At 45.0% G+C, this 48509-nt stretch carries 40 protein-coding genes; 24 read left to right on the top strand and 16 right to left on the bottom strand.

The window, feature by feature from the left end:
* Positions 1–240 precede the first annotated feature (240 nt).
* The 12 genes from EIP89_RS11505 (at position 241) to EIP89_RS09360 (ending at position 14919) form a co-directional block, all read left to right on the top strand.
* Entirely contained in the window at positions 241–528 is a 288-nt protein-coding gene (locus EIP89_RS11505) for a hypothetical protein (protein ID WP_160160577.1), read from the top strand.
* Positions 468–1841, top strand: coding sequence for a pyridoxal phosphate-dependent decarboxylase family protein (locus EIP89_RS09410; protein WP_124398428.1), 1374 nt, complete (start codon positions 468–470; stop codon positions 1839–1841). The genes EIP89_RS11505 and EIP89_RS09410 overlap by 61 nt, the downstream gene beginning before the upstream one ends.
* A gap of 7 nt (positions 1842–1848) precedes the next feature.
* Positions 1849–2979 carry an MFS transporter gene (locus tag EIP89_RS09405; protein WP_124398427.1) on the top strand — a complete coding sequence of 377 codons (1131 nt, stop codon included), beginning with the start codon at positions 1849–1851 and terminating at the stop codon, positions 2977–2979.
* An 83-nt stretch (positions 2980–3062) separates the two neighbouring features.
* Positions 3063–4568: a bifunctional phosphoribosylaminoimidazolecarboxamide formyltransferase/IMP cyclohydrolase gene (purH, locus tag EIP89_RS09400; protein ID WP_124398426.1), complete on the top strand. Its 1506-nt coding sequence runs from the start codon at positions 3063–3065 to the stop codon at positions 4566–4568.
* Positions 4569–4593: 25 nt separating this feature from the next.
* Positions 4594–5619, top strand: coding sequence for a rod shape-determining protein (locus EIP89_RS09395; protein ID WP_124398425.1), 1026 nt, complete (start codon positions 4594–4596; stop codon positions 5617–5619).
* 54 nt (positions 5620–5673) lie between these two features.
* Entirely contained in the window at positions 5674–6507 is an 834-nt protein-coding gene (mreC, locus tag EIP89_RS09390) for a rod shape-determining protein MreC (protein ID WP_124398424.1), read from the top strand.
* Positions 6494–7015, top strand: coding sequence for a hypothetical protein (locus EIP89_RS09385; RefSeq protein ID WP_124398423.1), 522 nt, complete (start codon positions 6494–6496; stop codon positions 7013–7015). Before mreC ends, EIP89_RS09385 begins: the two co-directional genes overlap by 14 nt.
* Positions 7012–8868 carry a penicillin-binding protein 2 gene (gene mrdA / locus EIP89_RS09380; RefSeq protein ID WP_124398422.1) on the top strand — a complete coding sequence of 619 codons (1857 nt, stop codon included), beginning with the start codon at positions 7012–7014 and terminating at the stop codon, positions 8866–8868. The genes EIP89_RS09385 and mrdA overlap by 4 nt, the downstream gene beginning before the upstream one ends.
* Positions 8865–10121, top strand: a complete 1257-nt coding sequence (gene rodA / locus EIP89_RS09375) for a rod shape-determining protein RodA (protein ID WP_124398421.1) — start codon at positions 8865–8867, stop codon at positions 10119–10121. Before mrdA ends, rodA begins: the two co-directional genes overlap by 4 nt.
* Positions 10122–10646: 525 nt before the next feature.
* Positions 10647–11660 (top strand): 3-oxoacyl-ACP synthase III family protein, encoded by a 1014-nt coding sequence (locus tag EIP89_RS09370; RefSeq protein WP_124398420.1) that lies wholly within the window; start codon positions 10647–10649, stop codon positions 11658–11660.
* A 106-nt stretch (positions 11661–11766) separates the two neighbouring features.
* A complete protein-coding gene (locus EIP89_RS09365) occupies positions 11767–12411 on the top strand; it encodes a carboxypeptidase-like regulatory domain-containing protein (protein WP_160160576.1) in 645 nt (214 codons plus the stop codon).
* Between the two features lie 9 nt (positions 12412–12420).
* Positions 12421–14919 carry a TonB-dependent receptor gene (locus EIP89_RS09360; RefSeq protein WP_124398418.1) on the top strand — a complete coding sequence of 833 codons (2499 nt, stop codon included), beginning with the start codon at positions 12421–12423 and terminating at the stop codon, positions 14917–14919.
* A 16-nt stretch (positions 14920–14935) separates the two neighbouring features.
* Here EIP89_RS09360 and EIP89_RS09355 read toward each other — a convergent pair whose 3' ends face one another.
* From EIP89_RS09355 to EIP89_RS09335, 5 genes are all read right to left on the bottom strand, one after another.
* Positions 14936–15829, bottom strand: coding sequence for a hypothetical protein (locus tag EIP89_RS09355; protein WP_124398417.1), 894 nt, complete (start codon positions 15827–15829; stop codon positions 14936–14938).
* A complete protein-coding gene (locus EIP89_RS09350) occupies positions 15826–17148 on the bottom strand; it encodes a polysaccharide deacetylase family protein (protein WP_124398416.1) in 1323 nt (440 codons plus the stop codon). Before EIP89_RS09350 ends, EIP89_RS09355 begins: the two co-directional genes overlap by 4 nt.
* Positions 17141–17914, bottom strand: coding sequence for an ABC transporter ATP-binding protein (locus EIP89_RS09345; RefSeq protein ID WP_124398415.1), 774 nt, complete (start codon positions 17912–17914; stop codon positions 17141–17143). Before EIP89_RS09345 ends, EIP89_RS09350 begins: the two co-directional genes overlap by 8 nt.
* Positions 17914–18579, bottom strand: coding sequence for an MlaE family ABC transporter permease (locus EIP89_RS09340; RefSeq protein WP_245966136.1), 666 nt, complete (start codon positions 18577–18579; stop codon positions 17914–17916). Before EIP89_RS09340 ends, EIP89_RS09345 begins: the two co-directional genes overlap by 1 nt.
* Before the next feature lie 182 nt (positions 18580–18761).
* A complete protein-coding gene (locus tag EIP89_RS09335) occupies positions 18762–19478 on the bottom strand; it encodes a YebC/PmpR family DNA-binding transcriptional regulator (RefSeq protein ID WP_124398414.1) in 717 nt (238 codons plus the stop codon).
* Positions 19479–19722: 244 nt separating this feature from the next.
* Between EIP89_RS09335 and EIP89_RS09330 the strand changes: the two genes are divergently transcribed.
* On the top strand, positions 19723–20391 hold the full coding sequence (locus EIP89_RS09330; protein WP_124398413.1) for an outer membrane beta-barrel protein: 669 nt from the start codon (positions 19723–19725) through the stop codon (positions 20389–20391).
* A gap of 48 nt (positions 20392–20439) precedes the next feature.
* On the opposite strand, the gene EIP89_RS09325 is transcribed toward EIP89_RS09330, so the two are convergent.
* The 4 genes from EIP89_RS09325 to EIP89_RS09310 form a co-directional block, all read right to left on the bottom strand.
* Positions 20440–21690, bottom strand: a complete 1251-nt coding sequence (locus EIP89_RS09325; RefSeq protein ID WP_124398412.1) for an ABC transporter permease — start codon at positions 21688–21690, stop codon at positions 20440–20442.
* Positions 21683–22939 (bottom strand): ABC transporter permease, encoded by a 1257-nt coding sequence (locus EIP89_RS09320; protein WP_124398411.1) that lies wholly within the window; start codon positions 22937–22939, stop codon positions 21683–21685. The genes EIP89_RS09325 and EIP89_RS09320 overlap by 8 nt, the downstream gene beginning before the upstream one ends.
* Positions 22940–22944: 5 nt before the next feature.
* Positions 22945–23721, bottom strand: coding sequence for an outer membrane lipoprotein-sorting protein (locus tag EIP89_RS09315; protein WP_124398410.1), 777 nt, complete (start codon positions 23719–23721; stop codon positions 22945–22947).
* Between the two features lie 131 nt (positions 23722–23852).
* The gene (locus EIP89_RS09310) at positions 23853–28490 is read right to left on the bottom strand and encodes a fibronectin type III domain-containing protein (protein ID WP_124398409.1); all 4638 of its coding nucleotides are present in this window, start codon (positions 28488–28490) and stop codon (positions 23853–23855) included.
* 39 nt (positions 28491–28529) lie between these two features.
* On the opposite strand from EIP89_RS09310, the gene EIP89_RS09305 reads away from it, so the two are divergent.
* Positions 28530–30197, top strand: coding sequence for an Ig-like domain-containing domain (locus EIP89_RS09305; protein WP_124398408.1), 1668 nt, complete (start codon positions 28530–28532; stop codon positions 30195–30197).
* Here the strand turns inward: EIP89_RS09305 and rsgA are convergent.
* The gene (gene rsgA, locus EIP89_RS09300) at positions 30191–31126 is read right to left on the bottom strand and encodes a ribosome small subunit-dependent GTPase A (protein WP_124398407.1); all 936 of its coding nucleotides are present in this window, start codon (positions 31124–31126) and stop codon (positions 30191–30193) included. The genes EIP89_RS09305 and rsgA overlap by 7 nt on opposite strands.
* A 90-nt stretch (positions 31127–31216) precedes the next feature.
* On the opposite strand from rsgA, the gene EIP89_RS09295 reads away from it, so the two are divergent.
* From EIP89_RS09295 to EIP89_RS09260, 9 genes are all read left to right on the top strand, one after another.
* Positions 31217–32338: an FIST signal transduction protein gene (locus EIP89_RS09295; RefSeq protein ID WP_124398406.1), complete on the top strand. Its 1122-nt coding sequence runs from the start codon at positions 31217–31219 to the stop codon at positions 32336–32338.
* A 2-nt stretch (positions 32339–32340) separates the two neighbouring features.
* Entirely contained in the window at positions 32341–34404 is a 2064-nt protein-coding gene (locus tag EIP89_RS09290; protein WP_148086799.1) for a PAS domain-containing sensor histidine kinase, read from the top strand.
* 38 nt (positions 34405–34442) lie between these two features.
* On the top strand, positions 34443–34850 hold the full coding sequence (locus EIP89_RS09285; RefSeq protein ID WP_245966135.1) for a response regulator: 408 nt from the start codon (positions 34443–34445) through the stop codon (positions 34848–34850).
* Between the two features lie 5 nt (positions 34851–34855).
* A complete protein-coding gene (locus EIP89_RS09280; protein ID WP_218019360.1) occupies positions 34856–36337 on the top strand; it encodes a response regulator in 1482 nt (493 codons plus the stop codon).
* Complete coding sequence (locus tag EIP89_RS11600) at positions 36331–36840, top strand: response regulator (protein ID WP_218019359.1); 510 nt, start codon at positions 36331–36333, stop codon at positions 36838–36840. Before EIP89_RS09280 ends, EIP89_RS11600 begins: the two co-directional genes overlap by 7 nt.
* A complete protein-coding gene (locus tag EIP89_RS09275; RefSeq protein ID WP_124398403.1) occupies positions 36840–37973 on the top strand; it encodes a serine hydrolase domain-containing protein in 1134 nt (377 codons plus the stop codon). The genes EIP89_RS11600 and EIP89_RS09275 overlap by 1 nt, the downstream gene beginning before the upstream one ends.
* 64 nt (positions 37974–38037) lie before the next feature.
* Positions 38038–38910, top strand: a complete 873-nt coding sequence (locus EIP89_RS09270) for a DMT family transporter (RefSeq protein WP_124398402.1) — start codon at positions 38038–38040, stop codon at positions 38908–38910.
* On the top strand, positions 38907–39704 hold the full coding sequence (locus tag EIP89_RS09265; protein WP_124398401.1) for a DUF481 domain-containing protein: 798 nt from the start codon (positions 38907–38909) through the stop codon (positions 39702–39704). The genes EIP89_RS09270 and EIP89_RS09265 overlap by 4 nt, the downstream gene beginning before the upstream one ends.
* Positions 39705–39724: 20 nt before the next feature.
* Positions 39725–40339 (top strand): Dph6-related ATP pyrophosphatase, encoded by a 615-nt coding sequence (locus tag EIP89_RS09260; RefSeq protein ID WP_124398400.1) that lies wholly within the window; start codon positions 39725–39727, stop codon positions 40337–40339.
* Between the two features lie 45 nt (positions 40340–40384).
* Here the strand turns inward: EIP89_RS09260 and EIP89_RS09255 are convergent, their stop codons facing one another.
* From EIP89_RS09255 to EIP89_RS09230, 6 genes are all read right to left on the bottom strand, one after another.
* Positions 40385–40996, bottom strand: a complete 612-nt coding sequence (locus EIP89_RS09255) for a fumarylacetoacetate hydrolase family protein (protein ID WP_124398399.1) — start codon at positions 40994–40996, stop codon at positions 40385–40387.
* Between the two features lie 182 nt (positions 40997–41178).
* Positions 41179–41949: a 3'-5' exonuclease gene (locus tag EIP89_RS09250; protein WP_124398398.1), complete on the bottom strand. Its 771-nt coding sequence runs from the start codon at positions 41947–41949 to the stop codon at positions 41179–41181.
* A gap of 18 nt (positions 41950–41967) precedes the next feature.
* Positions 41968–43329, bottom strand: a complete 1362-nt coding sequence (locus tag EIP89_RS09245; protein ID WP_124398397.1) for a dihydrolipoamide acetyltransferase family protein — start codon at positions 43327–43329, stop codon at positions 41968–41970.
* 107 nt (positions 43330–43436) lie between these two features.
* A complete protein-coding gene (locus EIP89_RS09240; protein ID WP_124398396.1) occupies positions 43437–43958 on the bottom strand; it encodes a dihydrofolate reductase in 522 nt (173 codons plus the stop codon).
* Between the two features lie 74 nt (positions 43959–44032).
* Positions 44033–46582: a ribonucleoside-diphosphate reductase subunit alpha gene (locus EIP89_RS09235; RefSeq protein ID WP_124398395.1), complete on the bottom strand. Its 2550-nt coding sequence runs from the start codon at positions 46580–46582 to the stop codon at positions 44033–44035.
* A gap of 25 nt (positions 46583–46607) precedes the next feature.
* Positions 46608–47618: a ribonucleotide-diphosphate reductase subunit beta gene (locus tag EIP89_RS09230; RefSeq protein WP_124398394.1), complete on the bottom strand. Its 1011-nt coding sequence runs from the start codon at positions 47616–47618 to the stop codon at positions 46608–46610.
* A 366-nt stretch (positions 47619–47984) separates the two neighbouring features.
* On the opposite strand from EIP89_RS09230, the gene gcvH reads away from it, so the two are divergent.
* Positions 47985–48365 carry a glycine cleavage system protein GcvH gene (gene gcvH / locus EIP89_RS09225; protein ID WP_124398393.1) on the top strand — a complete coding sequence of 127 codons (381 nt, stop codon included), beginning with the start codon at positions 47985–47987 and terminating at the stop codon, positions 48363–48365.
* Positions 48366–48509 lie beyond the last annotated feature (144 nt).

The following is a 48509-nucleotide window of genomic DNA, read 5'->3' as shown; positions in this document are numbered from 1 at the left end:
AAAATCAATTTTTTGAAATATCACTACCAAAAACCTGCTTTAAGTCTAATTCATTTTTTGTAACATTAAATACCATTTAAAAACTGATAAAAAAAAGCTGCCCTCTTTTAGGACAGCTTCTTTTTATTTTCTTTACTTATTTGGGCGTGCCCCAGCCGACAGTGCCTGCGGCACCTTCGTCTGGGTCGGGCTATCCGCTCATATTCGCCTTGCACGTGGGCACGGCACATCTGGGTTGCGTTGTCTGTCTTTACAGACCAGCCAGCCGCTCCCAGTGTGCCGTATGCCCACCCGCTGCGGCTCATATCCGCTTCTATCCCTCACGCGGCTTCAGGTGCCGGCTACAGCATCACTTTAGCCTACCTTCACCTTATGCTCAGCATATGGATGTACCACCCAAAATCACAAATATTTAAAACCACAAATTTTCCACTAAACTTGTACTTCATTTACAAACGAAATCCGCTATGGCCCCTGATGACACTTCAGATAAAATCTATCGCATTTTACAAACCCTTCAATCAATAAATAAATCTGATACCGACACCGATACCGGCCGACTGTTTGCCTACGCCTACGACGCGGGCGACAGCCAAATAAAAGAGCTCGCCCTCGACGCCTATCGAATGTTTGCCGATAAAAACGCTTTAGATTTTACAGTATTTCGCAGTGCAGTCTTTTTCGAAAAAGAAATATCTCACAGATTAAAAAAATGGCTCAATGCTCCCGAGTCAGCAATGGGCGTCTTTACAGCCGGTGGCACTGAGAGTATAATGATTGCTGCTCTCAGTGCCCGAGAGCATTTCAAAAAACAAGGTAAAGCAGGTACCCCTGAGATTCTCGCGCCCCACACCATACACCCCTCGATGAGCAAAGCCGCGTTCTATCTGGGCATGCACATCCGAAAAATTCCCGTCGATAACGAAGGTAAGGTGCATGTGCTCCAACTCCTGCAAGCTATCACCGAAAATACTGCCCTGATCGCCCTATCAGCTCCTAACTGGACCTATGGCACAGTCGACCCTATATCTGAAATATCCGCTGTAGCAGCCAGCAAAGGCATACCTGTACACGTAGATGCCTGTATGGGAGGCATGGTGCTGCCTTTCTTGCGCATGAACGATCATCCGGTTCCTGCATTCGATTTTCAAATTCCCGGAGTCCAATCCATTTCTGTAGATTTTCACAAGTTTGGCTACGCTCCTAAAGGTGCTTCTATGGTACTCTTTCGCACTGCTGAGTATGCAGCAGGCTGTATGTATGTCGATGCACATTCGCCTGGATATGTTTTAGTTAACAGAGCTGCGCTCTCTACCCGATCAGTTGGCCATTTGGCTGCCACTTATGCCGTTCTTGAATTCATTGGAGAAGAAGGGTACAAGCTCTATGCGAATCAAATTTCAGAAACATTTCAACTTTTTAAAAAAACCTTTGAAAAACTCGGTTTTCAGATTGCCATACCCTCAGTGCCGATAGTACTAACAGCTTTTAACCCTAATGCCGACATAGCCAACTTTGCCCTCAACATGAAAAAGAAGGGCTGGGTCCTTCACGTACTCAAAAAATATGGCAACGACGTTATACCTGCTTCCATTCACCTCACCATCAACCCTGTACACAATCGCGTAATAGATGAATTTACGTGCGATGCCACACAAGCCCTAGAGGAAGATTCAGGTATTTACATTTCAGAAATACAAAAAAATCCACAGTTGTTTATTCAAAAGCTTATCACAGGTGATCTCGATGCCATGCTGATTCCTTTAGTCATCGATTACGTACCTGATCACATGGCTACCGAAGTCATTAAACAAAAAGTATCTGACTGGTTTAAATCTTAAAATTCTAATGCCAAAAAAGCTTTATTTTACTGGGTTTCTGCTGGTAACTTTCGCTTCTCAAGCCATTTGGATCACCTTTGCTCCTGTAGCCAGCCGCATTGCCTCAGAGGTTGGAACTACACCAACCTACATTGGAATGTTGGCGGTTTTATATCCCATTTTCTTTCTGATTTTATCACTTCCTGCCGGAAGAAGGGTCGATTCAAACTTGAAAAAGTATATGCTGATTGCAGCCCTACTTACAGCTGCAAGTGCCATAGGTCGATTTATTAGCCAAAATTTAGTGATACTTTATTTCTGTCAGACTTTAGCTGCAGTGGCCCAGCCTTTCGTGCTCAATGGCTTTGTGCCGGTGGCTCACACCTTGTTTCCATCCCATCGAAGTCGGGCCCTTTCTGCCTTAAGCATTGCCATGTATTCTGGTATGGCCTTCTCGCTACTTACAGGTGTTTATCTCTACGAGCGTTTTGGAATGCACGGTCTGCTTTGGCCATCGGCCATCACCGGACTCTTCGGATTGGTTCTTATTGCCGTATTTAATAAATCAATTGATTATCGCTCCTTACAGTCGAAGGTCAAATTCTCAGAGATAAAGACGTTAATGACCAGCAAACCTGTCTTGCTACTTGGTAGTATCTTAGGGCTGGGCGTGGGAACGTTTGACAATTTATCCACATGGCTCGAACCCGCCCTCCGACATACTGAAGCCTCAAATACCGCAGGCAGCGCAATGGGAATGGCTATTTTAGCCGGAATTTTGAGTGTAAGTCCCGTAGTTGGCATTGTGTCGAAACGAGGCTGGCATACGCGCTATTTGCACTTTGCCACTCTGGCAGTATCAGGGGGTATGTACCTGCTGTCTACGCATCAGCCCGTATGGCTTATCAAAAGCATATTGATCTTCGGCGGCTCAGCAATGTTTCCTGCCTATCCGATTATTCTCGAGTTAGTAGCTGAACGCTATGTAAGTGTCGGCCTCGCTACTGGAGCTGTAGGCATGATAAGTCGCTTGATTACAGTGACTTTGACAGTATCGGCTGCACTTTTTATCTCTGGTCCCAAGGTGTTTTTTACCTATCTCTCTATTCCCGTACTCTTGGGATTTTTTTTGATATTTTTTTATGAAAAAACATCGTGATTACTTCGTCGGATTAGCCCTATGCCTCATTAGGTAATGCCTGAAACAATGTAACTTTGCATGAATTTTTAAAAAAAGCCGGAGTGTCCGTTAAGAAAATAAAAACTGCCTTAATATCAGTATATTACAAAGAAGGTTTAGATCAGTTAGTAAAAAAATTACACGAGTACGAAGTGGAAATTTATTCCACAGGCGGCACATTTAGGTTTATTGAAAGTTTAGGTGTTCCCGTAATTTCCGTTGAAGAGCTCACCGAATTTCCCGAAATTCTCGGAGGTAGGGTTAAGACACTACACCCTACCATTTTTGGGGGTATCCTCCGGCGCGATTCTAACCCCAACGATCTACTTCAGATTTCAGAACACGGCATCGTACCCTTCGATTTGGTGGTGGTTGACCTATATCCATTCGAAGAGACGGTAAAGAAGGGCGGCACTGAGCAAGAAATCATTGAAAAAATCGATATCGGAGGCATAAGCCTAATCAGGGCAGCTGCAAAAAACTTTACCGATGTGGCTATAGTTTCTTCCAGATTTCAATACTCCGACTTTTTAAACCATTACATCGCATCAGAAGGCACCACTGATCTCACCTATCGAAAAAGCCTTGCTGCTGAAGCTTTCCGAATTACCAGTCATTACGATACGGCCATCATGCATTGGTTCAATGGTTGGCCACTCTCCACCGCTGAAAAGCGCCCCCTGCGCTACGGCGAAAACCCCCATCAGCGCGGCTGGTTTGAGGGCAATCTCGATGAAATCTTTACCCAGCTTGGTGGCAAAGAGCTGAGCTACAATAACTTGCTCGACATCGACGCTGCTCTCTCCTATCTAAGCGAATTTGACGACACTACTTGCGTCATTGTAAAGCACAACAATGCCTGTGGACTAGCCTCGAGACCTACGGCTTACGAAGCCTGGACAGATGCACTCAAAGCAGATCCGGTCTCTGCCTTCGGAGGCATCATATCGCTTAACTGCCCGATTGATACACGTACTGCTGAAGCAATTTCGGGCATTTTCTTTGAAGTGTTGCTCGCACCAGATTTTGATGAAGAAGCTTTAAAAATACTCCTCGCCAAAAAAAACCGGATAATTCTGAAATACAAACCCTACAGCCCGGGTAAGATCCTGAAAAGATCAGCTCTGAATGGTTATCTCTTACAAGACAGAGACCATCATACCGATTCGATAGATGACCTGAAGTACGTAACAAACAGAAAACCAACAGATAAGGAAATTGCCGATATGTTGTTTGCTTCCAAAATCAGCAAACACACGCGCAGCAATACCATTGTGCTGGCTAAAGACGGCATGCTGCTGGCTGCCGGTACAGGCCAAACCTCAAGGGTTGATGCTCTGAAGCAAGCCATCCAAAAGGCCCAATCCTTTGGCCTCAACCTCGAAGGTGCCTCTATGGCCAGCGATGCTTTCTTTCCATTTCCGGACTGTGTGGAAATCGCTCACAAGGTAGGTATCTCAGCCGTCATTCAGCCTGGAGGGTCTATCAAAGATCAGCTGAGCATCGACTATTGCAACGAGCACAACATGGCTATGGTCTTTACCGGCTATCGCCACTTTAAACATTGATAACAATCTTAAAGACTTTTGATACATGGGACTCTTTGATTTTCTGACCGAAGAAATAGCTATCGACCTCGGCACGGCCAATACACTTATCATTCACAAAGACAAGGTGGTCGTCGATGCCCCTTCGATCGTAGCCATCGATAGAAATACAAATAAAATCATTGCAGTAGGCCATCAGGCCCGCATGATGCACGGCAAAACGCATGAAAACATCAAAACCATTCGCCCGCTGAAGGATGGTGTAATTGCCGACTTCGAAGCCTCGGAACACATGATCAGAGAAATGATCAAAAGCATCCCAGGCCTGAACAACAGATTCTTTACACCTTCGCTTCGAATGGTTATATGCATTCCCTCGGGCATTACTGAGGTGGAGAAACGAGCTGTGCGCGACAGTGCTGAACATGCCGGAGCTAAAGAGGTGTATCTTATTCAAGAGCCCATGGCTGCAGCCATAGGCATAGGGGTAGATGTACAAGAGCCAAAGGGTAACATGATCATCGACATTGGTGGAGGTACCACCGAAATCGCTGTAGTAGCCCTTGGAGGTATCGTCTGCGACAAGTCCATCAAAGTAGCAGGCGACATCTTTACAAACGACATCGCCTACTACATGCGCACTAAGCACAACCTCTTTGTAGGCGAACGCACTGCTGAAGAAATTAAAATACAGGTAGGTGCTGCCCTCGATGAACTCGACAATCCACCTGACGATATGGCCGTTCAGGGTCGCGACTTGCTGACCGGTAAGCCAAAACAGGTAGTCGTAAACTACAAAGAAATAGCTCGTGCGCTTGATAAATCCATCATCCGCATTGAAGATGCCATCATGGAAACGCTCTCTAACACACCCCCTGAATTGGCTGCCGATATCTACAACAGTGGCATCTATATGGCTGGTGGGGGCAGCATGCTTAGAGGACTAGACAAACGCATCTCCATGAAGACCGACTTGCCGGTGTACGTGGCTGAAGACCCCCTCAGAGCTGTAGTGAGAGGCACCGGAATGGCACTTAAAAATCTGGACAAATACAACTTTCTCAGCCGTTAAAGGGGCTGAGAAAGTTCTAAACTCATCCTCCAGCTACCAACTCCGGCATCAGGCATGAACAAAGTTTGGATTTTTTTTGAAAAAAACGCTTATCTCCTACTCTTCCTTTTACTTCAGTCCATAGCCCTCTCACGAGTCATAAGGCACAATTACTTTCAAAGCTATTTGTGGTTTACTGCCAGCAACTATGCTGTAGGAAACCTACATAAAATGGTTTTTGACATCAGAGAATACTTCAGTTTAAAAAGTCAAAACCAAATTCTTCAGCGCGAAAACGCCACGTTGAGAAATGCTTTAAATACTGAGCTTTTACCCGAAACAAACAACAAGGGCTTTGTAAACGACACTGTTCGCAAACAGGTGTACATCTATCAAGAGGCCAATGTGCTCTACAGCACCTACAACCTCCAAAATAACTATATGATCATTAACCGCGGCTCGGTGCATGGCATCAAGCCTGGTATGGCCATCATAACTCCTTTTGGCGTAGCTGGCATTACAAAAGACGTCGATACCCACTACTCTACTGCTCTTACCGTGTTACACAGCAAGTTTTCCATCAGTTGTCGGCCCATCAATAGCTACAACTTTGGTTCACTTACCTGGAATGGCAAAAATTACCGATATGCCCAGCTGATAGACCTGCCGAAACAAACCCACATACGAAACGGCGACACTGTAGTTACCGACGTACGTAGCCTTATCTTTCCCGAAGGCATACCCGTAGGCATCGTAAAGAGCTACCGACTGCGCGACCCTGGCGACTTCATTGAAGCTCAGGTTGAGCTCTTTACTGACTTCAGCAGCATCAATCAAGTATATGTGATCGACTTCCTTGAGAAGAAGGCAATCGAAAACCTGAAATTGCTCATCAATGAAAACAAGTGATGTCGCCCAGTGGATTGTAGCGATCGTATTTGCCATCGTGCTTCAAATCGGGGTGCTCGATCAAGTGAAGCTTTCAGGCTATATCAATCCTCAACTGCTACCTGCATTTGTAGTAATGTCGAAACCTGTTTTCAACAAATACGCTCATCTGCTCATCGCTTTTTTAGCAGGCTTTGCCATCGATGTATGGAATTCTACCGGTGGGCTTTACGCCTCCTCACTTTCCCTTCTATCCTTTGTGCCCGTTCAAAGAGTACTTGGATATGCAGCCCTGCAAGAAGCTAAGAGCATCCGCATCGAAACGGTGAAATTCAACCGATTTTTACTCTATCTCCTGCTCTCGTATTTACTGTTTTTTATTTGGATATATGTGGTTGATTCATTGGGATTTGGAAATCTAATGACCTTGCTGAGGAAAACCATTGCATCTACAACAGCGAGTCTCGCACTAATTGTACCCGTCGAATACGTTTTGACCAAAGGAACAGGCTCTAAAAACGGCAGATGAAGCGGATCACCTTGTTTATCGTCTTTTTGGTCGGAACCTGGCTTGTCTTCACAGCCAGACTTTTCTACATTCAAGTAATCGACGACCGATGGAAACTCTCTGCCGAAAACAATGTTATCCGCACATTGAAAATTTACGCCCCACGCGGTGAAATTCTCGACCGCAACGGTAAAGTGATAGTCGCCAATCAGGTAGCTTATGACCTGATGGTTATCCCCATGCAGGTACAGGCGATGGATACAGCCGAATTTTGTCGCCTCTTTGCCATTTCAAAAGACTTTTTCGTAAAACAACTCGAAGCTGCTCGCAGCTATAGCCGATTTAAACCATCGGAGTTTATCCGCTACATCCAGGCCAAAGATTATGCATACTTACAGGAAAAACTCTTTTTATTTCCTGGTTTCTTTTTTCAAAAGCGCACATTACGAACCTACCCGTACCCCGCAGCAGCTAATGTGCTGGGTTACATAGGCGAAGTGAATGAAGAGATCATCGAGCGCAATCCGGAATACAGCCGGGGTGATTTCATTGGCGTGGCTGGCATCGAAAAGTCGTACGAAAAATACCTGAAAGGAAAACACGGTGTACGTCGCATACTGGTAGACGTGCGTGGCCGCGAGAAAGGCCCCTACAAAGGCGGTATCTTCGACTCTCTTGCCATACCTGGCAGCGATCTGGTAGCTACCATCGACATAGAGCTACAGATGTATGGCGAAGCCCTTATGAAAAACAAACGCGGCAGCATCGTAGCCATCGAACCTTCCACCGGCGAAATTCTCATGCTCGTCACCAGCCCCTCATACGACCCCAATCTGCTCGTGGGCCGCGACCGAAACATCAACTATAGAAAGCTCTACAACGACTCCATCAACAAGCCGCTGTATGACCGCGCTCTACTGGCAGAGTACCCACCAGGATCACCTTTTAAAATCCTCCAAGCTTTAGTTGCCTTACAAGAAGGCGTTATCCAACCCTCTACCACCTTTACATGCGGTGGAGGCTTTAGAGCTGGAAGCCTTTTTGTGCGCTGTAAGTGTGGCACAAACTATCCACTTCCATTGCTTGCTGGCATTTACAAATCGTGCAACAACTATTTCTGTAACACCTACAAGCGCATCATCGACAAATACCCCAATGCCCCCACCGGAGTCGAAGTGTGGAGCCGACACATGAAGAGCTTCGGTTTAGGAATGTACTTCGACAACGATCTGCCCACTGGCCGCAAAGGCTTAGTGCCCGATTCCGCTTATTTTAACCGCAGCTTCCGCACCAATAAATGGAAAACCCTCAACACCATCTCTCTCGGCATCGGTCAAGGCGAAATGCTTGTAACACCGGTGCAATTGGCCAATGCAGCTGCCGCTATCGCTAATCGCGGCTATTATTATACCCCTCACCTCATCAAAAAAATTGACGGAAAACCCATTACAAACCCCCATTACACCAAACCCAAGAAAACCACCGTCGATAGCATTCACTTTCCGCCGGTGATCGAAGGTATGTTTCAAGTTTTTGAGCAAGGGACTGCTCGAGCTTCACGAATCCCAGGCATCGAACTCTGCGGCAAAACCGGAACCGCCCAAAACCCTCACGGCCAAGACCACTCCATCTTCATGGCTTTCGGCCCGAAAGACGACCCCAAAATCGCTATCGCCATCTTTGTCGAAAATGGCTACTGGGGCTCTCGCTGGGCTGCACCCATTGCCTCTCTCATCATCGAAAAATACCTCACCGGCAAAGTCGAGCGCAAAGACTTAGAAAAGCGCATGATGGAAGGCTCGCTCAAAGACGAATACGATCGTCAGCTCATCAAAATCTTCGGCCAAAAGCTCTTAACCTATCAACACCAATGAGAAAGAGGGAATCGATTTTCGAGGGCATCGACCTTTCTGTACTTTCGTTATATTACCTACTGGTCTTTATTGGCTTTATCAGCGTACTGGCTGCCGTGTACAATCCCGAGACGTTTTCCCTTACCAATCTCTCGCTCAATTACAACAAACAATTGCTCTTCATAGTAGCCTCTACCATTATCGGACTTTTAATACTCAGCATCGAAGGCCGACTCATCGAGCCCTTGTCTTTTCCGTTCTACCTACTCACTCTGATTCTACTTGTAGCGGTGTTGTTTTTTGGGGCTAAAATTTCCGGCGCCCGTTCGTGGTTTCAGATTGGTGCCTTTAGCCTTCAGCCCGGCGAATTCGCTAAGCTCTCAACTGCCATGATGGTAGCTACCGTCTTGGGTTCAGCCACCAAAAAGAATTTCAAGAAAAAAGTACTACTCGCCACGCTTATCGTTGCTATACCTGCACTGCTCATTCTGCCTCAACCCGACTTAGGTAGTACCGTAGTATTCAGCTCTTTCTTGCTGGTCTTTTACCGCGAGGGATTATCCATTTACTTTGTCCTCATCGCTTTAGCCCTAGCCGTATTTTTTATCTTGGCTTTAGTAATTGACCCACTTATTCTATCGCTCGTCTTGGGAGGCTTTGGTCTATTTGTCGCCATACTCTGGCGAAGAAGCCGAGCTGTATGGATTACCACACTCGGAGTCACTGCCATAGTAGTTCTCTTCGTCCAATCCGTTGACTTTGCCTTTTACAATCTGTTGGAAGACAGACATCGCAACCGCATCAACATCATGCTCGGCAAAGCCCACGACCCAAAAGGCATCGGCTACAATACCCACCAAAGCATGATAGCCATCGGCTCTGGCGGTTTCTGGGGTAAAGGATTCCTCCAAGGCACACAGACTAAGTACGACTTTGTGCCCGAGCAGCAAACCGATTTTATCTTCTGTACCATAGGCGAAGAGTGGGGCTTTGTAGGCTCTTTCACCTTCATCACCATTTTTCTACTCTTTATTTACCGCATACTCGTCCTCGCCGAACGCCAAAAACTCGCCTATGCACGCATCTTTGCCTATTCGGTAGCCAGCATTCTCTTTTTCCACTTTGCCGTAAATATTGCAATGACCATTGGCCTATTCCCCGTAATAGGTATTCCCTTGCCCTTCATCAGTTCCGGTGGATCATCGATGCTGGCCTTCTCTATGATGATTTTCATCCTCCTTCGCCTTGATACCTACCGAACCGAAATTTTGTAACACTCTCGATTTTTTTTTGGGCGTGCCCCAGACAAGGTGCCTTCGGCACCTTCGTCTGGGTCGGGCTATCCGCTCATATTCGCCTTGCACGTGGGCACGGCACATCCTGTACACCAGTAAGTAAGCAATAGCTTACCACACCTTGGCTGCGTTGTCTGCCCTACGGGCCAGCCAGCCTCGCCAAGTGTGCCGTATGCCCACCTGCTGCGGCTCATATCCGCTTCTATCCCTCACGCAGTTGCGGCCTTACGGCCGCAGCCCATAACCCGAATCCATGGCATCAAGCCACATTTAAACTTTAGCTCGCTTCTTTAAATTTTACAAAGTGAATTCACGGGCCATCTGACACCAGAAAGCCTCTTTTTCCACACCTCACCCCATTCATCATTCCCTTGCACGGATATCTTAATAAATTTATTCAAAAGTTGCTAATTCCATCATTTGATTTTTTGCCATCTTTAGCTCAATTTTTTCGTTAATCAATTCATAACAAATTTTTTACCTTGCGCCAGCTAATTGAGAGAAATGTACCGTTCGAAAATTACAGGCATTGGCCATTATGTACCTGACCATGTAGTCACAAATCACGACCTGGCAAAGCTGATGACCACCAGCGACGAGTGGATTGTAGAGCGCACCGGCATCAAGGAGCGCCGATTTGTAAAAAAAGGCGATGGCAACACTCCGTCAACAATGGGCACTAAAGCTGCCCTTATGGCCATAGAACGCGCAGGCATCACCAAAGACGACATAGACTTCATCATATTTGCTACCCTCAGCCCCGATTACTACTTCCCGGGCCCGGGAGTGCTGGTACAAGAGCAATTAGGCATTCGCGAAATTGGTGCCCTCGACGTGCGCAACCAGTGCAGCGGCTTTGTGTATGCCCTAAGCGTTGCCGACCAATTCATCAAGACCGGCATGTACAAAAATATACTGGTCATCGGTTCCGAGCTTCACAGCGGGGGCTTAGACTTTACCGACAGAGGCCGCAACGTCAGCGTTATTTTTGGCGATGGTGCGGGTGCAGTTGTCGTATCGCGTGCAGAAAAGGGCGAAGAAGGCGGTATCCTCTCCACCCACCTCCATTCAGAAGGCAAATACGCTAAAGAGCTCGCCCTAATAGCCCCAAACACCAGCAAGTGGGTACCCGAATTCATCAAAGAAAACAATCCGGAGGACACCTCTTACTATCCCTACATGAACGGCAACTTCGTCTTTAAGCACGCGGTAGTCCGTTTTTCGGAAGTCATCCAAGAAGCGTTAGATGCCAATGGTTATAAACCCAAAGACATAGACCTGCTGATTCCACATCAGGCAAACCTGCGCATCAGTCAGTACATCCAGCAGAAGATGGGTCTGGCCGAAGAAAAGGTCTACAACAACATTCAGCGCTACGGAAATACTACCGCTGCCTCCATTCCCTTAGCCATGAGCGAAGCCTGGCAAGAGGGCAAAATCAAACCAGGCAACCTCATCTGCCTGGCAGCCTTTGGCAGCGGATTCACTTGGGCTTCTGCACTCATTAAGTGGATATAAAACATCGTTAAAGCCTTTCCGTATCCGTTTTTTACCTGATGTGACGAGGCTTTATAAACACTATTTTTGTTTGACGTCCAATCAATAGACAAGCACCAACTTGAACGTGTTCAGATTACTCCTTGCAGCCGCTCTATGTCTTAGCGCCCTTGTGGGATTTGCACAAAAGGGCACTAAGGCTATTCAAATTTCAGGAGTCATAGTCACCGACGACGACATTCCCCAATTTATCCCAAATACACACGTACTGATACGGTCCCGCGGCCAGGGCACAATAAGCAGCAGCGACGGTTTTTTTTCTATAGCCGCCATGCCCGGCGACACAATTCTTTTCAGCTGCATAGGTTTTAAACGCGAAAAGTTCTACGTATCGCCTGAACTGAAAGACGAAAAAGGCTATCTGATGACCATTACCCTCGTGCGCGACACCACCATGCTACAAGAAGTCACCCTCTATCCCTGGCCATCGCGCGACAGACTCTATACCGAGCTCCTGGCCATGCGACCTCAAACCACTGAACTCGATATAGCACAGCGCAACCTGGCCCTCGAATCGCTCAAAGACCGCGCTCGCGCCATGGGCTTCGATGCCTCTGAAGCTGCCAGACATGTGATGCGCCAACAAGAACAATCTATTTACAACTACAATCGCTACAACGGATTAGCCAATGGCGGTCAGGCTATGCTTTTACAATTGTCCAATCCTTTTGCATGGCTCGAACTTTTTGAGTCTCTGAAAAAGAAAAAGTAATTATCTGATTTGAGATCCATTTTGTCCTGGCGATCGAGCTTGTTGACTCTTGTTTTGCTGTTGGGAGGCATAGTCCGGCTTTTCGCCCAGACAGCGATCATTTCAGGTACGGTCACCAACCAAGAAGGCCGACCCCTTGAGCTGGTAGAAGTCTACTGCCGCGGATTCATCACCTACACTTCAGCCGACGGAAAATATCGCCTCGAAGTTCCTGCCATGAAAAATTCTTGGATTTATTTTTATCTATTCGGGTATAGAAAAGACAGCCTGAAAGTAGACCTGCAGTCAAACAAAGAGTACAATTTTAAAACAACGCTAAAACTGCTGGCTGAAGACCTGGATGAAGTGCAAGTAGTCGAAGAAAAAAGCCGCATTACCAACACAACGGTGATCGACGTTAAGGCACTCGACATGCTCGCCGGACCAGTTACCGGTGTAGAGGGGCTTATCCGGCTGCTGCCCGGCGTCACCTCGCGCAATGAAATGAGCTCACAGTACAATGTACGCGGAGGTAATTTCGACGAAAACCTCGTGTACGTCAACGGCATTGAGATCTATCGCCCCTTTCTGGTGCGCAATGGCCAGCAAGAAGGCCTCAGCTTCATCAATCCCGACATGGTGGGCAATATTGAGTTCTCGGCCGGCGGATTCGACGCGCGCTACGGCGACCGCATGGCCTCAGTGCTCGACATCACCTACCGCAAGCCCGAGAAATTCGGCCTTCGCTCCGAAGCCAGCCTGATGGGTGGCAGCCTCACTATTGATGCCATCGGCCTCAAAAATCGATTTACAGCTCTGAGCAGCATTCGCTATCGAACTAACGAACTACTACTCGGTTCGCTCGACACAGATGCTGATTTTCGGCCAAGATTTACTGATGCGCAAGTGTACCTCACCTACTCACTCACCGACCGATTAGAGCTGAGTTTCCTCGGCAACTACTCTCGAAATATTTACAAAGTAATTCCCTCCATTAGAACCACCAACTTTGGCACTGTACAGCAGTCACTGCGGCTCACCGTCTTTTTCGACGGTATGGAAAATTACGACTTTATTACGCGCTTCTCGGCCTTATCAGCCGACTACAGGCCCAATAAAAAACTAACCATGCGCTGGGCTGTTTCAGCGTTTCAGACCACTGAACAAGAGTATTTCGACATTGTAGGTGCCTATCGCCTTGCAGAGCTCGACAACAATCTCGGCTCCGACCAATTCGGCGACATACGCTTCATTAGGGGTGTGGGCGGATTCCAAAACTATGCTCGAAATCTGCTCGACGCCATTGTAGTAAATGCTCAATATACCTCTACCTACGTCGGAAATCGCGGAACATGGGGCTGGGGCCTTCGCTGGCAAGCTGAAGACATCATCGACCGTTACAAAGAATGGGAAACCATAGACTCTGCAGGCTACAATCTGCCGCACTTTAGGCGATACATCTTCAGAGCCGACACGCTTGGAAACGTGTTTGTCGATACCGTGGAACCCAAAGGCCTTTTCTTATACGAAAGCTTTGACACCAGAGCTTCAGTGTTTTCTCAACGATTTATGGGATATGGCGAATACTCCTCTAACCTGAAGCTGCTCAATGGAGACCTATATTATACAGCCGGTATTCGATTCAATTACTGGGACCTAAACGATCAACTTCTCATTATTCCAAGATTTACAGTCAAATACAAACCTTCTGGTCCCAAAAACCGTATATTTCGCTTATCGCTTGGGGCATATCACCAACCGGCTTTTTATCGCGAGATGCGCGACATCACAGGTAATGTGAACACCCGCTTGCGGGCACAGGAGAGCTATCACCTAGTAGCCGGGCTCGACCAGGTAGTTACTCTATGGGACCGCCCCTTCCGCATCGTTACGGAGTATTACTTCAAGTTCCTGCGCAATCTCGTAACTTACGAACTCGAAAACGTACGCTTGCGCTATTCAGCGCGCAACGATGCCGACGGATTTGCAACGGGGCTTGACTTTCGCATAAATGGTCAGTTTGTCAAGGGCATTGAATCTTGGTTTAGCGCCTCCCTGATGACCGTGCGCGAGCGGCTAAAAGACAATCCCCAGCTCGGCTACCTACCTCGACCTACTGACCAACTATTCAATGCAAGCATTTATTTTCAAGACTATTTGCCCAAAGACCCCACCTGGCGCGTTGGACTTACATTGAGCTTCGGTACAGGCATTCCGTTTAATCCACCGCAATTTGAGCGCACGGCCACTACTTACCGCATCCCACCATATCGACGCGTGGATATTGCTTTTTACAAAGTGCTAAAAGAAGAAGGAAAGCCTTCTAAATACCGCGCCTTTAATGTGCTAAAATCAGCTTGGGCAGGTGTTGAGGTTTTTAACTTGTTTGGCATCAGAAATACCATCAGTTATCTATGGATCAAAGACATAAATGCAGCCAATCCCGATCTGACCACAGGCAGACAGTTTGGCGTGCCAAATTATTTGACTAACAGATTGATAAACGTAAAAGTGGTTGTGCGTATCTGAATTTCTGAATCGACTTTTAAAACCACTTTTTCCAGTTGTAATAGATTTCTTCCTGGGCTCCAAAACCTTCGTAAAACCTCCGAAGACCAGGAATATCAGATCCTTCAAAGTCAAAAACATCTGCTAAGCCGGCCTTTTGCGTAAGCACGTGGTCAATAAGAAGGGTGAGTGCATGTGTTTCTTTCCCGTAATCAGTTGTTGCACTGAATAAGAGTATCACCCTACCTCTGTATTCGAGAAAGAACAGCCCGGCAATGGCAGTGTTGTACTCGTCGTAAAGAGTAATCAGATAGCCGGTTTTGCGGTGAATGGCTACATACATGATTTGCCTCAGCGTGGCATAGTGGCGCTCTTGAAGGTGGGGCAATTCCTTGCCCTTGTTGTTTTGAAATATGCGAAGCAGCACATCGGGAGCATCGTTGTAAAAAAACTGATGCGGATACTTTTCAGCTTTAGCCAGATTTCGTTTCGTGTTCTTCGAATAGCGCGCTCTGATTTTTTCAGCATTCGACCCAATAAGGGTAATTAAAAGATTGGTTCGCGGTATCAACTTACCGGAGCGAATGTTTTCAATCGGATTCTGTGCATTTAAACACAGGTCCTTGTAAACATATTTAGCTGGAATCTTCTTTAAAAACGCTTTTAAAAGTTCGGCAGAAACCCTTTCACGTGAAAATACCCCAAGCTGTTGAGTGCCATAGGGCCTAATGACAGAAGGCAGTACCCTTTTGTAAAGCTGTGGGGTAAGGGGCATCACGGCCTTGTAGTCGTCATACACTAGGGCATCCCAGCCATAGGCTACAATGTCAAGATACCAGCTTAGGCCATATATGAGGGCTTGCGGATCGAGATGGATGGTGGTGTCCCACTGTTTTACGTCGATATCTGCATTTTTTACCAGGCGAATCATAAAAGCCTTTTGATGTAATCTAACATTTCGATGTGCAGTTGGTTCCAGCCTTTCCAATCGGGTTGGTGTTCGCTAAAGGTCCTGTTATGCCATACAGTTATCAGGTGCCCGTTTACCTTTTTTACTTGATCGATGATAGGAAAAATACTTTGTGCAGCTTGCTCCGGTGTAAGCTTTAAGTAATCGATAAATGTAGTTTCCATCAATGGAAAGGGATGGATCATGAGGTCAGTCTGCATTTCTACTTCGAGGTCATAAAAAGGATAAGGGGTACAAATACCTGCCCTAAAGCCGGGCTGCTGAGCATAGCCCATCGAGTAGTCGTCAGTAATACCCAATTCAATCAACTGTCGAAATGTAGTCGGCAAGGTGAAGCGCAGGTAGTGCATGCGGCTTTTGGTGATTTGCCGACGTATAGTAGCCTCTAAGGCCGTAATTTCGCGCTCCATTTCAGAAAAATCCTGACTTGCTCGATACGAGGGGTGTGCTCCTACTTGAGCAAAGTCGGCTACATACTTGATATGCTCCTGATGGCTCGGGCTGTATATCGGCAGATTTCGATCGTAGGGCCCATATTTTGAGTATAGGTAAAAATAAATGACCTCAAAACCGTATTTCTCAAAGAGCCTCAGCTGGTAATCAATGGTGTCATACGGATCTTTAGCGCCCAAAAAAACGGTGCTAAAGCGCTCCTTCACTTTAGAGAAATTCAGAGCGCGCAGGTCGTTTAAAAAGCCTCCCAATATGCGCATTAAGCCTTTGCCTTTGTAGGCATACGTATTATCCACATCTACGGTAGCCGTGTAAGAGAATGTGGTAGATTTAAATGCAAAACCTGGATAGCGTTCCAGTATTTTATCTTTTAATTGAAGACACCAGTAGTTTACTACAGGTCTATCCAAAAAACCATTCCGACTGGCAATAGACTCTGAAGGCAAAAATCGGCCGTGCGCATCGCTCAGGTGGGGCAAATACTCTTCGTAGCGCGACACCATATAAAAAACCGATGCAAATACATCGTAGCACACATCGCTACATATCTCGTGAAAGAGATGAACACCACAAAAAGGGTTTAAAGCGCATCGCACCTCCTGCTCAAATATGTCAGTAGAAAACAGCAAACGCGAGGGATAAATCCGAATGCCATCTAACTCACGACAAGAGCTGTAGTTGATTTTTGGGCCTTGATGATTTAAAAATTCTTCTTTTTTTTCAGTGATTCTGTAGTTACAAGGAATTACATGTTCAAAAATTACCCTGGCCGTGTAGAGCAGTCGGGGTGTAATTTTTTCAGAGAAAATCAGCAAATAATCATTCACGAGCAGAGGCCGTCTGATGTGATTGTTTGATGCGTTTGAAGAGTTGGGAGGTAAAAACAAATTCGTTTACATCCTCATTATCCGTACTGAGAATTTCCGATTTACTGCCTTGCCAGGCTTTGTAACCCTCTTTAATCAATATGATGTTGTCGCCAATTTCCATCACCGAATTCATATCGTGGGTGTTGATCACGGTGGTGATGCCAAATTCTTGAGTAATCTCGCGAATGAGGTTATCGATTACGATGGACGTTTGAGGGTCAAGGCCTGAGTTAGGTTCGTCGCAAAAGAGGTACTTTGGATTCATAGCAATGGCACGAGCAATGGCCACGCGCTTTTTCATTCCCCCACTCAGCTCAGCTGGATATTTTTTATTGGAATTTTCGAGATTAACTCTTTTGAGACAAAAGTTTACTCGATCCAACATTTCTTTTGGACTCATCACGGAAAACATCTTGAGCGGGAAAATCACGTTTTCTTCGACCGTAAGCGAATCAAACAGAGCACTGCCCTGAAAGACCATTCCCATCTCGGTGCGCAGCGCCTTACGACGCTTAAAGTCCATTTGCGAAAGCGGCTCACCGCTATAGTAAATCTCCCCGCCATCGATGTCGAAAAGTCCTAAAAGCGACTTCATAAACACCGTCTTGCCGGAGCCCGATTTGCCGATGATTAGATTGACTTTACCGGGATAGAATTCGGCAGAGATGCCTTTGATTACTTCAGTATCGCCAAACTTTTTCCGAAGATTCTCAACCCGTATCATCAGCTCAAAATTATTTGGGTAAGGATGTAGTTGGCCAAAATGATGATCAGGCTACTGGCCACCACAGCCCGTGTACTGCTCTGACCTACTTCTACAGCACCACCTTTTACATAGTAGCCAAAATAGGCCGATACTGTGGTGATGATAAAGGCAAAAACCACCGTTTTAATCAGCGCATACGTCACATAAAAGGCTTTAAATTCCAGCAAAAGACCCTCAATAAAATCCTCAGGGCCCACCATGCCGGTGAGCTGTCCGAACACGTAGCCACCTAAAATGCCCAAAAACATCGACATACTGATCAAAATCGGATTGAAAACCATAGCTGCGAGCACTTTTGGCAGGATGAGGTATGAAGCAGAATTCACGCCCATCACCTCCAAAGCGTCGATTTGCTCGCTCACGCGCATTGTTCCGAGTGTTGAAGCAATATTACTACCCACTTTACCCGCCAGAATAAGGCTGACCATGGTAGGCGAAAACTCGAGAATAATGCTCTCGCGAGTGGCTATTGCTATATAATACGGCGGAATAAGCGGGTTTTCGAGATTCAATGCCGTTTGTATGGTTACAACTGCACCCACAAAAAGCGAAATGATGGCTACAAGGCCCACAGAGTTGATGCCGAGTTGTTCAATCTCTATCAGAAAGGCATCGAAATACATACGCTTATTTTCGGGCTTACGGAAAACTCGCCCAAGCATCAGCACGTATCGCCCAAAATCTTCTAAATACCTGTAAAGGTTCAAAGCTCTTAATTTATTTTACAAAAGTAGTACGCTGCGAGGGGTGGCTGGGTTTTCGAAGGTGGTAAATTGTGTATAAAGGGGCTGTGCCGCCCCTTTTATCAGGCCATGTTGTGATATACGTTTTGTACGTCGTCGTCTTCTTCGATTTTTTCGAGCAACTTTTCTACCTGAGCGCGCACATCGTCAGGCACTTCGCGCGTTTCGTGGGGGATGCGCTCTAAACCTGAAGAGATTACTTCCAGGCCCAGTTCTTCGATGCCTTTCTGCAGCTTGCCGTAATCTGAAAAATGCCCGTACACCATCAAAGTATTGTCGTCTTCGTCTTCGAAGAACTCTTCGGCTCCGTAATCGATGAGCTGTAGCTCGAGTTCTTCGATGTCCATGTTTTCCGGTTTGCGAATTTTGAATTGGCACTTGTGGTCAAACATAAAATCGACTGATCCACTGGTGCCAAGCGAGCCATTGTGTTTGTTGAAATAGCTGCGAATATTTGCTACGGTTCGCGTGGGATTGTCGGTTGCGGTTTCGATAAGTATAGCGATTCCACCGGGGCCATATCCTTCGTACACCACTTCTTTGTAATCGGCCATCTCCTTATCGGTGGCGCGTTTGATGGCGCGCTCGATGTTTTCCTTAGGCATGTTAACTGCCTTTGCATTTTGAATGGCAGCTCTAAGTCGCGAATTGGTTTCAGGATTCGGACCTCCTTCTTTTACAGCTATTGATATTTCTTTTCCGATACGTGTAAAGTTTTTGGCCATAGTGGCCCATCGCTTAAACTTTCGCTCTTTGCGGTATTCAAAGGCTCTTCCCATAAAAATTCTCTGATTAGTGCACTTTTAGCCTGCAAAGGTATAGTAAACTGCCTTGGGATGTAGGAAACAGCTCTGCGAACACTGAGTGAGATTTGCCTTTTTTAGAATCTCATGCATCGTGTTTATAAAATCTTTGGTATGAAAATCTTACTTTTAGTGAAGAGACTCTCTTATTCGGAAAAATTTACATTTAACATAAGTTGCTTTAACAAAAGATATTTTTGAAACACTTATTATCGCAAACATGAAAACAAATTTTTTTGCAGTGTTATTATCGCTGGCTTCATTGGCTGCCAATGCGCAATTTAAGGCCGGATCAAAACTCATAACCGGCGATGTAAGTTTCGGAAATTCCTCTAACAAAGTTGAGGATAAGACTAATAATATTACCACAGTAACAAATGGACCCAAACAATCGGACTTTGGCATCTCAGCTGCCGGAGGTTATTTTTTAAATGACAAGTTAGCGATAGGATTGGGAATTGGCTTTGCCGTATCAACGAGTGAAGAGCAGTTAGATCCAAACACCACATCAGAAACTCGCTCAAATGTCTTTAGTATTTCACCTTTTGTTCGCTATTACATTCCATACAACGAAAAATTTGCCTTCTTTGGCGACTTCAGTTTGGGAGTTGGTTTTGGGAATTATGTGGACAAACTCAACGTAGGCAATCTTACCACCGAGCAAAAAAGCTCTTCTAATATTTTGCTAACAGGCATAACTCCTGGTTTTAACTACATGGTGCACAAAAACATCGGTCTGGAAATTCGCTATGGATTTCTTGGCTACTCATCGCTTTCTCTAAAAGTCGATGGTTCTAATCCTGGAAATTACACCAAAGTATCCACCACTACATTTGGGCTCGACTTTGGACTGAATACCCTAAATTTCGGAATAGTTGTTTTTTTATAGTTTCCTAAGAAATTAATCAATCGTCTGAAGGGGGCAATGGCTGCAAGGTTATTGCACCCTTACTGCATCTGCAGGGTTGATCTGAAGTGCCTTCCAACTGGGATAAAGACTAGCTAGAAAAGAGAAAACAAGGACGAGCGTTATCACATTTCGATAAAAATCAGGTTCTATTACGGGATACACCATCGTAGGAATACCAAAGGCTGCCAAGGCATCAGAGAGAAAGTTTAAATCAATTCCACCCATTAATGGCCATAAAATCAATCGGCCTATCAGCAAACCCACACCTGTACCGAGCAGCGTCATCATCAGAGTTTCCAACTGCAGCATTATAAACGTCCGGGTTTTGTTTAGACCGATGGCTTTAAGCATACCGAGTTCATGCGTGCGTTCGTGTACGATCATGAGCATCGTATTGAGAATACCAAAGCTTAGTCCGAGCATAATGATGATAATAAAAATGTACAACACTCGGCTTCCTACATCTTGCAAATACACCAACTCTGGAGAGAGTCGGCGCCAGCTCTGCACCAGCAGCGTTGGCAAAGCAGCGGCCAATCTTGCTTCGGCTTTTACCGCCTTATTTTCATCGGTAAAGAGCACTGCAACTTCGTGTGCCTGTCCATCAGTACCTAGCAATCGATTAAGGTCTGAGCGAAGTACAAATACATTACGCTCATCGTATTGTGTACTCACACTTCGAAAGATGCCAGTTACTTTAAAAGCACTCGAAATCACATTGTATTCACGATCGGTAAACGAAAGCACTATTCTCGACCCTAAGCCCACATTTAGCTTATTTGCCAATTGGCGTCCAATAAGCACCTGCATAGGCTCTTCGGTGCTGAGGTAAGTCCCTTCCACCATCAACTCATCGAAGGCGGTCACTTGCCTTTCAGCTTCGGGATCAATCCCGCGAATTTGTACAGCTCCTGAAGAGGTGGGCGACTGCACAATACCGGTAGCAATGGTGCGAAGGCAGTGCCTTAAGTAGCTGGGCTCTTTTTTCAAGGCTGATTCTACCTGCGAAACATCAGCTATGGTGTATTTTACCTCAAACTGCTCAGACCACTTGGGATGGTGTATCTGTAAATGACTGAAATTCTTTTCAATAACGATTTTAAAGCGCTGGGCAATCATACCTTGACCCATACTGATAGCGATCATCCCACCCGCCAATCCAAGCGATACAGCCGTCATCAGGGTCAGTGAGCGACCCTTATTTCTCCAGATGTTTCGATAGGCTACGGCAAACAAAAGCCGCAAATCAGCTAAAATATTTCGGGCTTTGTCAGTCACCTCTTGCAGCTTTTAAAAAGTTTAGCTTCATCACAAATCGATAAGGATAAATGGCTATGAAACTGCTGATGAGTAAAATCACCAGACCTTGTCCAAGGAAAATGATAGGCTTGATGGAGAAGTATAACATGGGTTCAATGCCAAAATCATCGGCTATTGCCTGTAAATCGCCACCAAGTGGAATAGGATGAAAGTGCATGTAGATGAGTATGGGAAATCCTATTGCCACACCAAGAAGTACGCCTGTTAAGCCAAGCAAAAGAGTCTCTACTACGGTAGTCAGTGCCAGCAATTTTCGCTTCATGCCAATACTGATCAGCACGCCAAATTCGCGGGTGCGCTCAAGCGTCATCGTGAGCACAGTACCAAAAATGCCAAAACCAACCACTACGTAGAGTATGGCCAGCAATACGCGGTTTGAAATTGTATCGAAAGCCAAAGCTTGTAACAGCTCGGGCAACATCTCCTCCCAAGTAAGAGCCGTAATGCCTTCGCTAAGAAATTCGGAGCGAATAGCATTTGCCAATTCTGTTGATTTTTCTGGATTTTCTGGATTCACCAAAACTTGTGTCACAAGCCCCGGCATATCAAAAAGTCGTTGAGCCTCATCAAGTGGGAGGAAGAATGTGATTTTATTTAACTCTTTTACGCTAAGTTTTACAATGCCCGCCACATGATACTTGCCACTTGCTAAAGTGCCTTGATACCCCTGACCTATGACAACAACAGTATCTCCCACCTGCACCTGAAGGTATTCTGCCAATTCTCGCCCGAGTACAGCTCCTCCCAGTGAATCAAACAGTGATCCTTTGATGATTTTAGAAGACAGACCATTAAAATCGTTTTCTGCTTCAGGCACAATGCCTTGTATCAGTGCACCTGAAGTCTTTCGGGGCCCGGCCGCCAATACAAAATTTTGAATCCTTGGAATATAGCCTGCTTTAAATGGCAGATTTGAAAGTCGCCCGAAGTACGATTCGTTCCAGGGGATGGACAGGTCGAGCGAAGGGGTGTTGCGATAACCTGTATCCATCAACTGAACATAGCCGGTAGATAATTTCACGGAGGTCTCAATCAAGGCATCGTGCGAACCCTCATTAATGCTCTCAGCTATCAGAGCAAGTAGTACAGCAAAAAAGACACTTGACACTGTAATGAGTGAACGCTTACGCGAGCGCAAAAGATTTCTTACAGCAAGTTGTACGATGAGTTTAATCGGTAAAGTTGATCCAGAGCTGATAGGTTGCATTAGCCTCAGCGGATGTTTTTTAAATTTTGTAAGCTGAAAAAGTCTTCTTTGATGGGCTTGTCAAATACCGCATTAACGTATTCGATCACAGTCTTGTGGCCTGGTTTGCCTTGAGGGATCATTTCGATACGCGTCGGGATTTTTCGGCCTCCAACTTCACGAATTTTGCTGTTTTGAATTACGGAGACCAACTCGCCCTTATCTCCGTAATTTTCGCTACGGCGGTGCAAATAATCGTCTTTACCAATCCACACTTTCACCTTGCTGTACACGATGGATGAGCCAGGTTTGGGATACATCTCGATGACCCAGCAATCGGTACCGTCTATTTTTTCCGAGCCAACGAGCCGTTGTTCAAAGTCGTCAATGATCGAGCTTTCGCGCACCAAATCGTCGTTGGTAAAATCGCTACCCATCCAGCTTTGCGACATCATATTAGGAGGGAGCTTAATGGTGCGATCGACATTAGGCACATAATTCCAGATTTCTTTTTTGCGCTTTAAGAACGCTGTGCCGCGGTCGCGAGCTGGCTCAATGATGAGCACTAAGCTGTAGTCTTGTCCTTTTGCCCAGGTTTTCATCTGCATTTCGCGCGTGTAGCGAGGTCGCACGATCTGCATGCGCATTTCGAGTTCAGCACTTTCACCACGCATGCGCTCCTCCATTCGTCGTATAATTTCTTCCGCTGTCTGGGCTTGAAGATTTGTAAATGCCAGTGACGCAAGTGCTACATTTAAAAGTTTCCCTACGAAAGCCAATGTATGTTGGATCAAAGTTTTCATACTGATTACAAAGGCATAAAAGCCAAAATTGTTTGTAAAAGTACAGCGAGCTTCACCTTAATTTTTTGCTAAAGAAAAAACGCCCCCTTCAGGTCGAAGGAGGCGTTTTTATTTGATTATTTTTTGTTATGTTATTGAATCACAAGCCTTCTCGCCAAATCACCCGCAGAGGTAGTGACTTTTAGCATGTACACACCCTTGGGCAGTCTGCTGAGGTCAAACACGTGTGAAAACTGACCGTTAGCCGATGTGAGGGTTTGTTCGAAGATTTTCACACCTTTAATGTCATAAATGCGAACAGGTAGCTTATCCAAATTGTCGCTGAAGGTCAATTCAAACACACCATTGTTCGGATTCGGGTACAGTTTCAGTGCTTCCGCTAATTGAGATTCGTCGATGCCGATGCTAAACTTCAGCGTATCGCACTTGGTAGCTGAGCCACACTTGTTAAAGGCTTTTAGGCAGACAGGGTAAACACCGTTCTGCGGGAAGGTAAAAGTAGGATTCAGCTGACTGCTGCTGCCCGCAGTGCCAAAGGTCCAATGTACAGAGTCGGCGTTGGTAACATTGGCGGTGAAGTTTACCGTATAGTTGGTAGTGGTGTAGGTGAAATTAGCTGTAGGCGGTAAAGCGATGCCAACTGTTACCGGAGTTCGAATGTTTGAGCAGCCTGTTGTTCCAAAATGGATATACCCGTTCCAGTTTCTCGGCTGGAAAGTGCTGCCAAAGGGATACGCTTTACCTACGCCTTCAAGCACATCAAATTGTGTATTGGATGCCAATACGTTGCCAACTGCTGTACCATTGGTGTAATTTACATTCACTCCACCAGTTGTAGTGATGTAAAAGGCATGTGTACCTTGCGATAAGGTGATCGGAGTGTTCATCGTAAGTTTTACGGTCGGACCAGCCTGTGTTACATTGATATTAGAGAAAGTTTGCAGAAGTGTCCATGCTGAGGCAGTGTTTTCGAAGCCTACATGGGTACCTGATTTGTAATAAATCTCAAAAGTGTACAATCCGGTGGTTTGAGGTGATACAGTGAAAGCTGTAATAGTCACTGATGGCACTTTTACCACTACGTTAAACATATTACCATTTTGCGCATTTCCTCCGGCTGTTGTAGTAAGCAGCGAGTCAGCTTGCGATGCATAGCCGAGGTAATATGTATTTTGGGTGCTTACACTTGGCACGAAGAAGGTATTGCCAGTGCCTATAGGTGTAGTAGCATTGGCTGTGGCAAACCAATTATAGCCCACACCGGGTATGTTTTTCGCTTTGAGAGTGATGGTATCAACACCCTGACAAACGAAAGCACTATCAGCCTTTGGGGCCAGAGGTATCAGTGTAGAGGTGCGTATGAGGGTGTCATTATCCTTTTTCTGATCTACTGAGAGGTTGGAATAAATAGTAGCCTGAATATTACCGCCGTTTGAGGAGTTGAAGGTTCCTATTACAATCGTATCTATTTTATTGAAATTCATCGGACCGGGGTAGGTGTAATTAATCGTTTGTGTAATATCGCCGGTTATGTTTACGACAAAAGGAATGTTTGATGCTGTGATAAATCCATTGTTTTTCACAATGGCAGTAATCTGGTGCGAAGTCATTCCGCACTGCTGAGCATTGAGACCGATGATGTTGAGCAACTCAATGTCGTGCTCATACGGCAGGCAGACATTTACCGGACCTACAAAGGCACTTGAATCTTGCACAGCAGAACACTTAGTTCGCACATAAATGTCTATACACGACCCGGCTGGCAGACCTGTTACAGTAGCTGGATTAGTAGTAACATTCACGATGTTACCCAGAGCCGACCCCGGTGTGAAACCTACAGGTCCCCATTCGATATCCCAGCTTGTAGCATTTGAGCCAAGCTGTGTCCAGCTGAGGGTAGCTGTTGTGGCGGTGTTAGAATCAAGCGTTATATTCATCGGATCAGGACAAGCCGGGAGGGCTTCAATTGTTACATCGTCGATGAAAAGATAGGGTCCCCAACCGCTTCGTGCGTGAAACTCTATTCGAGCCGTGTCGCCTGCGTAGGATGCCGGAAGTGGAATGATGTTTTGACTCAGGGTAGCAGCCGGAGCAAAAGTGGTGGCCCCCGGTGTATGAAATGCAGGACCTTGGAGCATAAGCAATGTATCCGATGCGCCAGAAAGCTTCCTTGCCAACACTACAAGCGTATCTGGCCATGTGGCGTTGTACTCGTGCGACCATTTAAATTTTAGCTGCGCCGGCACATTCATTACCACATAGGGGGTATTCATTCTTGCTATATTCCCGGCATTAAAGCTCCAAAACTGAGCTACAGCCATACCAGCAGTGGCATCATGCTGCCAGTTAAAGTTGCCATTACTGCTAAAAGTATAGCATTGAGGCGGCCAGGTGCCGAAGGATTCAGTTGTAGGCAGTGATACAGCTCCACAAGGTGTCGTTAAAGCCAAAGGTCCGATCCAGGGACTTAAGGCATTGGGGCAACTATCGCGCACATACACTTCATACGTGGTATTCGGTGACAGGCCGGTAATTGTAAAATTGAGCCCTGTAAAGGTACCTGTACCAAGACTCAAACCTACACCAGGCAAAAATCCAGTTGGACCATATTCATAAATTCTTGATATACCCTGACCCGCAGAACCAAGAGTAATTGTAGCACTATTTGGCCCAACAGCTGTGACAGTTGGATTGGTCGACGGCACACAGGGGGGCACATCTTCATAGTTGAAATTATCAATAAAGAAAGTATTAAAAGCTGCCCCGGTAATCATGAAGCCTATGTACCTGGTAGTGCTTACGGTGTCGTTGAAGTAAATGATTTTTTCTTGATAGCTGTTGGTTAATCCAGTGATGGAATCCACTACAGTTAAGCCAACAAAACTTCCCTCTTGTTGTACTCTCACAACAGTGATTTTGCTGTTGTTGGTACTTGCAGCAAATCGGGCGCGTATTTGCTTGCCACCCTGACCAAGATCGGCAAACCTTGGTGTGATTATAATCAAAGTATCAGCAAAAGATTGATTGATCACCAAATGATTGGGTGTACTGAAAGGCTGAGTTGTTTGCCAAATTTGTCCGGGTTCAACGGTAAAAGTTGGTCCAAAGCCACCTTTAGAAGCCATACTCCAACATTCGGGGCTCTGGCCAGTAGTCATATTATCGAAATTCTCTTGATAAATTACGGTAAAGGGTGCACACTTGGTTCGGAAGGAAACCGGCGAAGACCACGAGCTCAAACCATTGTTGTTGTTCGAACAGTTATTTTGAATGACTACTTGGTAATTTGTAGTAGGCTGTAAGCCTGTGATTAAGTAAGAGGTCGTGGTAGAAGTAGCCACTGTAGTGCCGGGTACGGTTCCAGGTGCTCCCCACGATATGTTGTATGAATTTCCTCCGACAGCAGTCCAGGTTACCAATGCAGAAGTATCTGTGATGTTTGATACTGTGATACCTGTAGGGAATGGACATGCAGGTACCTGTTCCACGATAATATTTTTGACAAATACATCTGGACCAAACCCAGAAATACCTAAAAACTTGAATTCTACTATCTTTCCGGTAAATTTCACTGAATCAAGCAGCAAGATTTCTTCTATATAAGTACCTGGGGATATTGTTCCAGCGTTGGGAGAATTAAACGATGGGCCCTGGTGAATTTTTAGTGTATCCCACGTTGTAGAAGTAGTAGCTTTTGCCATCACGATAAGTCTGTCATCCGGATAGGAAGACATATACTGATGCGACCACTTGTAACGCAGCCATGCATTTGAAGAAACATTCACTGCACCAGTAGTCATCTGAAAAGTTGTTCCGCTGGAATATGACCAAAAGTTCGCACGTGCAGAGGAATCGCTGGCAAAGTGCGCCCATGGCTGTTGGCCTTGGTTTACTGAAAAACAAGCTGGAGGCCATGTTGCAAATGAAGGGGCATAAGGCAAAGCAAATGGTACACATAAAGTTGTAGCCGTTGGTCCCGATGACCATGGACTGGTATTCGTACCACAAATAGCTTGAACGTTGAATTTATAAGTGGTGGCTGGTTGAAGTCCAGTGACGGTATAGGGTGGTGTAACGTTGCTGATCAAAGTACCACTACCAGGAGAAAATGAGCCTGTTCCATATTCTACGTTATATGATGTAGAGTTTCCACTCCAGTTAAGCGTTACGGAAGTATCCGTCACTGTTTGTACGGTAATGTTAGAAGGTGGCAAACAAGAAGGGGCTGCACTTACCTGAATAGTGTAGTCGTGTGTTTCACCATATGAAAAACTGGTACACGATCCATTGGAGGGAATAGGTGAATTCCATCTACCTCTTATTCTAAATCGAAAAGTACCTGTAGGAGTTGAAAGAGGTATTAGTATTTGTGCTGAAAATAAAGAAGGTGTACTGCCCGAAGAACCAGTAGTAGATGCCCAGAGAAACTCACCAGCATCTTCAAAGTCTCCATCGTTATTAGTATCGATCCAAATAGCGAAGTATTGTCCCGAATAGTTAGATGAAATGTTCAAGGTATATTGAAGGCCTTGATTTACTTTGATGGTATCGTTAAGATAAGCTGAATATCCGGCATTGCCCGAAGGACAGCCTGTTGCCGTTTGATTGATGTTTGCAAAAGAAAAATTATCGATGTCATCCCCGAAGGAGCAACCTGAAGAATACAGGTTCGACGTACAATACGACTGGGATTTGACGGTAGTCAATGCAGTAAAAAATGCAAAGACCACATAAAGCCATTGTTTTTGCCAAGGAGTAATTTTTTTCATACTGACAAAATTTTTACTCAAACTTACATTTTAATTTGCATGAGAGTAAAAATTTCAGCGAAATACATCGAATTATTAGTGATTTTATCTATTTACATCATGAAATATATATTAAAACTTTTTGCAATAGTTATATTTGTAACTTCATGTGCCAATATTGGAACCATTTTAGGAGGTGATGTCGATAAAATACCACCTAAAATAGTAAAAGAATTACCTGCGAATTTTATTACAAATTTTAGTGAGAAAAAAATAGTTCTTTTTTTTGATGAATATCTAGCTAATACAAACATTCAAAATGAGATAAATATTAGTCCTAGTCTAGAGAAAAAACCAAAGGTTCAAATCAGGGGAAAAAGCATTGAAATTTTATTGGGTGAAATACTTGAAAAAAACACTACTTATGTAATAAGTTTTGGAAAGGGCATTGCTGACCTGAATGAAAACAATGTTTTAGAAGGATATCTTTATGTTTTTTCAACAGGCAATCACATAGACTCAAACTTCATTACAGGTACAGTTTATGAAGGATTGACCAATAAATCAGCTCAAAATTGTCTTGTTGGTATCTTTTCTGAAAAAAATATTTCCTTTGATTCATTGATCTATTTAAGACCCGATTATTACACCAAAACTGATTCGAATGGAAACTTTACCATCCATTATTTACCTAATAAAAAATTTCATATTTTAGCCTTTACAGACAGAAACAATGACTACATATTTCAACCTGAATCTGAAGAAGCAGGCAAATATCCCTACCTTAAGTCATCAACTGATAGCAGCCCGGTTAATCTTTACATATTTCCTCAAAACCCTAAATATAAAACTATCGCTTACAGACTAATTAATCCATACTGTTGTTTTATCACATACCAAGTACCATTTCATACAGTTACACTAAATAACTTAAGTAAAAATCAAATAATTCACACACAAAAAAGCGAGTCACTCGATACGTTGTTTATCTATTTTGAAAAAGAAATACGAGATTCCACCAAATTATTTATTTCAACTAATTTCAGCAGCGATACTATTACAATTCAAAAAAGGACCATTAGTAATGAAAAATTAAATTTGCACTTTGTCTCAAAACCGATTCTATCAATAGACGATTCTATTTATATTCAATCAAATTACCCAATACAAAAAATAGATACTTCGAAAATTTTTATTAGCACAATTGATTCAATAGAAGTAAAGGATTTCAGAATACTGGAAAAATCAAAAGATCGTTTTGAAATTAGCTTTCCAAAAAAAGTTTTAACAAAATACAACATACTAGTGCATCCAAAAGCATTTTATTTCAACGAGAACATCTTTAATACAGATTCATTCAAAACTCAAATAGAAATCAAGGATAAGGAAGATTTTGGAGAAATAAGTATTGAGGTGACTGTTGATACTTTTTTAACGAATTTATTCTTGATTTTTTCAGATAAAAAGGGCAAAGAGATTCATCGTTTTAAATTCAGACAATCTATAGAAAAATTCCACATAAGAGACCTCATACCCAACACATATAATGTATCAATTTTTTGGGACAGAAATGGTAATGAATGGTGGGATAAGGCATTGCTGGAAAAGAATCAACCGGCCGAAGTTAAAGTCTTGTATCCTGAAGATATTTCAGTAAGAGCGAATTGGGAAGTAGACGTTAGCTGGAAGGTTCCCTTGAAAGATGCACTAAGGCGCTTTGGTTACTGATATTCATCTACGCGATACGGACCGGCTTTTTCTTCTTCCAGCATGCTGAGATAGCTGTGATAGCGCGTCTCTGGCACAGTACCCTCCTCTACCCCTGCGCGCACAGCGCAATCTGGCTCGTTGATATGCAAGCAGTTGTTGAATCGACAGTTTGCCTTAAGTCGAAACATTTCGGGAAAGTAATCGCTCAGCTCCTCGGGCGTCATATCCACCAATCCAAACCCCTTGATACCTGGTGTGTCGATGATATAACCACCAAAGCTCAATCGATGCATCTCAGCAAAGGTGGTGGTGTGAGTGCCTTTAAAATGGTAGTCACTGATCTGTCCCGTTTTGAGATTGAGACCGGGCGATATGGCATTTATGAGCGAAGACTTTCCTACACCGGAGTGACCACTTAGAAGAGAAATTTTATCTTTTAATAACGTTTTTAATTCATCTAGTCCTGTGCCTTCGAGAGCTGATGTGCGCAGGGTAGGATAACCTACCGTATGGTAAACATATTCGATACCTTCCAAAAGTTCAGAAAACTCCCCCACAAAGAGATCCGACTTATTGAGAATCAGATGAGCAGGGATGGAATACGCCTCACAGGTTACTAAAAAACGATCGATAAATCCGAAACTTGTTTCGGGATAAACGGGTGTAACTATAAGCAGCGCCTGGTCGATGTTTGAAGCTATGATGTGCGTCTGTTTTGAAAGATTTACACTTCGGCGAATGAGGTAATTTTTGCGCTCATATACATACTCGATTAGGTACTCCCCTTTTTTGCCGAGCACGAGCTCTACCGTATCGCCTACTGCTACAGGGTTGGTATTTTTTTGGTCGAGCAGTCTGAGTTTTCCTTTGAGTTTAGCAGTTACTACTTGATCATCGATCTCTACACTGTAGAAGCTACCGGTAGATTTGAGAATTCTTCCTTTCAATTAAGTAGTTTTATCCGTTAACAAAGTTTTTACAAACACAAAAATAGGATGTAACATACTTCATATCTTAGTGCCAAATTTTGTTTACAGGTGAAAGCCTTACAAAAAATTCTAACCCCCGATCAACCCATTCCTGCCGTAGAATTCAATCCAGATTTGATTTTGATCTTCGGAAGCCGCAACTCTTTGGAAAAAATTGATTTACAACCTTTAAAAACCCTTTATCCACAAGCCATAGTTACGGGTTGCAGCACATCGGGCACCATCGCTCAGAGTCAAATTTTTGAAGATGAAGTAGTTATAAACTACATCGATTTCGAAAAAACCCCGCTTAAATACACCTACTGCTCGTTAAAGCAAGTCCATTTTGACAGCAAAGAGGTGGGCAGGCATATTGCCACAGAACTACTCAACGATGAAATCAAACACATCTTTTTGCTTTCTGATGGTCTTCACGTCAATGGAACTTCTCTGATCAAAGGCATGGCGGAGAAGTGCAATGGCAGAGCTACCTCATCTGGCGGATTAGCAGGAGATGCGGATCGCTTCCAAAAAACATTGGTCATTCACCCACAAACACTTGAACCGACAGAACACATGGTAGTAGCCATCGGATTTTACGGCGAACACATACAGATAGGTTACGGCAGTCGTGGCGGATGGGAATCGTTTGGCATCGATCGAAAAGTGACCAAAAGCAAAAACAATGTTGTCTATGAAATCGACGGCCAACCGGCCCTGCAATTGTACAAATCGTATCTAGGAGAAAAAGCCAAAGAACTGCCAGCCTCTGCGCTGCTCTTTCCGCTCAACATGGAAATTAGCGAACATCACACCTCAGTGGTGCGCACCATACTCTCCGTGAATGAAGAAGAGCAAAGCATGACGTTTGCCGGCGATATTCCTGAGGGATCGACCGTAAGACTTATGCGCTCAAACAGCGAAAAACTCATCAGAGGAGCTCTACAAGCTGCCGACGATGCGTTATCGCTCTTACAAAATCCTGAATCTGCCATTCTGGTGAGCTGCGTGGGCCGCAAACTCGTATTGCGCCAACTGGCCGAAGAAGAGTTGGAAGCTGTACAACAAGAGCTAAATGCCGATGTAGTAACTGGATTTTACAGCTATGGCGAGCTTGCACCTACGGGCGAAATGCGAACCTGCGAACTACACAATCAAACCATGACCATTACTACATTTAGTGAAGTGTGATTATGGAGGAGGATAAGAAACAACTTACTTTAGAAGTACATAAGCTACTACAAAGGCAGCTGAAAAAAGCCTTTGGAGATGAATTGCCTACTGACGATCGCTTTGTTCGCTTCGTCGAAGCCATTAACCGTGCTTATAGCGATTACGAAAAAGACATCAAACAAATAGAACTCGTACTTGAGCAAAGCTCAAACGAACTATTTAAAGCCAATAAAGAACTACAGCGCTTAGCACAAACAAAGGCTGAAGAAGCAAATCAAATCAGCCAAAAACTGTCAAACATATTAGCCAACCTAACGGATGTAATCGTTCAACTCGACAACCAAGGAAAAGTCTTACACCTCAACAGAGCATGGGAAACTATAACTGGCTATGGGATCGAAGAATCGCTCGGTGTACACTTCGGCGACGTATTCCTCGGGCAAAAATGCCACGTGCTCTTTGAACCACTCATGCACGGCGAGTGCGACGATATGGCCCGCACTATCCAATTCACTCGCAGCGACGGAAAAGTGATTTGGGTAAATCTAAAAATGCATGTCCAACGCAATGAGCAGGGCATCATCCAGGGTTTCATCGGTATAATGCGCGATGAGACAGAGCGTTACAACGTCCAAAAAGAAAACGAACAATTAGCCCTTGTGGTCCAAAAAACTAAAAATTCTATAATCATTGGCGATACAGAGGGAAAAATTCAATGGGTAAATCATGCTTTTGAAAATTTAACAGGATATACACTCAGTGAAGTAAAGGGAAAACGCCCAGGCAGTGTGCTGCAAGGCCCTGATACAGATAAGACTACCGTAAATTATATTAGGGAGAAAATACAAAAAAAAGAAGTTGTATATGCTACATTGCTCAACTACAGCAAAGAAGGAAAGCCGTATTGGATAGAGCTCAACATCGAACCCCTTTTCGACAACAATGGCGAACACACAGGTTACATTGCTATACAAAACGACATCACCGAGCGTAAAAAGATTCAAGACCGAATCAATCAATTGGTCTTCTTCCTCGACCAATCGAGCGAAGCTGTACAAATCTGCACGGAAGATGGCTATTTGGAGTTTGTAAACAATGAAGCCTGCAAAAGGCTACAAAGAACCAAAGAGGAACTGATTGGGCTTCATATAAGCCAAATAGAAAAAGAATTTGAACCACCCGGTGCTTGGGAAAGGCATGTAGCCGAAGTAAAAGCCGTTGGCAAACTCGTGGCCACAGGTGCTCACAAGCGACCGGATGGCAGCACATTTCCAGTAGAAGCGAGTGTATCGTACATCAAATCAGACAACAAAGGCTACATACTCGCTTTCATACGCGATATATCGGAGCGCGTACAAGCAGAAAACCGCATCAAGGAGTACATGGCAAATCTGGAAAAAGTAAACAAAGAACACGATCAGTTTGCCTATATCGTAAGCCACGACCTAAAAGCACCTCTAAGAGCCATTGCTAACCTGGCTACATGGATAGAAGAGGACCTGGAAGGGTACATGAATCCCGAAATCAAAAAGCAATTTGAGATGCTCAAAAATCGAGTAAAGCGGATGGAAAACTTAATCAACGGCATCTTACAATACTCAAGAGTAGGCCGCTCTAAAAACAAGTTGGAAAAAATTGTACTTCAAGATCTTGTGAATGAGCTCTGCGAAGCAATAAAAACCGACAACACGTGCCAGTTTATTATCAAAAACGACCCCATCGAACTCTTTACAGAAAAAATCGCCCTCGAACAAGTGCTGCAAAACTTCATCTCCAATGCTATCAAATACAACGACAAAGACATAAAAATAGTCGAAATCGGATGGAGTGAACTGCCAGAAGACAATAAAATTGAAATATACGTGCGCGACAATGGCCCAGGCATCAGCCCTGAGTATCACGAAAAAATCTTTATGATCTTTCAAACCCTACAAAGCCGCGACGAAGTGGAAAGCACCGGTGTAGGTCTGGCTATCGTGAAAAAAATTGCCGATGAGAAAAAGTCTAAAATTCGCGTAGAATCTGAATTGGGCAAAGGCACAACATTTTATTTCACCTGGCCTATCACCGAACGCGAGTCGTAATTTTGTAATCAATTTTCTCAACCCATATGGATAATCTTATGACAATACTTTTAGTAGAAGACGACGAAGTGGATGTGATGAACGTAAAGCGCGCTTTTAAAAAAAATCACATCCAAAATCCCCTATTAGTGGCTGGTAATGGGATTGAAGCTTTGGAAATACTTCGGTCAAAAAACCTCGACGTTCCGCGCCCTAAGATCGTACTGCTGGATCTAAATATGCCCAAAATGGGGGGTATTGAGTTTCTCAAAGAACTGCGCAAAGATCCGGAGTTAGCCTCTACTTCTGTATTTGTAATGACCACCAGCAATGAGGACAGCGATAAGGTGGAAGCTTACAACTTAAATGTAGCAGGCTACATACTCAAGCCGCTCTCTATGGAACGTTTTATCGAAGCTGTTTCTACCCTCAAGAGCTATTGGATGCTCTGTGAATATCCCTCCTAAACCGCATGACTACCAGTAATAAACTCGGCAAAATCAAGGTTCTGCTGGTCGAAGACGACGACATCGACGCCATGGCTTTCAAAAGAGCAGTAACCCGTTCTGGCGTCGATGTGGATGACGTTTATCGATTTAAATACGCTGAAGAGGCTCTCAGATCTTTAGATGAAATAAATCCTCATTGTGTATTTATCGATTATCAACTGCCCGGTATCGATGGGCTGACACTTCTAAAAGAAATAAAATCCCGAAAACCAAAATTACCTGTAATCGTATTGACCTCTCAAGGCGATGAAAAGCTGGCTGTAGAAATGATGAAGGCCGGCGCCTTCGACTATTTCCAAAAGAGCGAGGTCAATACAGATAAAATCTCAAAAACCCTTCTTGGCGTAATTAGGCTGCTGGAACTTGAGATCGAACAGGAAAACACTCGTCGACAACTTGAAGAGACCGAGCAATTTATCCAAAAAGTTACCCAATCCTCGCCCTACATTATCTATGTAAACGATATCGAAGGCAATTCAAACCTCTTTCACAACGACCAGCTGCGCGAAATTCTCGGATATACCCAAGAAGAAGTAAAAGAAATAGGGCCAAACATTTTTGCTCGCATCATCGATTTTGAAGAATATCAGCGCATCAGGCAACACTATTTAAAACTGCGCCACGAGCTTAAAGATGGTGAAATAGCTGAAAACGAATTCAGGCTTAAACACAAAGATGGTCACGATGTATGGCTTTTCACGCGCGAAATCGTCTTTAAGAGAAATAAAGACGGAAAAGTAAAAGAATTACTCGGCACAGCCATCGACATTACTGCCCGCAAGAAGCAGGAGCAAGAACTGCTCGAAGCTAAAAAAGCAGCCGAAGAAGCAGCAAAAGCTAAAGCCGAATTTCTAAGCACAATGAGCCATGAAATTCGGACACCGATGAATGCTATCATCGGTTTGACCGAACTGCTGCTCAGAGACTACACCTTCGAACCGGAAGTAACCAGCAATCTGAAAGCCATAAAATTCGCAGCTGATAACCTTCTCATCATCATCAACGACATTCTCGACTTCTCAAAAATCGAAGCCGGCAAGCTCACTTTTGAAAAAATTAATTTCTCGCTCAAAGAAAAATTTGACTTCTTGTACAAAACCTTTAAGCCAAAAGCTCAGGAACAAGGCATCGGACTCTACTTTCACTATGATGAGAAAATCCCTGAATTCCTTAACGGCGACCCCTATCGACTGAATCAGATTCTCGTAAATCTGATTGGAAATGCCATAAAATTCACCTTGCAAGGTGAAGTAAATGTTTCGGCCACACTTACCAAAAAGATGAAAAACAACGTAATTGTGAAATTGGCCGTTTCAGATACTGGCATCGGAATTCCTCCCGATAAAATTGATACCATCTTCGAGAGTTTTTCTCAAGCACACAGCAACAAAAAGAAGAACTTCGGCGGTACAGGTCTCGGCTTAGCCATTAAAAAAAATTGGTAGAGCTCCAAGGAGGAAAAATCACCGTGGAAAGTGAAGTTAACAAAGGCTCAACTTTCACTGTAGAATTAATGTATGGCATTGGTCAAAATCCACAACTCACTGAAGAAGTAAAAGCAGATACTACTGCCAACTTTAGAAACCTGAAAATCATAGTAGCTGAAGACAATCCGGTGAATCAAATCCTCATAAAACACATCCTGAACAAATGGGGCTGTGAATATGTGGTGTGCAACAACGGTAGAGAGGTACTCGAATGGCTTGACAAGGAAAATTTCAACCTGATCCTCATGGATATTCAAATGCCTGAAATGGATGGACTTGAAGCTTTACATCACATACGCTATTCCAAAAGAAGTTTTGCCAACATACCCGTGATTGCCCTAACGGCAGATGCTTTTGCACGCACCAATCCAGAATATGCCAATGCCGGCTTCCAAGACTTTCTTACCAAGCCGTTTAAAATGGAAGAACTAGAAAAGGTGATCACTAAGCTGAATTTGTAATGACAAGAGTAAAAAACGTAATAATCTATACTTTTCTCATCGCTGTCGTACTCGTAGGCCTGATGTACGCTTTTAAGCTCGACTATATGATTAAAGGAGTTCGAATTGTTTATTTAAATGGCTATAAATCATCGTTCATCCACGACTATCTGTACTTCGATCGGGATACTGTGTACCCAGCACAGCAGATTTCAGAACTTAAATATGCCGACGAACTCATTCAATTGCCCAAAGGACTCGATAGCCTGCTTGAGGCATTACACACAGCCTCCTTCTTGGTGATAAAGGACGGCAAAATCGTCTTTGAAAAGTACTACCACGGCTTTCAAGCGGATACCGTTACAAATTCTTTTTCAATGGCCAAATCGGTAGTCACACTGCTTACACAGATGGCCATTCAAGACGGTATCATACCTTCGTGGAATACGCCTGTCAAAAAGTACTTGCCTGAAATTCACGGTTTGTTTGCCAATCAAGTAACTCTATTCCACCTCAGTGCAATGTGCTCAGGCCTTGAATGGGATGAGAATTACAAAAATCCTTTTGGTGTAACGGCCAAGGCTTATTACAGCGATCATACCAATGACATCTGCCTGAATCAACCCTTTGACAGCGAACCTGGCAAAAAATTTATCTACCAAAGCGGAAACACACAATTGCTCGCCCTGGCTCTGGAGCGTGCCACCGGTAAGCGCATCAGCGAACTGCTGGAAGAAAAACTCTGGAAACCGCTCGGTATGGAACGCTCAGCCTACTGGCACCTCGATAAGAAAAATGGCGACAACATAGCCTATTGCTGTATCAATGCTTCGACACACGACTTCGCACGCCTTGGCTTGCTGGTACTCAACAACGGCCGATGGAATGGAGAGCAACTCATTGACTCAGCCTTCCTTTGGAGGGCACGCCAGCCCTTTCTTGAGTCTAAATACGGTCAGTCTTTTTGGTTAGCTAACGAGCAGTACGACGAGCCCATAGCATACTTCAGAGGTCATACCGGCCAATACATCATCATGCTTCCGAAATCAAATGCAGTAATCGTTCGCACCGGCTATAAGACCTTGCCGCAGTCTGACGGCATGCATCACGATGAGTTTCATCACATCGTAAAAGGTGTTAAGTCTTTGTTGTAATTTCTACAATAAAGGATACCCTACTTTCGCCAGGTTTTAAACCGGTAAAGTGGGAAGCTGAGCGATGCAGAAAAATTGGGTGAGATGGTTGCTTTTTGCCGCACTGGCTATGGTGTGGGGCAGTTCTTTTTTGCTGATGAAAAAGGGGATGCGAACCTTCACGTACGATCAGATGGGTGCCCTGCGCATTGTGTTTGCCTGGATACTTGCTGCCGTGCTATCGATCAGAGATTTCCGGGAAATTAAAAAATCAGATGTATGGCCATTGATTTGGGTGGGTCTTTTGGGTAATGGCATCCCTTACTACCTTTTTCCATTGGCTGTTAAGCACTTAGACAGTGGTTTGGTAGGAATATTTAACAGTCTGGTGCCGCTCTTTACACTTATTACCGGAGCCTTGTTTTTCGGCAGAATTTTTAAGCCTGTTCAAGTTTTAGGAGTAATTGTCGGATTTTCAGGTGCTGTACTGCTGTTGTTTCCAAAACTTAACCTTGAAATCAATCCAAACCTCATCTACGGCAGCCTGGCCATTACATCTACAATATGCTATGCGCTAAGCATCAATACAATATCTTCAAAACTCGAGCACATGCGCAGCATTGCCATAACCGGACTATCGCTATCGGTCGTGGGGCCGCCGAGTTTGGCCTATTTGCTCTCATCGGACTTTATCGACCGCCTTACCACACATCCACTCGGATACACCAATCTGGGTATAGCCGCATTTTTAGGAATGGTAAATTCGGCATTGGCCATTATAGTCTTTAATCAACTGATTAAATTGACTAGTCCACTTTTTTCCTCGTCGGTTACATATTTCATTCCTGTAGTTGCTCTGATGTGGGGTGCTTTCGACGGCGAACAACTAAGCCTACTGCACATAGTCGGGGTATCGACGATTTTAGTCGGGGTGTATTTGGTGAATAAAAGAAGATGAAAAATCGCAAGAAAGTATTGTTTGCGCTTCCTTTTATGCTTCTTGTCTGGTCGCTGCAAGCACAAATAATGAACATCGAGCGACGTAGGCAGCAGTTTGATACAATTGGATGGTTTGGCAGCACCGAGTGGCAGCTCATAGCCGAACAAAACAGCAAGCGCTATTTCACCTTTCGCACATTAAACACCATCGAACGCCAAACGTACAAGCGAAATTTTTTGGTTCTCAGTGAATTGAGATTCGTAAGTGGTGAAGGCCAAACCTTTGCCAACTCCGGATTTATCCATTTTCGATATACGTACAAAGTGGATGAAATTCCCCTTGACTCAACCAGAAGCCTGAAAACAGGTAATTTCTTGCGGTGGGAGTCGTTCGTACAGCAGCAGTACAATGCCCTGCTGGGTGTTCGGTTCCGAAATCTGCTGGGCACGGGGTTACGCTTTAAGATCGTACAAAAGCGCATCTTATCGTTTTTTACAGGTATTACTCCACTGATGCACGAGTACGAAATAGAGCGGACCGGCAAAATCAACAACGACCTTCGACTGAGCACCTATGCCGCTCTCAATTACAAGGCAGACAATAACTTGACGCTCGTAATGGCCGTGTATTATCAGCCCATGTGGTTTAAGGCGTATGACCACCGTATCAGCTGGGAAGCAAATGTATTTACAAAGCTGACACGTAAGTTTGATCTGATCATTAACTTAAACTACATGTACGACACCAATCCACCTGAAGGCATACGAAACCACGTGTACAACATTCTGAACGGCGTACGGTATAATTTTTAAAAATCAAATCTCTGCTGATCTTGAAAAATGCTTTTGTAAGCTGGAGTGGAGGCAAAGACAGCATGCTCGTGCTGCACTATGCGCTTACTGCTCAATGGTACGATGTGAAGTTTCTCTTTGTTACTATTGATCGCGCTACACAGGCAGTGCCGATACACCAAGTGCCTAAGGCTCTTATCACGCGTCAGGGCTTATCGCTGGGCATACACACACGCAAGCTTTACCTCAACTGGCCCGTGAGTAACGAGCTGTACGAACAACTTGTACTAGCCGAATACAAATTGATGAAAACTCGCGGAATTGATGTATGCGTTTTTGGTGACATTCATTTAAAAGACGTGCGTGAGTACAAAGAAATGCTTTGCCGCAAGGCAGGCATAGAGGCAGTTTTTCCACTGTGGGGCAGAAATTCGAATGACCTAGTCAACGAATTTCTCTCCTTAGGCTACCAGGCACAGATTTGCGCTGTAGGCCATCCTGATTTACCGACATCGCTTGTTGGCTCAGAGCTTAGCAAAGAGCTGATTGCCTCACTGCCGGCACACATCGACCCAGCTGGCGAAAACGGCGAATACCACACCTTTGTGTGGAATGGGCCACTCTTTAAAAGACCTGTGGAATGGCTTACGATCTAAAGGACTTGAGGAAATAATCCCTTAAGAAAAGATTGATTACCCCTTTTAAGCCTTAATATGTAGGTCTAAAACGGTCTTCGAAGCAAGGATGCCCTGTAAATTCATCCCCGGTTGCACAGGCCCTACACCAGCTGGAGTCCCCGTGAAGATAAGGTCGCCCTTCTTCAAAGTGAAGAACTGACTGATATAGCTGATCAAATGATCTACTGAGTACAGCATATGGCTGGTGTGGCCATGCTGGCGCACCTGACCATCGATCAGGAGCTGAAATTCGAGCTGTTCAACGGGTGGCAACTGCTCTTTTGGCACGAATGTACCGATAATGGCTGCTCCGTCGAAGCCTTTGGCCTTCTCCCAAGGCAATCCTTTAGCCTTGAGCTGATTCTGAAGGTCGCGTGCTGTGAAATCAATGCCCAATGTGAGTTGCGAATAGTAGGTATGAGCGTATTCAGGTGCGATGTGCTTCCCTACCCGATCGATGCGCACAACTAACTCGCATTCGAAGTGCAGTTCGCGAGTGAAGTGAGGTATGTAATAATTTTTATGAGGATAAATGGCGCTGTCGGGCTTAATGAAGAGAACAGGCTCTTCGGGTATTTGATTGCCGAGCTCTCGGGCGTGATCGGCATAGTTTCTTCCAACGCAAACGATTTTCATCGGCTCAAATGGGTATAATGCATTAGAAATGGATAAGAGCAATCTTTAAATCTGTGCCCTCTACTCCCAGCGTATTCATACATTTTGATATACAAAAATCACCACAATTCCAATCGAAATATAAGTCTGAAAACAAGCGAAAATTGAGTAAAAAACAGATTCAATGTCCAGGTGAATTTTGTTCATTTGGTAGTCATCTTGCTGAGACGCACGGCAGTTAGAACCTTTTTGGTGTAGAGTGGAAAGTCGGCATTAAGCATCCAGGAGTAATAGCCGGAGTCTTTTTCAAAGACTTCTTCTAGGGTTAGACCCTTGTACTTACCGAAAGTGAAAATCTCCTTGCCTTCTGCGTTGTAAGCAATAAATCCAGCCAAATCAGCATTTTGGTTTCGGGTTGAAAATTCACTAAGGAATCCGATGTCGTTTTTCAACTCGGGGTAACGGTCGAGCTGTGCTTTGAGGATTTCGTAGGTGGCAGTGACGTCGGCCTCGGCTGAGTGGGCATTTTCGAGCTCACGCTGGCAGTAGAAGCGATAGGCTGCAGCCAGATTGCGGGGTTCCATCTTGTGAAAGATGTTCTGTACGTCCACAAATCGGCGTTTGCTCAGGTCGAAATCCACACCAGCGCGCAACATTTCTTCGGCCAGCATCGGAATGTCAAATTTGTTGGAATTGTAGCCCGCCAGATCAGCATTGCCGATGAAGGTGTTGATTTCGCGAGCCACATCTTTGAAGTAGGGCTTATCAGCTACCATTTCATTAGTGATGCCGTGAATTGCCGTGATTTCCGGGGGTATGGGTATACCCGGATTCACAAGCCAAGTACGAACCTGAGTGGTGTGATCAGGCAGGGCTTTTAAAATGCTGATCTCTACTATGCGATCGCGCGAGAAGTGCGTGCCGGTAGTCTCAATATCGAAAAAGGCCAAAGGCCGAGTGAGATGAAGCTCCATATTTTTTACGTGTGGGGATTAAAAATCCCGGTTGATATCAAATTGCTCGAGGTAGTCGGCTACTCGGCGCACGAAGCTACCGCCTAGGGCGCCATCTACTACGCGATGATCGTATGAATGAGATAGGAACATCATGTGGCGGATAGCGATGACATCGCCATGAGGAGTTTCGAGTACTGCGGGCTTCTTGCGAATGGCCCCCACAGCCATAATGGCCACTTGAGGCTGGTTGATTACGGGAGTACCAAGTACGTTGCCGAAGGTACCTACATTGCTGATGGTGTAAGTACCACCCTTGATGTCGTCGGGCTTGAGCTGGTTGTTACGAGCTCGGTTGGCAAGGTCGTTTACCATCTTAGTAAGACCTACAAGGTTGTACTGATCAGCATTTTTTATAACAGGAACGATGAGGTTTCCACTTGGAAGAGCAGTAGCCATACCGATGTTTATGTCCCGATGCTTCACAATGTTATAACCATCTACCGAGATATTGATCATCGGGAAGTCTTTTATAGCGCGAACGATGGCTTCGATGAAGATAGGGGTATAGGTGAGCTTTTCGCCGGTGCGCTTTTCGAAGTCTTTTTTCACGCGCTCGCGCCACAGCACGATGTTGGTGACATCGGCCTCCACAAAACTGGTGACGTGTGGTGACACGTGCTTGCTCATGACCATGTGGTCGGCTATGAGACGGCGCATGCGGTCCATCTCTATAATTTCGTCACCAGGCATAGGCTCTATAGTCGGCGCTTTGATGTAGGGTATAGCGACTGGTTGTGGCTGCGCTGCTGCTTGAGAAGTAGCCGGCGCTGATGCAGCGGGAATGGATGATGATGCCGGTGCAGGAGCAGCAGCGGGAGCTGATTTGCGATTTTTCAGGTAATTGAGAATATCGTTTTTGGTGACTCGGCCTTCGGAGCCGGTTCCGGGTATTGAGTCAAGTTCGGCTTGCGAAATGCCTTCTTGCGCGGCAATAGAGCGCACCAGCGGTGAGTAGAATCGGCCCGCTGTCGATTTTATTTCAGCCGCTGGCTGAACAGTTTCTACAGCTTTAGCTACCAATGCTTCTGCCTGTGCAGCGGCTTCGGAAGGTACCGTTGACGGCGAAGCTGTGGTAGCAGTGGCTGATGATCCATTAGCAGCTGTATCGATTAAGGCAATGGCTTGCCCCACTTTTACGACGTCGTTTTCGTTAAAGAGTTTTTTTACCAAAATGCCTTCCACGGGCGAAGGTACTTCGCTGTCCACCTTATCAGTTGCTATTTCAAGAACAGCTTCTTCGAGTTCGATGCGGTCGCCTTCGTTTTTGAGCCATTTAATGATGGTGGCTTCGGCCACGCTTTCCCCCATTTTGGGCATGATGAGTTCGTACTGAGCCATTTTTCCCGTGGTTGATGTATTGATTAGGCCGCGAAAATACGATTGACAGACGTTTCTGAGGTGTTAATGGTATGTTTAGCAGTGGGTAAGATGTTGGTTTTTAAAAGTCAACCCCTATAAGAGTATTTCTCATCTTTTTTTACACGGCGAAGGGTTACAAAAGACAACGAAACGAGCTGCGTGCCATCGGTATCAGTAGTGTGAGTAGTTTGTACCGTTTCCCACTCTGAGGGATTCCACTCGGGAAAGTAGGCATCACCTGCATACATGCGATGAACGATGGTGAGCTCCATTAGGTCGGCTATTGGCAAGGCCTGGCGATAAATGTCGGCTCCACCGGCTATGTAGATGCGATCAGATTTCCGAAAGGCCTCTAGAGCCTCAAAAAGTGAGTGAAAAACATGTACCCCTTCAGGCTGAAAATGCGGGCTGCGAGTAATCACCACATTGGTGCGCTTAGGCAGAGGTCGGCCGATGGATTCAAAGGTGCGCCTGCCCATCACAACGATTTGACCCAGGGTGAGCTGTTTGAAGTGGCGCAAGTCAGATGGAATGTGCCATATGAGTTTATTATCGCGGCCTATAACGCGGTTTTCGGCCATTGCAGCGATTAGAATGATTTGTGCCATGAAGTGCTTTTTAATGGGTAAAAAAGAAAAAGCCGGTGATAAACCCCGGCTTTTTTTGCTTTAAAAACATCGGACTATGAGCTACAAAATTCACATGCGTCGGGATTGTCGATGCTGCATGCTATGGCCTGTTGTTCGGTAGATGTAGATTCCGGCTCTTGCTGGCTACTGAAGAGGTCGGGCTGAGTTACATCTTCGCCTTTGTTTACAGGGCCAGTAGTGGTACGCTGCGAAAGCGCTTCGATGCGCCTACGCGCAAGTTCTTCAGCGGCTCTCTTCTCAGCCTCGCGCTCAGTGTATGAAAATCTATGAAGAGGATTGGGTGTGGCTTCGATTTTTGGCTTTTCGAGGTTAGAATTTTTCGATACGGTGAACTTGATCGCATCGGTAGCAGGCTTGGTACGCAGGTAGTACATGCCGGTTTTAAGGCCTTTCTTCCAGGCATAAAAGTGCATGCTAGTTAGCTTAGCAATGTTAGGTGCCTCTACGAAGAGGTTTAGCGACTGGCTCTGATCGATGAAGATACCTCTGTCGGCCGCCATGTCGATGATGTCGCGCATGCTGAGCTCCCAAACAGTTTTGTAAATGTCGCGAATCTCTTGCGGAATAATATCGATGTGCTGAATAGACCCGTTGGCTTTGATGATTTCGTTTTTCATCTCTTCGCTCCAGAGTCCGAGGGCCATCAAGTCTTGTAGTAAGTGCTTGTTAACCACTATAAACTCGCCAGAAAGCACTCGACGGGTATAGATGTTTGTAGTATATGGCTCGAAGCACTCGTTGTTTCCGAGGATTTGAGAGGTAGAAGCTGTGGGCATAGGAGCAAGGAGCAAAGAGTTGCGCACGCCGTGTTTCAAGATGCGCTCGCGCAGTTCTGCCCAATTCCAACGGCCGCTGAGTTCTTTTTCATCTACGCCCCAGAGGTTAAACTGAAACAATCCCTGTGAGATGGGTGAACCCGGATAGGATTCGTACGGACCGTCGAAGATGGCCATGTCGCACGAAGCGTTGAGTGCGGCAAAGTAGATGGTTTCGAAGATGTCCTTATTGAGCTTTTTGGCCTCTGGACTGGTAAAAGGCAAGCGAAGTTTGATAAACGTGTCAGCCAAGCCTTGTACGCCCAGCCCGATCGGACGGTGACGCTTGTTAGAGCGCTCGGCCTCAGGCACGGGGTAGTAGTTGCGGTCGATTACTTTGTTGAGGTTAATGGTAACTCGATAGGTAACGTCGTAAAGGAGCTGATGATTGAACTGATTGCCTTCTACAAACATCGGAAGCGCAAGGCTCGCAAGGTTGCACACAGCTACCTCATCGGGCGAGGTGTACTCGATGATCTCTGTACAGAGGTTACTTGAGCGAATGGTGCCGAGGTTTTTCTGGTTGCTCTTTTCGTTACAAGCGTCTTTGTAGAGCATGTAAGGCGTGCCGGTCTCGATTTGAGACTCGATGATCTTCTGCCACAGTTCGCGGGCTTTGATAGTTCTGCGGCCACGGCCTTCGCGTTCATATTGTTCGTAGAGTTCTTCGAATTTTTTGCCATAGGTGTCGTACAGGCCAGGGCATTCGTTCGGACACATGAGTGTCCAGTTGCCATCTGCCTCCACGCGCTTCATGAAGAGGTCAGGAATCCACAGAGCATAGAAGAGGTCGCGGGCTCTGAGCTCCTCTTTACCGTGGTTTTTCTTCAGATCGAGGAAGTCGAAAATGTCAGCATGCCAAGGCTCTAGGTATATGGCAAAGGAGCCTTTCCGTTTACCACCCCCTTGGTCCACGTAGCGGGCTGTGTCATTGAATACGCGCAGCATGGGGATGATTCCATTGCTTGTTCCGTTGGTGCCGCGTATGTAAGAGCCCGTAGCGCGAATGTTGTGAATGCTAAGACCAATGCCGCCGGCTGATTGAGAAATTTTTGCACACTGTTTCAGTGTGTCGTATATGCCGTCGATGCTGTCATCTTTCATCGTTAGAAGGAAGCACGACGACATCTGCGGTTTAGGTGTGCCGGCGTTGAAGAGTGTGGGTGTAGCATGAGTAAAGTAGCGCTTGCTCATCAGGTCGTAGGTCTCGAGCGCTGCGTCGAGGTCGCGTTTGTGGATGCCGATGGCCACGCGCATGAGCATGTGCTGAGGGCGCTCGGCCACCTGGCCGTTGATGCGAAGCAAGTAGGAGCGCTCCAGGGTTTTAAAGCCGAAGTAATCGTAGCCGAAGTCGCGGTCGTATATGATGGCGCTGTCGAGCAAGTCAGCGTTTTCCATCACGATTTCGTACACATCGTCGGCTATGAGAGGAGCTGGCTCTCCGGTCTTCGGATTGATGTAGTGATATAAATCTTTGATGGTTTCGGAAAAAGATTTTTTGGTGTTTTTGTGCAAATTGCTCACCGCTATGCGCGAAGCAAGCATGGCATAGTCGGGATGGGTGGTTGTCATTGAGGCAGCCACCTCAGCAGCGAGGTTGTCGAGCTCGGTGGTTTTCACCCCGTCGTAGATGCCTTCAATTACTTTTAAGGCTACCGATATCGGATTGACCAAGGGACTAAGTCCATAGCAAAGTTTTTCGATACGCGAGGTCACCTTGTCAAACTTCACTGGTTCACGGCGACCGTCTCTTTTGATTACATGCATCTTTAATTTTTTTTAAGTGATTTAATTAAAAGTCAGCATCAAATGCGATTTCGTCGGTCGAAAGCACTGAAGAAGCTTCGGGCTCATTGACTTTAACACGTGCCTTTCGGTATTCTGACACTCGGCGTTCAAAGAAGTTGGTCTTGCCTTCGAGAGAGATGAGCTCCATGAAATCAAAGGGATTGGTTGCATTGTAGAGTTTTGGACAACCCAATTCAGTGAGCAGTCTGTCGGTCACAAACTCGAGGTACTGAGTCATTTGCTCAGCATTCATCCCAATCAACCGCACAGGCAAGCTTTCAGTTATGAATTTGCGTTCGATGCTGAGTGCTTCATCTAGAATTTGGGTAATGCGTTCTGGGCTTACTTTGTTAACCAGGTGGTGGTTGTGCAAATGCACGGCGAAGTTGGCGTGTAGGCCTTCGTCTCTGGAAATGAGCTCATTGCTAAAGGTGAGGCCAGGCATCAAACCGCGCTTTTTCAACCAGAAGATAGAACAAAACGCTCCGGAGAAGAAAATTCCCTCGACAGCAGCAAAGGCTATAAGGCGTTCAGAAAACGAAGGTGATTTGATCCAGCGTAGAGCCCAATCGGCTTTTTCCTTGATAGCTGGAAAGTTTTCGATGGCATGAAAGAGTCTATCGCGTTCCTCAGGATCTTTTATGTAAGTGTCAATTAGTAATGAATACGTTTCTGAATGGATGTTTTCCATCATAATCTGGAAGCCGTAGAAAAATTTGGCTTCGGTGTACTGCACTTCGTTTACAAAGTTCTCTGCCAGATTTTCGTTTACGATTCCGTCGCTGGCAGCAAAGAAGGCGAGAATGTGCTTGATGAAGTGACGCTCGTCGTCGTTGAGTTTGTTGTTCCAATCAGAGAGGTCTTGCTGCAGATCTATCTCTTCGGCCGTCCAGAAAGAGGCTTCTGCCTTTTTGTAAAACTCCCATATGTCGTGGTGCTGAATGGGGAAAAGTACAAATCGATCTTTGTTTTCTCTGAGCAGGGGTTCTGTAGACCTTTCAAGTTCTGTAGCCATAGCCTTTGTTTTTATTATTTTGACAATCAGTTAATTATATAAGTTTCTGAAACAGAGTGAAGATGTTTTCCGGTAGCTGATCTCAAAACTCAAAAGAAAAAATCGTAGTACCAAATGTTAGTTTTTCACATTTTCTCTGAATTTTTAACAATACACCATCGCTAAGGTTGCACAACCTATTGAAAATTCGCTCTGATGTGTGAAAGGTTGTGGATTTATTAAAACTTAACACAGAATTAATCCACACCAATTGTTAATAACTTGAGGGCAATATGTCAATAGGTGAAAATTCCTTTTTGAAATGAATAAACTTGAAGTGATAAAAAAGACATCGGTTTAATTTTGTCGCAATAATCAACGACAAAAATGAATATACCCTCTGAACTTTTGTACACCAAAGACCATGAATGGGTGCGCTTTGACGGTGACGTGGCAACTGTAGGCATCACTGATTTCGCTCAAAGCGAGCTTGGTGATATCGTATTCGTAGAAATCGAAACACAGGGTCAGACGCTCGAACGCGAATCTGTATTTGGCAGTGTTGAAGCCGTAAAAACCGTTTCAGACCTCTACTTGCCCGTATCAGGTGAGATCATCGAGGTGAATGAACAGATCAATTCCAATCCAGAATTGGTAAACAGCGATCCGTACGGTGCCGGTTGGATGATAAAAGTACGCCTGAAAGACCCAACCGATAGGAGCGGATTGCTTTCTGCCGAAGAATATAAAAACCTCATCGGAGCCTAAAGTCTGAAAAAGCGCAGAAAAGAAGGTGTCCAAAAAGTAAAGGACGCCTTCTTTTTTATTTTGATAAAACCCTTAATTGAAGTAAATTAGAGCCATCATAGACATTTTAAGTGAGGCGAGTAGTCTTTAAACAGCAACCCGGCA

Origin of the sequence: Thermaurantimonas aggregans (assembly GCF_003851885.1) — a bacterium.
Lineage (GTDB): Bacteria > Bacteroidota > Bacteroidia > Flavobacteriales > Schleiferiaceae > Thermaurantimonas > Thermaurantimonas aggregans.
This window is presented reverse-complemented; position numbering and strand designations above follow the sequence as displayed.

What these genes read in the sequence shown, in the direction of transcription:
- EIP89_RS09410 (WP_124398428.1), top strand. Translation starts at nt 468, where the DNA reads ATGGCCCCTGATGACACTTCAGATAAAATCTATCGCATTTTACAAACC.
- EIP89_RS09405 (WP_124398427.1), top strand. Translation starts at nt 1,849, where the DNA reads ATGCCAAAAAAGCTTTATTTTACTGGGTTTCTGCTGGTAACTTTCGCT.
- EIP89_RS09395 (WP_124398425.1), top strand. Translation starts at nt 4,594, where the DNA reads ATGGGACTCTTTGATTTTCTGACCGAAGAAATAGCTATCGACCTCGGC.
- mreC (WP_124398424.1), top strand. Translation starts at nt 5,674, where the DNA reads ATGAACAAAGTTTGGATTTTTTTTGAAAAAAACGCTTATCTCCTACTC.
- EIP89_RS09385 (WP_124398423.1), top strand. Translation starts at nt 6,494, where the DNA reads ATGAAAACAAGTGATGTCGCCCAGTGGATTGTAGCGATCGTATTTGCC.
- mrdA (WP_124398422.1), top strand. Translation starts at nt 7,012, where the DNA reads ATGAAGCGGATCACCTTGTTTATCGTCTTTTTGGTCGGAACCTGGCTT.
- rodA (WP_124398421.1), top strand. Translation starts at nt 8,865, where the DNA reads ATGAGAAAGAGGGAATCGATTTTCGAGGGCATCGACCTTTCTGTACTT.
- EIP89_RS09370 (WP_124398420.1), top strand. Translation starts at nt 10,647, where the DNA reads ATGTACCGTTCGAAAATTACAGGCATTGGCCATTATGTACCTGACCAT.
- EIP89_RS09355 (WP_124398417.1), bottom strand. Translation starts at nt 15,829, where the DNA reads ATGATTCGCCTGGTAAAAAATGCAGATATCGACGTAAAACAGTGGGAC.
- EIP89_RS09345 (WP_124398415.1), bottom strand. Translation starts at nt 17,914, where the DNA reads ATGATACGGGTTGAGAATCTTCGGAAAAAGTTTGGCGATACTGAAGTA.
- EIP89_RS09340 (WP_245966136.1), bottom strand. Translation starts at nt 18,579, where the DNA reads ATGTATTTCGATGCCTTTCTGATAGAGATTGAACAACTCGGCATCAAC.
- EIP89_RS09335 (WP_124398414.1), bottom strand. Translation starts at nt 19,478, where the DNA reads ATGGGAAGAGCCTTTGAATACCGCAAAGAGCGAAAGTTTAAGCGATGG.
- EIP89_RS09330 (WP_124398413.1), top strand. Translation starts at nt 19,723, where the DNA reads ATGAAAACAAATTTTTTTGCAGTGTTATTATCGCTGGCTTCATTGGCT.
- EIP89_RS09320 (WP_124398411.1), bottom strand. Translation starts at nt 22,939, where the DNA reads ATGCAACCTATCAGCTCTGGATCAACTTTACCGATTAAACTCATCGTA.
- EIP89_RS09315 (WP_124398410.1), bottom strand. Translation starts at nt 23,721, where the DNA reads ATGAAAACTTTGATCCAACATACATTGGCTTTCGTAGGGAAACTTTTA.
- EIP89_RS09310 (WP_124398409.1), bottom strand. Translation starts at nt 28,490, where the DNA reads ATGAAAAAAATTACTCCTTGGCAAAAACAATGGCTTTATGTGGTCTTT.
- EIP89_RS09305 (WP_124398408.1), top strand. Translation starts at nt 28,530, where the DNA reads ATGAGAGTAAAAATTTCAGCGAAATACATCGAATTATTAGTGATTTTA.
- EIP89_RS09290 (WP_148086799.1), top strand. Translation starts at nt 32,341, where the DNA reads ATGGAGGAGGATAAGAAACAACTTACTTTAGAAGTACATAAGCTACTA.
- EIP89_RS09285 (WP_245966135.1), top strand. Translation starts at nt 34,443, where the DNA reads ATGACAATACTTTTAGTAGAAGACGACGAAGTGGATGTGATGAACGTA.
- EIP89_RS09280 (WP_218019360.1), top strand. Translation starts at nt 34,856, where the DNA reads ATGACTACCAGTAATAAACTCGGCAAAATCAAGGTTCTGCTGGTCGAA.
- EIP89_RS09275 (WP_124398403.1), top strand. Translation starts at nt 36,840, where the DNA reads ATGACAAGAGTAAAAAACGTAATAATCTATACTTTTCTCATCGCTGTC.
- EIP89_RS09270 (WP_124398402.1), top strand. Translation starts at nt 38,038, where the DNA reads ATGCAGAAAAATTGGGTGAGATGGTTGCTTTTTGCCGCACTGGCTATG.
- EIP89_RS09265 (WP_124398401.1), top strand. Translation starts at nt 38,907, where the DNA reads ATGAAAAATCGCAAGAAAGTATTGTTTGCGCTTCCTTTTATGCTTCTT.
- EIP89_RS09255 (WP_124398399.1), bottom strand. Translation starts at nt 40,996, where the DNA reads ATGAAAATCGTTTGCGTTGGAAGAAACTATGCCGATCACGCCCGAGAG.
- EIP89_RS09250 (WP_124398398.1), bottom strand. Translation starts at nt 41,949, where the DNA reads ATGGAGCTTCATCTCACTCGGCCTTTGGCCTTTTTCGATATTGAGACT.
- EIP89_RS09245 (WP_124398397.1), bottom strand. Translation starts at nt 43,329, where the DNA reads ATGGCTCAGTACGAACTCATCATGCCCAAAATGGGGGAAAGCGTGGCC.
- EIP89_RS09240 (WP_124398396.1), bottom strand. Translation starts at nt 43,958, where the DNA reads ATGGCACAAATCATTCTAATCGCTGCAATGGCCGAAAACCGCGTTATA.
- EIP89_RS09235 (WP_124398395.1), bottom strand. Translation starts at nt 46,582, where the DNA reads ATGCATGTAATCAAAAGAGACGGTCGCCGTGAACCAGTGAAGTTTGAC.
- EIP89_RS09230 (WP_124398394.1), bottom strand. Translation starts at nt 47,618, where the DNA reads ATGGCTACAGAACTTGAAAGGTCTACAGAACCCCTGCTCAGAGAAAAC.
- gcvH (WP_124398393.1), top strand. Translation starts at nt 47,985, where the DNA reads ATGAATATACCCTCTGAACTTTTGTACACCAAAGACCATGAATGGGTG.